Here is a 57,671-nt window from a genome sequence, read left to right as displayed (position 1 = left end):
ATCTGGACTTGTAGTCATGGCTGGCATTCAGCTTGAACTTCGGCTCATAGAGCGCGAAGCTTTCCAGAAGCAGCGTCTCCTCCCAGACGAGGATCTGCCCCTGCAAATCAGAGGAGCGTTTTGCAAGCGACGATACGTTTTGCTCGGCGTGCTGAATTTCCTGATGCACTGCAGCAAGTTTTGTTTTCTCTTGCTCGATCAACTGCTGGACTTCCAGGAAGTCCATGGCGCCAATCTTCCTATTGAGTGCTTGCAGCTGTGCATAGCGCGCCTGAAGCTCCGTAAGCTGCACGTCTAGATCATCCGCACGCTCCCGGTTCGCTGGACCGTTCCAATAGTCACTAAGGGGCATAGGTTCCTTCCTCGTTGTTGAATCGAATGGTTGCTCAGTTCTGAACGCCAACTCTGGAGTCTTTATAATGCAACGGGCCGCATTAGATGTACTACTACCGTCTATTTTGAATGATGGTGGTCACGAAGGACCGCTCTTGGCCGATTCCGGCCAGTGATGAGGGTCTGCTATAAGCCAACAGCAGGCACTCAAATCATCTCCTGGTAATCATCGCCTCGCATCCGAGTTTTTTAACCCATGAAAGATATAAAGGCGACGAGGTCACAACCTTGCATGCCTTGATGGAACCGACCACTGACTTCTTTCGCGAACAAACTTGATGACTTAAGAATTTGGACAGGCTACGGCTATTCCTTAGTGCTGGCAGGACTCACTTAAGCGAAGCGCTCAGGCCAAGGTAAATAAGCTGTGCCGCGAGCATCGTACATGCGTCAGGATAGCGTTAGTGTAGCTGGAGTGAAGACGCACTGACCTACTTAGGTGATATAGCTGGCTAAAAATCTCAAAAATCAGCGGAGGGTTTTTCTTGCATCTTCACTCCTATCGTCTCAGAAACTTTCGACGCTTGAAGGACGCTCATATTGAGCTGGCTGACGACTTCTCAATATTCGTTGGATCGAATAACAGTGGAAAAACGTCGGCAACTCAGGCAATCCATGCGTTCGTTTCGGGTGGAAGGGAGCGTTTCAGCCTCTACGATTTCAGCTCCTCATGCTGGAAAAAAATTCGATGCGGCTGGAGATTGGAGTGGTGAAAGGATCCAGGACGCTGGGTTAAGTTTTCCCTCAGCAACGGCGGGCGTGAGCTCTGCGTTAAATTCATGCGGTCGTTGCTGATTGAATCGCTGCATCAGGAACTGACCAAAATCCTGCCGGGTTAGCGATGCAGTCATGTAACCAACCGGGGAAAGGCAGGTTCAACCAACTCAAGAGAGCCTCCTGCGTCAATGTATTTTCAACCTAACCGCTGAGATCAGAGGATTAACCTGCAGCTTTGAACAGACTGCCTAGCATTGCCCGCAGCTTACCCGCTTTGAGCGGTTTGCTTAGTACGGGGATGCCCATTTCTTGCAGCATCCGCTGGCAATGTTCAGTCCGATCAGCGGTGATCATGATGGCTGGCAACGGTTGCACGAAGTGTGCACGAAGCTCATTCACGGCATCACAGCCCGTTAATCCATCGTCAAGATGATAATCCACCAGGATTGCGTCCGGTGGTTGCCCACCAAGCGCCGTTTTTGCGGCATCAGCATCGAGGGCTAGCACAACCTCTGCGCCCCACTTCTGCAGCAGCCCCTGCATGCTTTGTAGAATAATCTCCTCATTGTCGATGACTAGCAATCGCCGGCCTTGCAACGGTACTGCTAAATTATCCATCAAATTATTACTCGTTACAGGTAATGACTGGTTTGCAGCAATGGGCACACTAACCGAAAACATTGAACCGCGCCCTACCCGCGACTGCACGTCAATTCGCGTACGCAACAGCCTAGAAATTCTATCTACTATCGCAAGCCCGAGACCTACGCCCTTACGTTGCCCGGCCTTTGGCGCATCCAACTGGTTGAACTCCTGAAATATTCGACTGAAATCCTGCCGCTGAATGCCACGCCCCGTATCCCACACCTGAATACACAAGTGCGCACCACGGATCCGACAACCGACAAGTACACCGCCCTGCTCGGTATAGCGCACCGCATTGCTGATGAAGTTTCGTAAAATGCGACTCAGCAAGCGGTAATCGGTGTGTACCAATAGATTCGGCAAGTGTCCTCTCAGGCCAACGCCAGCTGCCTGAGCTACCGGCTGAAACTCCGCTAGCAATGGCTCTATTACATCGACTATGGCGTAATCGTTTAGCTCTGGCTGCAGGTTTGGCTGGTCTAGGCGGGAGATATCCAGCAGGTCGCTGAGCATATCTTCGGCGCTTTCCATCGCGGTATGCGAGCGCTCAACCATTTGTGCGGCACGTTCTGGCAATTCGCTCTCACGCAGCGTCGCCATCAACAAGCGGGCCGCATTGAGCGGTTGCAGCAAGTCGTGGCTGGCTGCCGCCAGGTAATGATCCTTACTGCGGTTAGCTTGCTGGGCAACGTCACGTGCTTCGCGCAGCTCGCACTGCGTTCGCTCACGTTCAATAATCTCAAAACGTAAACTCTCATTCAGGGTTTCAAGCTCTCGAGTACGCTCCTGTACGCGCAGCTCCAATTCTTCGTTGAGTTGCTGCATGGCCCGCTGCGCCTGCTTGCGCTCGGTCACATCAGCAACGAAGGCTTCGATGACATGATCGCTGGCGTCGGGGCGTAGGAGGATGTTCATGCGCACATCCAGCAAACTGCCATCGGCGCGCGCGAGCTTTGTTTCGTAGCCGGTTAGCTCACCTTTGAGCAACAAGTGTAGGCGGATGCGTTGAAACTCATCGCGATTGATGAAAAACACCTGCTCCAATGCTTGCCGCTGGTTGACCAGAGCGTCGACGGATGGATAACCCAGCATCCGGGCGAACGAGCGGTTGGCCGTCAGCAGCCCAGCCCCGAGGCTAGCCTGAAAAATACCGTGCACGGCATTTTCGAATAGCCACTTATAGCGATTCCGCTCGGTTTCTAGCTCTTCGAGTCGCGCCAGCAGCTCGGGGTAATAGCTCTTGCGTGACGACTGTGATCCAAGCCCCAAAAGCCCTGTCAGCACCTCGCGGCGCGGATCAGAGGGCTTCGGCATAAACCACCTCAACGTCGGCGAGGCTGGATTCGCGCGGATTGGTCAGGATGCACGGATCGTCCATCGCGTGTAACGACAGCATGCGCAGATCGGTATTACTAACGCCATGCATCGTCAGCGACTGATTGAAGCCCACCGCCTGCTTGAGGTCGATCAGGTGCTGCACCAGAAGCTGCTTCACCTGGGGTGTACTCACGCCGCGGATATCAATGCCCAGCGTCTGCGCGATCACTTTGAAGCGGTCAGGCGCGGAGTCGAAGTTGAACGCCACCACGTGCTCCACCAGAATCGCATTGCACAGGCCATGCGGCAGATCGAGAAAGCCGCCCAGACTGTGCGACATGGCGTGTACCGCACCTAAAATCGCATTGGAAAACGCCAGACCGGCCTGCAAGCTACCGAGCATCACCTGCTCACGCAGGGCGATGTCCTGCGGGTTTTGAATCATCTTGACCAGATTGCCGTTGAGCAGACGCATGGCTTCCAGCGCGTGGGCATCGGTCATCGGCCCGCTGCCGGTCGAAACGAAGGCTTCAATTGCATGTACCATGGCATCTACCCCGGTGCAGGCAGACAGGAAGGGGTCCATGGTCGAGGTGGTTTCTGGGTCAATCAGCGATACATCCGGCACTACCGCCTTACTGATGATCGAGAACTTCACCTTTTCCTGCTGATCGGAAATGATCACGAACTGCGACACATCGGCGGAAGTACCGGCGGTGGTCGGAATACAGATCAGCGGCGGGATGGGTGCACGAATGGTATCCACGCCCTCGAACTCCAGAATGTGGCGATCATGCGCCACCGCAATGCCGATAGCCTTGGCGCAGTCAATCGGGCTGCCACCGCCAATCGCCACTATCACGTTGCAACCCGCTGCGCGGTATACCTCCGCGCCGTGCATCACTTCTTCGGTGCGTGGATTGGCCGAGACCTGGGTGAAAAGTACGTAGTCGATGCCCTGCTCCCGCAGACTTTCTTCCACGTCCACTACCCAACCGGCCGCTTGCACGCCAGGGTCGGACACCAGCAGAACTTTCTTGGCGCCAAAGGTGGTGGCGTAGTTGGCAACGGTCTTGCGCGCACCGGCACCAAAGATGATTTCCGGCGTGACAAATTTGCGCAGCTGACTGATATCGTAAGACATGGGCTGGTACCGCGTTGTTTTTGTAATGGGGTGCTCTGAGCAGTGCGCAAGCGCAGTAGCGAGCGTTTTTGCAGCCTACCCTAAAGCCTGCACCTTTTTAAGCTGAAACAGCCGCACCTACGACTGAAGTAGCGACACAACAAGCCCTAAGTGGCATGGCTCGGCAGGGCTGGCGCACTAGCATGGAGAAAATCATAAGAATCCGGGATGCACCCCATGCCTGCTTGCGCTCCTACAGCGTTGCCAACACTGCTGCTGATCTTGATCCTTTGGCTGCCACCCAGCGCGGGCATGGCCAACAGCACAGCGCCCGAGCAGTCCGTGGAACAGGTGGTGCGGCAACTATTCCCGAGCGCCACCCGCATTGAACCCAAGCAGGGCGAGCCGCCGGTGTATCAGGCGTTCCAGCTCGATCAGTTACTGGGCTACGCCTTTCTTTCAACCGATTACTCTAGCCTGCAGGGCTTCTCCGGCAAACCGATACGCCTGCTTATCGGTATGACGCTCGCCGGCAAGCTGACCGGCGTAAAAGTACTCGAACACCACGAACCGGTGTTCCTGCACGGCCTGGGCGAGCAGTCGCTGTTCAACTTCGCTGACCAGTACGCTGGCCTGAACCTCGCCACTCCCATCGTGGTTGGCAGCACGCACGGCAACGCAGTGGACGGCGATACCCTCAGTTACATCGATGGCGTCAGCAAGGCCACGGTATCGGTGGTCATCCTCAATGAAGCCGTGCTGCAGTCGGCGATGACCGTTGCCCGCGCGCTGCTGGCCGACTTTGTCCAGGGCCCGCAGGCCGTCGCCAAGCCAGACCTTTATCAATCGCTGGACTGGCAACAACTGCTGGCCCGTGGCTACGTACAGCACTGGACCCTGTCCGCCGCCGCAGTAGAGCAGCAGCTGGGGCATTCGCTGGCGCTCTACCCCGGCCTGCAGAATGCCGACGAGCATACTTTCAGTGAGCTGTACTTCGCCTACCTCAATGCCCCCAGCATCGGCCGCAACCTGCTGGGAGATGCTGGTTTTGCGCAACTGCAAGAGGAGCTTGCGAGCAACGAGCAAGCGCTACTGGTGATGTCGCGCGGCAGCTATACACACGTACCTGCAGACTTCATTCCTGCGACGACCGCCAGCCGCATCAATCTGCTGCAACACAATAAGGCGATTGAGCTGCATGACATGAACTTTAATAACGGCGCCGTACTCGAGCAGATCAACACGCCGGAGGCGGACCTGCAGGCAACCATTTTCCGCATCAAGACCCACGCCGCCTTCAACCCGCTGGAACCAGCCGAACTGCAATTGAACGTTAGCCTGCGGCGTAATCCGCTGATTGAGCAGAAAACAGCATTCACTACCGCATTGGCCCTGGATGCTGCCCTGTTTGAGCTGCAGGCGCCCGTTATAACCGCCAACCCCAGTCCGGTATGGCTGCGCATGTGGCAAGACCGGGCCTGGCAAGTTGCCTTGCTGATGGCCAGCCTGACCGTGCTTTGCGTTGTATTCGTCAAACAGCACACGCTCAGCGAGCACAGTCGAGCCTTTCATCTTTTTCGCGCCGGGTTCCTGCTATTCACCGTGCTGTTCATCGGGTTTTACGCCCAGGGCCAGCTGTCGGTGGTCAACATATTCACACTGCTACTCGCGCTACGGCAGGGCTTTGATATCAGTATTTTTCTGATGGACCCGGTGATCTTCTGCCTCTGGCTGTTTACCTTTGCCAGCCTGTTCATCTGGGGGCGCGGGCTGTTCTGCGGCTGGCTCTGCCCGTTCGGCGCCTTGCAGGAGATGGTCAGCTGGCTGGCCAAACGGCTGAAGCTACGCCAATGGAAGATTAGCGAACGGACTCATCTGCGGTTGCAATGGCTCAAATACCTGATCCTGATTGCTCTAGTGCCGACCGCCTTCTATTCGCTCACGCTGGCCGAACGCCTGGCCGAGGTCGAACCATTCAAGACCTCGATCACGCTGGTCTTCGTCCGTAGCTGGCCATTTGTGGTGTATGCCGTGTTGCTGCTGGGTGTCGGCCTGTTCGTACACAAATTCTATTGCCGTTATGTGTGTCCGCTCGGCGCCGGTCTGGCCGTTCTTGGGCGGCTGCGACTGCTCTCTTGGCTGACGCGTATTGATGCTTGCGGCAAGCCCTGCCAGCACTGCCACAACAAGTGCGAAATCGGCGCCATCAAGCGTAGCGGCGCCATCGACTACGACGAATGCATTCAGTGTCTGGAGTGCATTGTGATTCTCAACAACGAAGATCAATGCGTCGCCAGCATCAGTGCGCGCAAACAGGCCGCCAAGGCGCAAAAAGCGGCCGCCGGCCAGATCATAGTCAGTGACTGGGTCCCCGGCCGCTGACCCGAAAGGTGCTACCCGAGTTTCATAACAACAGGAGCAAGACTATGAATCCGTTTGACGACCGCCAGATTCACTGGAGCCAGTTGCCCGGCTTCGACAATTTCTCTTACTCGATTCTGAGCATCGACCAAGCCACCCAGCTGGTCGATGTACTCTTTCATTTTCGCGCCCACGATCCGATAGTGCTGCACCGACACTGCGCGTTGAACCACACCTTTGTGGTCAGCGGCGAGCATCAGCTCTATCACGCCAACGGTAAAATCAAGGAGGTGAGGCCCACCGGCAGTTACACAGTCAGCCCGCCGGATACCACCCCGCACCGAGAATGCGGTGGCGACGGCGGCACTGTGGTGCTATTCAGCATCCGCGGTACCAGCGGCGTGATGTACGAGATTATGGATGACCAGCAGAACGTGATCGCAGCGTTGGGCATGACCGAATTTGCGGGCTTGTATGAAGCCAACCGGCAGACGAAGTAACACCCGAACGCTAAAGCTGGAGAGTTAACATGCTGCCGAGGCTGTACGCAAAAAGCCTCGGCAGCCGCGTTCATAGCCAAGTCTGATAAAACGCCAATTCTTCTTCCAGCACCTGTGCCAGGTGCGCGGCTTGGCGGAAGCCGTGGCGTTCCTCGGCGAAGGTCACGCTATGTACCGGTACGCCGTTGTCGTCGAGCGCGGCGACCATCTGTTCGGTCTGGCTGGGCAGTACGACTGCGTCGCGCAGGCCCTGAAAGAAGATCACCGGGGTGCGGATGTGGTCTGCTTGGGCCAGTGGCGAGCGCTCGATGTAACGCGCCTGCTCGGTTTCAGGGTCGCCGATCAGCCAGTCGATGTAGTCGGCTTCAAACTTGTGAGTCACAGCGCGCAGCTGTAACGGATCGCTCACGCCATACAGGCTCGCTGCCGCGCGAAAGCGATCGCCACCTGCCACCAGTGCGCACAGGGTGGTGTAACCCCCGGCGCTGGAGCCGCGGATGAACACCCGTTCGGGGTCGATCCGTTGCTTGCCTGCAAGGTGCTCAACGGCTGCCAGCACATCTTCTACGTCCACTACGCCCCAGCCGCCCTGCAGCCGTTGGCGATAGGCACGGCCGTAGCCCGTGCTGCCACGGTAATTGAGATCAACCACGGCAAAGCCACGCTGGGTCCAGAACTGAATGCGGCTATCGAGTACCGGGTAGCAGGCCGAGGTCGGGCCGCCGTGGGTGAATATCAGCAGGGGGGGGGGCTGCGTCAGCGCCTGCTGGCTGTTGCGCGGCGCGTAAAAGAACCCGTGTGCGGTTTCACAGCCGGCAGTCAGGTAAAGCAGCCGTTCTGGCCGAGCCAACTCGCTGGCCGGCAAACAACTGTCGTCACCACGCAGCCGGGCAAGCGCTCCGCTGCCTAGATCAATACGTAAAACCGCCGCGCTGCAGCTGGCCGAAGCGGCAATGCAGTAGAGCGCGCGGCCATCGCTGCACAAGCTGCGAAAACGGCTGTAGTCGTGTGCCAACAAGCGCTCCTCGCTGGTGCGGGCGTGGCGCAGGGCGAGATGCCCATAGCCGCCATCGGTCCAACTCAGCGCCAGCCAGTCGTTATCCAGCAGTAGCCACGTATTGCTGCCGTGCTGCCAGGGGGCCGGCGCGTGATCGGCAGCGTGGCCTGGCAAGCGTTGCGCGCTGCCATCGGCAGCAAACACCCAGGGCAGCCAGTAGCCACTGCGGTCAGTCAAGCAGCACAGCGTATTGGTGGCGCTGAACTGCGGCTGCTGAAAGGCTTCTTCGCCACCCGGCACCGTGGTGATGCGGCTAACCACGCCCTGCACATCCAGCTCGGCGCGCATCAGGCGTGTGCGGGTCCAGCTCAGATGTGGGCGATCCCATTCGATCCAGGCCAGCTGGCTGCCATCGTCACTCATGACGGGCGAGTGATAAAAATCCGCCCCCTCGGCCAACACCTGGCGGCCGCCGTCTACGCCAATGGCCACCAGTCGATGCTGCACCCGGTCTGGCAAATGGGCCTCTTCGACCGCCAGCACGCGGCGGTGCAGCAGGTCGGCATAGAGACCACCGTAACGGTACTCCGGATGGCGGGTAATCTTGTGCATCTGCCGTGCTGCCACGGACTGCAGATAAATCTGCTGGTCGGCCTCGTTAACGAACGCCACTTGGCAATCGGGTTCGTGCTCGCCCGGCAACACGCGAAAACTGCCGCCGCCGTACTCGTAAACGCGGCTGCGCGCGCCATAACCTTCCGGCGTAATGGTTGCGGTCTGTCCGTCGCGCCAGCGCATGATCAGGCTGCGGCCCTCACTGGGCCTGAACTCAAGCCACCAGAGCGCGCCATCGGCGTAGCACAGGTCACTATAATCGGCACTGGCGGCGACCGCCTGGGCGGCACTGAACTCGCTGGCCCAGCGGCCGGGCTGGTGGCTGTCAGGCTTTGCAGATGATCCTTGAGGTGCGCTCATTGCGGAAGGTCAACTCCTCTATCGCCGGTTGCGGCTGCTCTGCTTCGGCTCTGGCCTGCAGAATCTTGTGATGGTGGGGCGATTTGTTGCACACCGGGTCTGCCTGGGTGGCATCGCCGGTCAGCAGGTACGCCTGACAACGACAGCCGCCAAAGTCCTTCTCCTTTTCGTCGCAGGACCGGCACGGCTCGCTCATCCAATCATAGCCGCGGAAACGGTTGAAACCGAAAGAGTCATACCAAATATGTGAAAGGCTGTGCTCGGTCACGCTGGGGAAGCTAACCGGCAGCTGCCGCGCGCTGTGGCACGGCAGCGCGGTGCCATCCGGCGTAATAGTTAGAAAAATATTGCCCCAGCCATTCATGCAGCCCTTGGGGCGTTCTTCGTAGTAATCGGGGGTGACCAGAATCAGCTTGCACGGGTTGCCCTGCTCGACCAGTTTCTCGCGCCACGCATTGGTGACCTGCTCGGCGTGGTCCAGCTGCGTCTTGGTCGGCAGCAGCCCGGCGCGGTTCAGGTGCGCCCAGCCGTAGTACTGACAGGTCGCCAGCTCGACGAAATCGGCCTCCAGCGCCACACATAGCTCGATGATGCGGTCGATCTCATCAATGTTGTGTCGGTGGGTCACAAAGTTGAGCACCATCGGATAACCCGCTGCCTTGACCGCACGGGCCATCGCCAGCTTCTGATCGAACGCCTTGCGCGAGCCGGCCAGCATGTTGTTGATCTCGGCGTCGGAGGCCTGAAAGCTAATCTGGATGTGATCCAGCCCGGCCTCGCGGAAGGCTTCGATCTTGGCCTCGGTCAGCCCCATGCCGGAGGTGATCAGGTTGGTGTAAAAGCCCAACTCGCGCGCCGCGCCGATCAGCTCGGGCAAGTCTTCGCGCACCAGCGGCTCGCCACCGGAAAAGCCCAGCTGGGCCGCCCCCAATGCGCGCGCCTGGGTGAACACATCAATCCAATGAGCGGTACTCAACTCATCCTTGTGGTTGGCAAACTCGAGCGGATTCGAGCAGTACGGGCACTGCAGCGGGCAGCGGTAGGTCAGCTCGGCCAGCAGCCACAATGGTGGCCCCTGATCAGCGGATGTGGAGCCAGTGTTGAGCATGGGCCACCTCGATAAAGGCCAGAACGTCTTCGTCCAGTCCGGGCACATTGGGAAACTTGTCTGTCAGCGAATCGATGATGTCAGCCACCGGTCGCTTGCCGTCGACCAGCAACAGCACTTCGGCAGCGCTGTCGTTCAGCTTGACCATGCCCTCCGGGTAGAGCAGCACGTGACTGTTCTGCACCGGCTCCCATTGCAGGCGAAAGCCGGGGCGCAGCACCGGCGTGTTATCACGCACCACCGGGGTCATAGCGCGATTCCCCGGTGCCAGGCCTTGTCGGCCGTGACCGTGTGATACGGCGGGCGCTCCAGCTCATAGGCCATGGACATGGCGTCGAGCATGCTCCAGAGCACGTCCAGTTTGAACTGCAGAATATCCAGCATGCGCTGCTGCGCCTCCCATGTGGTGTAGTGATGCAGGGTAATACGCAGGCCGTGCTCGACGTCGCGGCGGGCCTCTTTCAGACGCTTGCGGAAATAGTCGTACCCCGTCGGATCAATCCACGGGTAATGCTGCGGCCAGCTGTCCAGCCGCGACTGATGAATGTGCGGGGCAAACAGCTCGGTCAGCGACGAACTGGCCGCCTCCTGCCAGCTCGCCCGGCGGGCGAAGTTGACGTAGGCATCCACCGCAAAGCGCACGCCCGGCAGCACCAGCTCCTGCGACAGCAGCACCTCGCGGCCCAGCCCCACGGCCTCGCCCAAGCGCAGCCAGGCCTCGATACCGCCCTCGCTGCCCGGCTCGCCATCGTGGTCGATGATGCGCTGAATCCACTCGCGGCGGGTGTCACGGTCCGGGCAGTTAGCCAGAATCGCGGCGTCCTTCACCGGAATGCAGACCTGATAGTAGAAACGGTTCACCACCCAGCCCTGAATCTGCTCGCGGGTTGCGCTGCCGTCGTACATGGCAACGTGGAACGGGTGATGAATGTGGTAATAGCGGCCCTTGTCGCGCAGGGCCTGCTCGAATTCGGCAATACTCATCGGCTCGCGTTGCATGACGGCCCCCTTACAGGCTGATCTGCATCCCATCGTGGGCGACCTCGATGCCGTGCGCCACCAGTTCAGCGCGCTCGACAGAGTCCTCGTCCAGGATCGGATTGGTGTTGTTGATATGAATGAGCACCTTGCGGCTGGCCGGCTGCGCATCCAGCAGCTTGATCATCCCGCCCGCCCCACTCTGCTGCAGGTGGCCCATCTCGCTGCCGAGCTTGTCGCCCACACCAGCAAAGGCCATCTCGTCATCGCGCCACAGAGTGCCGTCCACCAGTAGGCAATCGGCATCGCGCATAGTCGCCAGCACTCCTTCATCCGGCTGGCCCAGGCCCGGCGCGTAAAACAGCACACCGCCGGTGTGGGTGTCGCGCACCAGCAGGCCGATGTTGTCACCGGGGTGCGGGTCGTTGCGGTGTGGCGAATACGGCGGCGCCGCGCTGCGCAGCGGAATCGGCAAGAACTCCAGCGCCGGGCAGGCCTGAATACGGAACGGCTCGCCCAGCCCGATGCGGCGGCGCTGCAGGCCACCGTTCCAGTGGCTCAGCATCGGGAACAGCGGAAAGCCTGTCTGCAGGTCCTCATGAACCATATCGGTACACCAGACCTCGTGCGGGCAGCCCTCACGCAGGGTCAGCAGCCCGGTTACGTGATCAATCTGGCTGTCCATCAGCACAATCGCGCTGATAGCAGTATCACGAACGCTGCGCGCCGGTTGCAGCAGCGGCGTTTGCTCCAACTGAGTACGAATATCGGGAGAAGCATTGCAGAGAACCCAGTGCACACCGTCATCAGACAGAGCAATGGAAGATTGGGTGCGTGCCTTGGCATTCAACGTGCCACGGCGCAGGCCGTCACAGTTGCGGCAATTGCAGTTCCACTGCGGAAAACCACCACCGGCGGCCGAGCCTAGAATCTGTATATACATGGGTGAGCCCTATGACCGGTGCAAAATTTGGATCAGCTGAAACGCCCCGCAGCACGGGGCGCCCGTTGCTCAGCGGTTGGCAAAGTACATGGTGACTTCAAAGCCAATGCGCAGGTCGGTATAGCTGGGTTTAGTCCACATGGGTCGATCCTCTTGTTATTGCATGGGTTTACAGCGTCGGCAGGAACCGACGGACTCAGTTAACCACTGGGATCAGGGGGTACGAATGGTACTTTAGGATAAGTTTGGGTCGTGATTTGGTTGGGGTTGAGGGCGGTTGCCATACTTGGCTCAGACCGCGTTCTGACATAATGCGCCACAACAGGCGACGGCGCGGAGGGTTACGCTTAAGAAAGGGCCCTGCTGCGTTGCGGACATTGAAAAGAATTAGCCATTCCCTGCGTCCCGCGCCTTGCATGGCAGGCTTTTAAACAGCAACGCGGACTGCTCCCCGTGAAGGCGAAAAGTTAACGTGATCAATCCGCAATTGTGCAAGATGAACGCAGAGCTTCCAGGAAGGCGTTCCCACGCAGAGTGGAGTGACCCCCAAACCCCAAACAAAAAAAGACGTGACCGAAGCCACGCCGAAGGTTCACAAACAGACTTTCAGAAGGCTCACGCCCATCTGAAGTGCAACACCCGGCAGGAGGAGCTGGCCTGCACAGGTATTAGCTGCGGCTGAACGGGCAAGTTCAGCCGTATTACGGGTTACATCAGAAGAAGCCCATCGGATTCGCGTCGTAGCTGATCAACAGGTTCTTGGTCTGCTGGTAGCTGTCCAGAATCATCTTGTGCGTCTCACGCCCTACGCCAGACTTCTTATAACCACCGAAGGCCGCGTGTGCCGGGTACATGTGGTAGCAGTTGGTCCAGACGCGGCCAGCCTGAATGGCGCGTCCCATGCGGTAGGCGCGGTTGATATCGCGGGTCCAGAGGCCGGCGCCCAGGCCAAACTCGGTGTCGTTGGCAATCGCCAGGGCTTCGGCTTCGTCCTTAAAGGTGGTAACGCTGACCACTGGACCGAAGATTTCTTCCTGGAAGATGCGCATCTTGTTGTGGCCCTTGAGCAGCGTGGGCTGGATGTAATAACCGTTACCCAGCTCGGCATCCAGACGCTCGGCGCCACCGCCAATCAGGAACTCGGCACCCTCTTCGCGGGCGATCTCCATGTACGACAGGATCTTGTCGAACTGTTGCTCGGAGGCCTGCGCGCCCACCTGGGTTTCGGTATCCAGCGGGTTGCCGCGTTTGATGCTGCGGGTACGCTCGACCACCATGCCGATGAAGTCGTCGTACATGTCTTCCTGAATCAGCGCGCGTGACGGGCAGGTGCACACCTCGCCCTGGTTGAAGAACGCCAGCACCATGCCTTCGACTGCCTTGCTGACGAAGGACTCTTCGGCTCGCATGATGTCGGAGAAGTAGATGTTTGGCGACTTGCCGCCCAGTTCAACGGTAGAGGGGATGATGTTTTCGGCCGCGCATTTCATGATGTGGCGGCCCACCGGGGTGGAACCGGTGAAGGCGATCTTGGCGATGCGCTTGCTGGTGGCCAGGGCCTCGCCCGCTTCGCGGCCGTAACCGTTAACCACGTTCAGCACGCCCGGCGGCAGCAGGTCGCCGATGACTTCCATCAGCACCAAAATGCTCAGTGGCGTTTGCTCGGCGGGCTTGAGCACGATGCAGTTACCGGCCGCCAGTGCCGGGGCCACTTTCCAGGCCGCCATCAGCAGCGGGAAGTTCCAGGGGATGATCTGGCCAACCACGCCCAGTGGCTCGTGGAAATGGTAGGCCGCGGTGTGTTCGTCAATCTCGGCAGCGGTGCCTTCTTGCGATCGAATGCAGCCCGCGAAGTAACGGAAGTGATCGACCGCCAGCGGGATGTCGGCATTCAGGGTTTCGCGTACGGCCTTGCCGTTGTCCCAGGTTTCGGTGACGGCGAGTTTTTCCAGGTTCTGTTCCATGCGGTCAGCAATCTGCAGCAGGATGTTGCTGCGACCCTGGACCGACATCTTGCCCCAGCCGTCTTTAGCGCGGTGCGCGGCATCCAGGGCCAGTTCGATATCTTCAGCGGTGGAGCGCGGGATTTCGCAAATCGCGCCACCGGTGACCGGCGATAGGTTGGTGAAGTACTGGCTCTTCAGCGGCGCCACAAACTCGCCGTTGATGAAGTTGCCATAGCGTGACTTGAAGGAGACGACGGAGCCTTCGGCTCCCGGTTGTGCATAGATCATTATTATTACCCTCTGAGCGCAGCCTGACCCCGCACGGGCCAAGTCATGGGGTGATACTAGTAACAGCGCCGGGGTCTCTGGTATGCGTCCTTGGCAGGGATGACATCGTTATTTAGTAGTAATTGGCGACGCTGCAGGTGCTCTCTCAGGCTAGCTGCTGGCAACGCCGGACCACGCCGCCGCTGACGGACGGTCAGGCGCTCTGCACCCGCAGCACGCCGGTGTCGATGGCCAGGTGCACCAGCTCGGTCAGCGAGCTGACGTTGAGCTTCTGCTTGAGTACGGTGAGGTTGTTGGAAACGGTCTTGCTGCTGATGCACAGGTTGTCGGCGATCTGCCGTGGCGCTACGCCGCGGGCGAGCATGACGAAAATCTCGAACTCACGCTGGGTGACGTCACGCAGGCGCGGGTCGAGGCGCTCGTCTGTCCCGGCGCAGGCCAGCTGGGTGGCCAGTTCCTGTTCGATGTAACGATGCCCCTTGAGGCAGCGGCCGACCGCATCGAGCAGCACCTCAGGCGAGGCGTTCTTGGTGATGAAGCCCAGCGCGCCGGTAGCCAGTGCCTGGCGCACCAACGGTAGTTCATCGTGCATGCTGAAGAACAGAATGCGCAGCAGCGGCCAGCGCTGCAGCAACCGCCGGGCGGTTTCAATGCCGCTGATGCCCGGCAGGCCAACATCGAGAATCACCAGATCAGGTACCTGTTGCTGGGCGGCGGCGATGGCGTCTTCACCGCTCACCGCGCCTCGAATCTCGGCCTGACTGAACAGCATCGCCAACAGGCTGGTGTAGCCCTGGCGTACCACCGCGTGATCGTCTACCAGCAAGATGTTCATGCCACTGCCCTCAAGGGAATACGCAACCCGAGCACAACGCCCTGCCCAGCTGCGGAGTTGACCTGCAACGGCGAACCCAGGCAACGGGCGCGTTCGCGCATGGAGTGCATGCCAATGCCCCATTGCACTGGCGTGGGCATGCCGCCGCCATCGTCCTGCACGCTGACCAGCAGCAGGTCGTTCTCCTGACTCAGTCGCACCCACACACAGCGCGCGCGAGCATGCCGCGCCACATTGTTGAGAGCCTCCTGCAGCAGGCGGTACAGATGCGCCCGTGCTTCCAGACGCAGGCCCGGCAGTTGGAGATCCAGCTCCAGGCGACATTCCACACCCTGCTGCTGTTGCCATTGCTCGGTCAGTTGGGCCAGCGCCTGTTCCAGCCCCAGACGCTCCAGCACCACCGGATGCAGGTCGCGCACCAGACGGCGGAAGCCTTGCTGCAAGCCATCGCAGTTACTCAACAGCTGACTGCTTAAGCGCGTGAGCGTGCGTGAGTCGCTGTGATCGCAACGCTGCAGTAAAAAGGCTTGGGCGCGGATGCCAGTTAGGTACTGACCCAGGTCATCGTGCAGCGCGTGCGCCAGCTGCATACGCTCGCGCTCCTGCACGCTAAGCAGCCGTTCAGTCAGCTGCTGGTTGCGCTGTTCGGCCTTTTGTAACGCTGCGGCCATACTGTTGAAGCGTTCTGCCAGGCGGTTGATTTCCGGTTGCTGGCTAGGGCCAAGGCGCGTACGCAACTGCCCCCCGGCGACACACAGCAATGCATCGAGCAAACGATGATAGGCCCCCAAACCGCGACTCAATGCCCAGTGAATAGTCAACAGTGACAGCAGCAGAGCCATTGCAAACACCAGGAGCAGCAACTGCACCGATTCCCAGATTTCTTCCAGTTCATCGTGAGCGTCTGGCGTAATCTTCCATTGCTGGCCATCAGCAAAGGACAACGTTAGCGGCGGGAAGCGTTCGGTCACCGCCGGGGCAAGCCACCGCGCCAGCCAGGCGGGTACTTCGCCGGGCGCAGCAGCCGGAGGCGTAGCTTCTGATGTGGGGTTTAGATCGATGATGCGCAGATGCCGCAGCCCGTCAAACTGCGTGGCATCCGGCGCGGTGGCAGAACGCGAGAGGCTATCGAACAACTGCAGCACCATCGACCGGCTGGCGTGCAGCTCACGCACCAGGTCTTTTTCAGCCTGCTGCAGCAACACCAGCAGCATGCTGATCAGCACCACGGCAAACAGCAGGCAGACGCCGGCGTAGAGACGGGCACGAAACGAGAGTGCTTTCATCTTTGGCGGTTACTTGACGACAAAGTGTCCGACCATGCCCTTACTCTCCAACCCTTTCATGTAGAAGGCGTAGCGGCCGGGAACCAACGGGGTGAAAAACATCTCGGCTTCACCCGCGTCTTCAAACTCCAGTTCGTGCAGCAGCGCTGCCTTGATTTCCACGTCGCCTGCTTCCACCTTGCGCAGGTGCACCGTTTTGAAGAAGTCCGGCGCCTGGAAGGCATATTCTTTCTGCCCCGATGCCACCACCATTAACTGGTAGGCTTTGCCGGTTTCCAGCTGATACTCGTTCTGGCTCATGGCGTAATCGCTTTGTGCGTTGCCCAGCACCAGATCAGGCAACAACGTGGTCCGGCGGGTCAGGTCTCCGGCGGCCAGAATACGGTCGGTGCCAACCAAACAAACAATCATCAGGCTGACGTTCAATAGCGTACGGGTGCGTGACAGGCTCATGGCGGGAATCCTTTTTGTTGTGTAGCCACCATGCTAATACGCAAGAAAATCGCCGAAATACTACCTTGGTACCGGCTTATTGGTACTTTCTTCATATTTCCCCGCGGTAACCAGATTCCTATGCTGAGAGGCATAACAAGAAGGAGTCCCCATGCGTTTGATGGCCCTGCATACCTCGCTTTATCTGTTCGCCCTGCTGACCGCCACGCTGGTCGCGCATGACGTACAGGCCAGCCCGCTAACGGTGCGTATCGGCTATATCGGCTGGACGCCCGATCGCGGCCCGGTGCTGTCCAACGTCATTCCGGAACCGGCCGACGCCGGCCTGCGCGGCGCCGAGCTGGCACTGGCGGACAACAACACCACCGGCCGTTTTCTCAAGCAGGACTACCAGCTGCGGGTCGCAACCGAAGCCGAGCTGGAGGCGACACTTGACGCTGCCCGAGCGCTGCACGCCGACGGAGTGCGGCTGTTTGTGGGTAACCTACCAGCCAGCGCGCTAAGCCAACTCTCGGCCGAATTCAGCGACAGCCTGCTGTTCAACGCCGGCAGCTACGACGATGCCCTGCGCACCAGCCAATGCCTGCCCAACGTGCTGCACACCCTGCCCAGCCGCGCCATGCTGGCCGATGCGCTGGGCCAGTTTCTGCTCAGCCGTAAACTCAAGCGCTGGCTGCTGATCAGCGGCCCGACCGCCGAGGATCAGGCCTACGCCAACGCCCTCAAGCGCGCCGCCCAGCGCTACGGCATGCGCATCGTCGCAGAGAAAGAGTGGAGCTTTGCTACCGACCTGCGCCGCGCCGCCCAGGCCGAGGTGCCGCTGTTCACCCAGACCGATGAGTACGACGTGGTACTGGTGGCCGACGAGCGCGGCGACTTTGGCGAGTACATCCCCTACAACACCTGGTATCCGCGCCCGGTGGCCGGCACCCAGGGCCTGACCCCGGTCGGCTGGCACAAGACCATCGAAACCTACGGCGCAGCGCAATTGCAGAAGCGCTTTGAGGAACACGCCGGGCGCTGGATGAACAGTTTGGACTTCGCTTCCTGGCTGGCTGTGCGCTCGATTGGCGCGGCGGTAACCACCCTCAACCGCTCCGACGCCGACGCCATTGGCGCGTTCAGCGTCAGCGACCGCCTGCCGATGGACGGCTTTAAGGGCCGCAAGCTGAGCTACCGCACCTGGAGCGGCCAGCTACGCCAGCCGATCGCACTGGTGCAGCCACGCGCACTGGTTACTACCTCACCGCAGGACGGCTTCCTGCACCCCGGCACCGACCTGGACACCCTCGGCTACGACGAGCCCGAGAGCCAGTGCCGTATTGCCGAACACCTGAACAAGAGCTGATGGAGCTGCCCATGACTACCCTGCCCTTTCGCCACGCCTTGCTGGCCGCGCTAGTTACCGCTGCAAGCGCCAGTGCTCTGGCCGAGACTGCCTACGTATCGAACGAGAAGGACAACAGCATCTCGGTGATCGATATGAACACGCTAGAGGTGACCGACACGCTGGACGTTGGCATGCGCCCGCGCGGCATTCTGCTGTCGAGCGACAACAGCAAGCTGTTCATCTGCGCCAGCGACTCCGACACCGTGCAGATCCTAGATTTGGCTACCCGTCGCATCGTGCAGGAACTGCCCTCCGGCGCAGACCCGGAGCAGTTCGCGCTGCACCCTAACGACCGCACCCTGTACATCTCCAACGAAGACGACGCCCTGGTAACAGTGGTCGACGTACCGACCGCTAAGGTGCTGGCGCAGATCGACGTAGGTGTGGAGCCCGAGGGCATGGCGGTCAGCCCGGATGGTAAGTGGGCGGTCAACACCAGCGAAACCACCAACATGCTGCACTGGATCGACACCACCACCAACGAGTTGGTCGACAACACCCTGGTTGACCAGCGCCCACGTCACGTCGAGTTCAGCCACGACAGCAAAACGCTGTGGGCCTCGGCCGAGATCGGCGGCACTGTCACCGTGCTGGACGTGGACTCACGGGAAGTGAAAAAGGTGCTGACCTTCGAGATCAAGGGCATTCACCCGGACCGCATCCAGCCGGTTGGCGTGCGCCTGACCCGCGACGGCAAGTTTGCCTTTATCGCACTAGGCCCGGCCAATCATGTGGCCGTGGTTGATGCCAAGACATTTGAAGTTCTGGATTACCTACTGGTTGGCCGCCGAGTCTGGCATTTGGGCTTCAATGCTGACGAGAGTCTGCTGCTAACGACCAACGGCGTCAGTGGCGACGTTTCAGTGATTGATGTGGCTGACCTCAAGGTACTGAAATCCATCAAGGTGGGGCGCTTCCCGTGGGGCGTGGTGGTGACGCCCTGATGAGCATTCAGGTCGCCGACGTCAGCTTTGCCTATGGCGCGCACAGCGCACTTGAGCAGATCAGCTTTACGCTGCGCCCGGGGTGCCTGAACGCCTTGTTGGGCCCCAACGGCGCCGGCAAGTCGACGCTGGTGGCGCTGCTCAGCCGGCTGTACCGCCTGCAGCAGGGGGACATTCTGCTGGACGGTCAATCGATCCGCCGCCACCCGCGCCACGCGCTACGCCAGCTGGGCGTGGTATTCCAGCAAAGCACCCTCGACCTGGACCTGACGGTGCGCCAGAACCTGGCCTACCACGCGGCCCTGCACGGGCTGTCACGCCGCGCGGCGGCCCCGCGCATCGAAGCAGAGCTCGCACGACAGCACTTGCTGGAGCGTCAGCACGAGAAAGTGCGTCAGCTCAACGGTGGCCACCGCCGACGGGTGGAGATCGCCCGCGCCCTGCTACACCAGCCGCGCATTCTGCTGCTCGATGAAGCCAGCGTAGGGCTGGACACGGCCAGCCGCGCTGCACTCAACCAGCATGTGCGCACCTTGTGCGCCGAGCAGCAATTGACAGTGATCTGGACCACCCACCTGCTGGATGAAATCCACGATGCCGATCCGGTGGTCATGCTCAGCCGTGGCCGCGTGGTGGCCAGCGGTGAAGCCGCCGAGCTGGTGCGGCAACAACAGGCCGCTGACCTCACCCAGGCCTTCGCCCGGCTCAGTGCCAGCGCCCTTGAGGCCACCGCATGAGCCCGCATCATTACCTCGCCTGCATGGCCGGGATTCTGCAACGCGAGTGGTTGCGTTTTTTTCTGCAACGCTCACGCTTTCTCAGTGCACTGGTGCGTCCGCTGCTCTGGTTGCTGGTGTTTGCCGCGGGATTTCGCGCTGCGCTGGGGGTGTCGATCATCCCGCCGTACAGCACTTACATCACCTACGAGACCTACATACTGCCCGGGCTGTGCTGCATGATTTTGTTGTTCAACGGGATGCAGGGATCGCTATCGATGGTGTACGACAGGGAGATGGGCAGTATGCGTGTGCTATTGATGAGCCCCCTGCCGCGCCCGTTCCTGCTGTTGTGCAAGTTGCTGTCAACCTCTCTGATATCGTTGACTCAGGTGTACGCCTTCCTGGCGATCGCTTGGTGCTTTGATATTCGCTCGCCACTTTGGGGCATGCTGGCAGCCGGCCCGGCGCTACTGCTGGCGGCGCTGCTGCTCAGTTCCCTGGGGCTACTGTTGTCTAACGGCATACGGCAGTTGGAGAACTTTGCTGGGGTGATGAATTTTGTTATTTTCCCGCTGTTTTTCCTGTCTTCAGCACTATACCCCTTGTGGAAAATGCGAGAGTCCAGCGAGTGGCTGTACTGGCTCTGCGAGCTGAACCCGTTCACTCACGCCGTTGAGTTGGTGCGCTTCGCGCTGTACCAGCAGTTCAACCCTACTGCGCTGGTTATCTGTTTGGGGCTATGGCTGCTGGTTAGCATCGCAGCGGTGATGACGTTCAATCCGCAGCGTGCAGCCTCAGGTGGCAAACCTTGAGCGCAGCGCCCAAGCGGGTTACTACACCCTTGCTATGATTTTCAGCAAGCAGCTGCTGGCAGATGACATACAGCTCAGGCGCTGGATACTTGCCTTCAGAGCGCTGGCGATTACTACTTTAGTACCGCTTTGTTGTGCCAATGTATCATTTGCAAGACAACCCACTCCGGGTGTAATACCGACGTAATACCATCGAGCCGACGATTCTCAACCAAAATATGTCGGCCGCATACAACAAAAACAGGTTACCCAAGCCATGTATAAAATACTGATAGCCGATGATCACCCATTATTTCGGGAGGCCATCTGTAACGTCATAATCACTGGGTTTCCTGGCTGCGAGCTGTTGGAAACCTGCGATCTTGAAAGTGCCCTGGCGGTTGCGAAGGAACACGATGATCTGGACTTGATTCTGCTCGATCTGAATATGCCTGGCATGCATGGGCTTAATGGTCTGATCACTCTGCGCAACGACTCGCCGTCGATTCCTGTGGTCATTGTTTCCGCCGAAGAAGACAAGCAGGTGGTGCTGCAGGCGATAACTTACGGTGCGGTGGGTTTTATTACCAAGTCGTCGCCGCGTGTACAGATGACTGGCGCCATTGAACAAATCCTTGCCGGTAACGTGTATCTGCCCTCCGATATTATTCGAGCAAACAGCACCATTACTCGACGTAATCCCGAGGAATACCCGATCTCCCCGGAACTGCTGTACGCCCTCACCCGTAAACAGCTGCTGGTACTAGAGCGCATGGCTAAGGGCGAATCCAATAAGCAAATTGCCTATCACCTGGAAATCGCCGAAACCACAGTCAAGGCCCATGTCTCAGCGATCTTGCGCAAACTGAACGTGCATAACCGGGTACAGGCGATTTTGTCGGCGAGTGATGTGGATTTCAGTGCCTATTTGAGGCGGTGAGCGTTCGCTCGTTTCCCCCGCCGGTGTGGGCTTGAATACCGCGTGGTAGGGGCACGACATGCCGTGCCCCTACCACGCGTCTGACGGCTACTCTTGGCGGCTTATGATCGTTTCTAGGCGTTGGAACCCCCTCATCCACGGCTCCGCCAAAGATCTTTTACTCGTACTCCGCACGTTAGCCTTTCGCCTTTGCCGGCTAGCCAAGAGGGCACTCCACCATCTTCTCGGAAATCAAAACCGCACACGAGAAGGTCGCGCTTCAGCTCGACCAACGAACTTCCCTGCAGCGCCATGGCCGAGTTGCAACTTGGCCTTCCCGTAGGTGTATAGCAATGAAAATGGGCATTAGCACACTAAAGGCGACGAGTGATAAGGCAGAATTGCACAGAGTACCAGTTAGTCACTCTCTCAGGACGACCCGAAGATCACCCACTCACCGCCAACAAATGACTCATAGCCGTCTTCAACTTCATCGGCTTCACTGGTTTATGCAACATTAGATACCCCAACTCCCGCACCTGCAACTTCAGCGCATTGCTATAGTTGGCCGTAATCAGCAGTACCTGCAACGGCTGACCGCGCCGCGCATTGATACGCTCGACTACGTCCACCCCGTTGACGTCGTTGTCCAAATGATAATCGGCGATCAGCAAGTCGGCCGGGGCGTGGAAGTTGTCGACTTGACTGGCGAGATCTTCCTCCGATAGTGCGGTGATTACTCGGCAGCCCCAGCCTTCCAACAGGGTACGCATGCCGGCGCAGATAGCTGCGTCGTTATCCAGCACCCAGACAGCAGAGCCTGGCAACCGTTCGCCGATGCGTGCCGTCACCGGTTCGTCTTGCACTAGCGAGGGCTGCAGGCGGCCAAAGGGCAGGTCTACGGAAAAACCCGAGCCATGTCCTTCGATTGAGCGCACGCGAATGCGATGTCCCAGCATGCGAGCGATCTTGTCGACAATCGCCAGGCCTAACCCAAGCCCACGATCACGGGTGTTGGCGCTTGGATTAACCCGTTTGAACTCCTTAAAGATCTCTTGCAGCTTGTCTTCGGGGATGCCCAGGCCGGTGTCCCATACTTCAATGCGCAGACCGTGGGCGTGGCGACGGCAGCCCAGTAGAATTCGCCCACTGTTGGTATAGCGAACGGCATTGGTGAGAAAGTTGCGCAGAATGCGACCCAGCAACTGGGCGTCGCTGCGCACCACCGCATGACAGGGCACAAAGCTCAAATGCAGACCCTCGCTGGCGGCTAGCTGGGCGTATTCGTTGCCCAGGTTATCCAGCAGGTCTCCGAGGTTGAACGCACTGATATCCGGTTTAATCACACCGGCGTCGAGCTTGGAAATGTCGACCAGCGTACCCAGCAGATTCTCTACATCCTCCAATGAGTGGCTGATCTGACGTACAAGGGCACCGGTGCATTCGGCAACCGGCTGTTCCAAAAGCGCCCCAGTAAACAGACGCGCGGCATTCAACGGCTGCAACAGATCATGACTGACCGCCGCGAGAAACTTGGTCTTCGACATGTTGGCCTGTTCGGCTTCGCGCTTCGCCTCGCGCAGCCGCCCTTCGGCCTGGGCCCGTTCGCTGATTTCCTGGCGCATCTGACCGTTCACTTCGGTCAGTTCCTGGGTCCGTTCACGTACGCGCTGTTCCAGATGCTGATAGGCCTGGTGCAATGCCTCGGAGGTGCGTCGGCGTTCAGTTATATCGCGAATCAATACAAAAATGCCGACTACGTTCCCTTGCGCATCGCGGTTGGGTACATAGGAGCGCAACAAATAACGCTGATGGCCTTCAAGGTTGGCTTCAGCAAACTCGAAGCTGACACTTTCACCCTTGAAGGCCCGGCCAATATAAGGCTCCAAGCGGGAGAACTGCTCGGCACTGTGCACCCGATGTAGGCTCTGACCGAGAATTTCGCCGTGCCCCCAGCCGTACCAGTCTTCATAAACCTTGTTAGTAAATTGGTAAGTGAGATCGGCCCCCACATAGGCAATCAGCGCCGGCACATGATCCGTAATCAGCCTTACCCAACGCTCACTCTCCTGCAGCGCGCGAGCATACAAGTCCCGTTCGGTAATGTCAGTAAAGGTGTTGACGAAGCCACCTGTTGGCATCGGGTGGCTGCGAATCTCCAGCACCCTGCCGTTCGACAGTTGCTGCTCGCAGGTCAGTAGCGGAGCGCCTAGGCCATCGCGGTTATTCGGCGTAAACAGGGTCAGCTCGCTGTTTTGCATGACTTCGGCAAAGGGGCGATGTGGTGCGATTAGCTCCAAGCCTGCGAGCTCCAGAAAGCGCCCGTTCCAGACCTCCAGCGCGCCATCGTCGTTTACCACCGCAACGCCTTGAGACAGGCTGTCGACGGTGCGCTGCAAAAGTCGTGTCTTCTGCTCCAGTGCCCGGTCCCGGCGTGCCTTTTCGGACTGCTTTAGGTCGGTGATATCGGTATACATGATCACCAGCCCTCCTTCGCGTGTGGAGCGCTCACTGACCTGCATCCAGCGCTGATCACGCAGTTGATACAAGAGGTTGCCATCGGCTGAGTCAGTTTCTACCACCAGGCCGGTGGATACCGCGAGTAGCTTGGTTTCTTCCAGCGAGGTGCCTTCGGTAACCATGGCATCCGTACCGCGCCAAAAGGCCGCAAAACGGCTATTGAACAAGACGATACGTTTGTGGCGGTCGTAAAGCACAAATGCATCGGATACGCTTTCAATGGCATCGGTCAAATAATGATGGGCAGTTTCCGCACGGGCGCGGGCGTCGTTTAACAGGCGGTTACTGGCCTGTAGTTCAGCCATGGTGTCATTCAAGGCCTGAGTGCGCTCGCGCACTTGCTCAGCCAACTCGACGGAGTGCTGGAAGGCAGCATAGCTTTCAGTGCGCTGATTGGAGCTGGACTCAACACGTTCGATCAACGCGGCATTGATCCGCTTCAGCTTGTTGTTCTCGGCCCGGAGCCGCTGCGCCTCAGCCAGCATATCGGCGCCAGCAAGAAGCTCAGCGCGGGAGGGCAAAGACCACTCCAGTGAAGGTCTGGTTGATGTGCATACCGTTGTATTGCTCACCATAGGTATTGAAGCCGATCACCCGATTAGCCGCTAGAAAGGCCGACATCGGCTGATCTTCGCCGCGCATTTCAGCTTCCATACGCCGCAAAAAGCAGTCGCAGCCAAGAATCAGAACGGGCTCACCCAAGCGTTGTTGCAGCGCGGAAAACGTTGCCTGTAAATCAGGTAACAATTCGCCCGGCTGCATCGCAGTCAGAACAATGCCAGTATCTACCGCACAATAGAACGTCAGACTGTGATCATCATTAACCCGCTGAATCGAGCGCACATAGAACTGATCACGAATGCGCACGGCGAGCGCGTTGAGCGCAAAGGTCGAGTGTTTTAGCTGCTCCAGCGGCATGCCTACCAGTCGCGCATATTCTTCGGCTGCGGGCTCGGCATTCAATTCCAGAACAGTGCGAGTACTGCTGTCAGCAGCGGTGACCACCAACTTGGTGGCACTGGGCTGCAAGTGATGAGTGGTAAAGACTTCAAAGTCCAGCCAGGTATTGACCATCACCACGACCGCTGCGCCGGTAACAAAACGGCCCTGATAGTAAACGTGGGTATGACTTAGATGGTTGTCGTCCCCTGCTGAGCCACCAAAGTGCGGAATGCTGCCCAGTGCCGCACTCAGTGTGTTGAGCACCAGCTCTTCGCGGCTGGAGAGGCCGTCCAGCAGCGTCAACGCAAAGGTATGATCCTTGACCGGCGCCAGGTTGACCTGGCGACAATGGCCCAGCATGCGCTCAACAGCTTGCTGGGCCTCCACTAGGCTGAAGCTGTCCAGCGCCTGAATCAGTGTACAGTCGACCGCGAAGGCACGCAGATCGAAGCCGATGGCACTGATGCAACCGCGCCCATAGCCCGCGCGGGTAATCTCGCCTGCCGTCGTACAACCCAGTAGCGTAACGCCACCAAAATGCTGCTCCAACGCGGTCGCCAGCGCATCCAGAGGGTATTCCGCCGAGCAGAAAAACAGCACAAACCCCAGATGCGGGTGCAGCAACTGCCGGGCCAGATCCTGCGCCGCCGCCTCAGGAACTGTCGCCTCGGTCATCGCTGTGCGAAAACAATCGCCCAACCGTTGCTGGCGGAGATCAGGGAAGTGAGATGACGTACCCGGAGTGCTGTTCATATGCTGATTCTAGAAAGCTGCGGCAGCTAGCCATATGCTACTTGAGTACTAGGCTTGGGGGTCTTGGGCACTAAAGTGCAAACACAAGGCAAATCAGTACCCGGTATACAGCGCTTTTGAATGGGGTCTGGTCATAAGCTGAATACAAAACACCCCCGCCTGCGCAATCAGGCGGGAGTGTCGTTTACAAGCAGATCGTTTTACCAGTTCAGCACCACACCCAACGCCAGGGTATCGGTCTCTTCAATGGTCTGACTGTTGGTACGGTCTTCGATCTCAAACTGATTGTATTCAGCCACGAGCGTCAGGTTGTTATTGATGCTGTGGAATACACCCAGCCCGCGCGTCTCGTAATCAGCTTTGACGCCAATACCGTTGCCCTCATCTTCGGTTTTGCCGTAGGACAGTGCCACGCGGGTTTTACCGCCAAAGGTATAGGAGCCCTGCAGCAGATGACCGGTGCTATCAACCTCACGCAACACGGCCTCACCGGCGTTATTGGTAAAGAAAGGGTTGATGCCTTCAGCATCAAAACCAGAGGCTACCAGCGAGGCCGCGCCGATCTTTGCCTGCACGCCATAACCGATGCCTTGTGAGGTAACGTCTTCAACGCTGCTATCGGTGTTTTCCGATGTCTGGTAGCCGCCATTGATCCAGCTGTAAATCTTCGCGCCGGCAAGCTCGAACTGATATGTGATCTCTGTCTCGAAACGCGGAGTGTCCTGGTAGTTCTTGCCAACAGCAGAGTCATCGGTGGTGTCGACCGGATCGAGGATGCCGGCAGCGATACGCAGGCCGCCCATAACCGGTGAGCGATAGGTGATCTGCGCGGTTGGGAATGGATAGGGATAGCCGCTGCCGATATTACCGAAGGACACACCACCACCATCCACCAGCCCCAATGTGTCGCTTACCTGGCCATAACCAGCGAGCATTTCGTCCAGCAGGATATTGGAGCGCGAGAACAGACCAAAGTCCTTGCCCACCAGTACTTCACCCCATTCGCCGCTTACAGTTCCGTAAAACTGACGTACGTCGATGGCGGTCGAAGTGCTATTTGTTTCACTGTCGTTAATTGTGACCCAAAAGGATGAGCGCGCGCCCAGTGTCAGGTCACCCATTTGCTTGGCCATATTGAAACCGATGTAGTTGGGCAAAAAGCCCATTTTTACCCGGGCCTGATCACGGTCCAGATCGTCGTTTATATTGTCCGTGTGGGTCCGCGCGTAAAAAGCGTTAACGTAGCCGTCGGCCGAAAATGTGGTGCCATCTTCATCGTACAGAGTAATGGCTGCCGAGGCAGGTGCGCTCAGCAGCGCCAAGGCAATGGGGGTCAGCAGGGTGCAGGCAATCTTGTTCTTGTACATGATGCTCTCCGATGTAATCAGTGACAGAAGCGTCCTGCCGATTATCAGAAAGCGGTGTGCCCGCCCCTATTGTTCGAGAGCGGTGTTTTTCTCGCGCTTTGGTGTGTGCGACCAAACGAAGGAGCCCCCCTCCTCCCGCAGGTTGTATTTACGACCTACCGAGGAATTAGTTGGCGCTGTGCAACTGCCAGCGTGTGCAGTGCGGAAGCGCGGAAAGAAACGCCTGCCACTGCGCTAAGGTGATTTTCTGCAGTGCTGCGGCTTCTTCGCTCAACCGCTCTTCACGCTGCCATAAACCGTCTTCCCATGCAGCTTCAAATTGCTGAAGCGGATCCTGTCGCTGCTGCATCAACAAGTGTGCAAGATGCATAACCTCTGTATGCAGTTGCTCCTCGGACAGTGTCATGAGGATGCCACACTGCTGTTGCAGAAAGTTTGCTATGGCAGACTCGATGACCTTGTGGGATTTGATTGGTGACTGTACCAGCAGCATTAATCCGGCACGGCCGGCGTGGCGATGAAGGCGTGCGGCAACCCAGTAACCAAGCTGCTGGCGAGTGCGCAATTCGGCAAAAAACTGATCCGCCAAAAAATGATGCAGCAGCCTCCAGCAGGCGGCTTCCAGGGCACTATCGTCTTTAGCCTGCAGATATAGCAGCAACGCTCGGTCCGGGTGTCGGCAAGCTACGGCTGTGACGCGCACATTGCCTTTAAGGCCTACCGGGACAGGAAAGCTCGCAAAGGGGCGCAACAGCGCCGGACAAAGATTGAGTAACAACTTGGCCAGTTGAGCGCACTCAGCCTGCGGCCAGCCTTCGTACTTCAACCAGTACACCTGCGCAGCGCGACAAAGACGAGACCAGCGCCGCTGAGTATCTGTGCCCGCGGACTCAACCGTTACACCCTGCTCCATTGCCAGCAGTAGACGATTTGCTGGCAAGGCGTATTCCTGCTCCCGCTGCCATGCACGCTGGCGATGCGCAATCAATGGCAGTAGCTTTCCGTCAGGTGGCAGCTGAAACGCCGTGAGTAGCTCACGCACAAAGCTTGGCACCCACTTCGCCGGGCCACTAACGTCAAGCTCGACCCGGTCCGATGCGAGACGCCAGGAAAGACAAATACCGACCGCCTGCCCCCAACGCTCAAGCACGTCGCCTTGCACTGACCAGCAGGCCTGCAGCCAGCTAAGATCCGTTTGGCTACCTATCCCTGGAGGCCAACACCAAGCAAAGCGCGTTCGCAGTTCGCGATGGGTTGATCCGGTTAGGCATCGCAGCCGTAGCCCCGGCATCTTACCGCTTGAGCCTAACCCGGCTGGAATCTCAGGCAGGGACTTAAAACGCGGCCAGAGCAGGCTGTCCAGGTCCGGTATACCGGGCAGCGGTGGGGGGCTTAGCGACTGCAACGAGTAAACGGTGCCTGTCCAGGGAGTCGACTGTGCGTTGGTCAATGCACTGACGCGCCTCACCAAAAGGCGGCGATCCGGCCGTAATTGGCGGAGCAGACATTGCCAGTCATGCTGGGTCAATATCGGTAACGTAGCGCCGCTGACATCCAACACCTGATGCGGTTCCTGTGTCAGCAGGCGATCTGCGTAAAGGCGGCACCAGTCGATCGGTTCACCCCGCGGCCCATGGCCGAAGTGCTCTTCGGCAAGTTCCTGACGCTCGGCTTGTGGCCAGTTGGCAGGGTCCATCTGTGCGAGCGCCACTAGCCAGGCATCTAATTGCGCCAGCACCGGGCCCGGCTCCGCGCAATGGGACAGCGCTTGCAGTTCAATACGCAATAAAGATTGCCCGTGAGCACCCGGTACAATGCGGGCATGCAGCTCAGCCAGGCCTGCACGTTTACGCAGATATCCTAATGCACCTGCAGGCGTCGAAATATTCAGCCATTCACACAGCCAGCGTTGTGCGATGCAGCCAGCAGCGCAGCCATTAAGCGGATACCACAGCGTCCAGTCGTTTTGCCCCGATCCGCTTTGCCAGGAAAGCTGTGCAGGCAGCGAGGCATCAGCGAACATGGGCGGTGGCAAAGGCAATGAGGTCTTCCCGAACGTTAGCTGTGCCGCGCTGCGACAAGCCAAAGCCTTTAACTCTTCCGGAGACTGCGGCGCATGGATAACCAGAGCCATGCGACTTGCGAGGTAATACCGACCATGCCATTCATGCAGTGCGCCAGCGAGTTGTTCAGTAGTGCCTGCCAGGCTATCGGCGTTACCCGCGGTAAACCTGGCCAGCGGGTGCGACGGATTGAAAGCCTGTGCCAGCGCTGCCTGCTCGTGCAACGCGTCATCAGCCAAGCGAGTCTGAAATTCGGCATCAATGACGCTACGTTCTCCGGCTATCTGCTCGGGAGCAAAGCATGGCGCGGCGAGCATATCCGTCAACTGATGGAGGCACTCATCCAGTCCTTCGGCACCTACTGAAAAGAAATAGCGGGTGGCCTGCGCTGCCGTGCTGGCGTTGAACCGCCCTCCCCAACGCGCCACCATGGCAGGAAATAAGCCCGGCTCTGGGTAGCGATCGGAACCCATAAATAGCATGTGCTCGAGTAAGTGAGCCAACCCTGGCAGCGCCTGTGGTTCACTGTGGCTGCCCACAGCAACCTGAAACACCGCCGTTGCCTGGTTGACGTCAGTATCACTGATCAGCAGGTACAAAAGACCATTGTCGGCGCGGCACAGACAGTATTTACGGTGGTCGTCGGGCGTTCGACTCAGAGGAAGTTCGTGCACGGCTGCTCACTGACGGCGGCGGAATGAGCCCAAGGGTATCGCAGGGTTGTCCTCTCAGTGATGCACTCGATACCAAAGCATGAGAGGGGTAAGACCAAAGCAGCAGCTGAACATATTAAAAGGGCCGGCAAAGCCGACCCTTTTTGGTATTGCACAGGCTACATTTTCAGTTAGCGCTGGGTGACTGCCGCGCTGCTAGGAAGTTTGAACGTCCACAACGTGCCGCCTTGGGTGAAGTTCTTCACCCGCTCGGCAACATGACCCCCCCATAGCGGCACCGCTCCGCCCCAGCCTGACATAACCGAGACGTACTGCTCGCCGTCCATTTCCCAAGTGATGGGGGAACCGATGACGCCAGAGCCGGTGTTGAACTGCCAGAGTTTCTCACCATTCTGCGAGTTGAACGCCATCAGGTAGCCTTCAGGATTACCTGTAAAAACCAGATTACCCTTAGTACTCAGTACTCCGCCCCACAGCGGCGCGGGGTTTTCCACGCGCCACACTTCGTTGCCGGTTATAGGGTCCATGGCGCGCAACACACCGATGTAGTCGTCGTTCAGCGGCTTGATGGTGAAACCTGCGCCCAGATAAGCCGCGCCCTTTTTATAGGCTGTGGCTTCATTCCAGATGTCCATACCCCACTCGTTAGACGGCACATAAAACAAACCTGTGTCATGACTATAGGACATCGGCATCCAGTTTTTGCCACCCAAGAATGCTGGAGCGGTGAACACCTGGGTACCGGCATCACCCGATTCGGTAGGCGAGCCCGGACGGAAGTTATCGTCATAGATCGGCCGCCCGTTGTCATCCAACCCCTTAGCCCAGGTGATCTTATCGACAAAGGGGAAGCCTCGGATGAACTTGCCGTTGGTGCGATCCAAAACATAGAAGAAGCCGTTTCGATCAGCTGTCGCTGCCGCCTTAACTTCCTTGCCACCCTCCTCGTAGTTGAAGGAAACCAGTTCGTTTACACCGTCAAAGTCCCAGCCGTCGTGCGGAGTTGTCTGAAAACTCCATACGATCTGGCCATTGTCCGGGTTAAGCGCTAGCCGGGATGAAGAGTAAAGGTTATCGCCTTCGCGCAAATGCGAGTTCCAGGGTGACGGGTTGCCCGTGCCAAACAACAGCAGGTTGGTTTCTGGATCGTAAAAACCGCCGAGCCACGGCGCGCCGCCGCCGGTTTTCCAGAGATCACCAGGCCAAGTGCGATTGGCTTCGCCGCCGGAAATGCCGGCCTCTACAGCCTTGCCGTTCTCATAGGTGTAACCCATGTGGCCTTCAATGGTCGGGCGTGTCCAGAGTAGCTCGCCATTTGTTGGGTTATAGGCTTCGATCTTACCAACCACTCCGAATTCACCGCCTGATACACCGGTGATCAGCTTGCCATTAATGACCAGGGGCGCGGCAGTGATCGAGTAGCCGGCTTTATAGTCGGCTACCGTTTTACGCCAGACTACCTTGCCGGTGTCCTTGTTGAGCGCAACCAGCTTGGCATCCAGAGTACCGAAGATCACCAGATCATCGATCAATGCCACGCCGCGGTTAATTACGTCACAACATGGCATGATGCCGTCCGGCAGACGAGCGTCGTACTGCCACAGCTTGGTGCCGGTGCGCGCATCGACTGCGAACACACGCGAATAGGAACCCGTCACATACATCACACCGTCTTTGATCATGGGCTGTGACTGTTGTCCACGCTGTTTCTCGCCACCAAGCGAGAAGGCCCAGACCGGCTGCAACTTCTCAACGTTGTCGGCATTGAGCATCGTCAGTGGGCTGTAGCGCTGACCTAGGGTACCCAGGCCATTGGTTACGATCTGGTTTGTATTGGTGGCGTCATTAAGGATGTCTTCATTGGTGACGTTCGCGGATGCCACACCGGAAAAACTAATCGCGGTTATCAGCGCAGTCAGAAGAAAGGGAGAGCGGGCACGTTGATTCATTGCTGCTACCTCTGAGATATATTGTTGTGTTGGTCGAGTCAGCGGGGAGACGGGAAAATTTCCCGCCTCTGGTTATAATTCTTGGCTGACCAGCCCTTGGCGACAATTAACCGCAGGGGTGAGTTATCTCATCACTTGGTAGCACTACCGGTTCTCTCATGCCGGCAGCTTAGAAGTGCTAAATGCGAGCACCTACTGCAGGATAATGATTTTATAGACGGCGTTTTTTGGCGCAGGATGCCTCCGTTGGCCACGTAGCCTAGCAGCGCGTGATAAACGCGCTGCCCTCGAGCCCCCGATCGATCAGCCGCTATAAACTGCAAACACCCACCCAACTTGAACTGGCCGTAAAAACAGTTCCTTCCCAATATCGGTGCTTATACATATCGGTACTTTTCGCTTTTCATGGTGAAGGTAAAAAGACGAATGTGATTATGGCCGTCACGGGGCCGAATGGCTGGACCACCGTGGAGATTGCCGACCCAGTAGCCGCATTCATGATGCAGGTAGATCGGTGATGGCAAGTGTGCAGGAACAAGCGACTATTGACTGCGCTTCACTGGTAAAACACCGGACGTGTATAGCGCAGGCCATAGGCTGCGTAAAGCTGCTCCATGCGGCCGTCAAGTATCATGGCTTCGGCGACATCGCTGAGCGCATAGGCCAATTGCCGGTTGGAATCGTGGACTGCCATCCCGAGCTCCCACACCTGCTTGCCAATGTTGGGATAGGCATTTTCGGTGAGTTGCATGCCTGCCTGCGGATGTTGGGAGAGCAGCCAGTCAATCTCGGCCTGAGTTCCCATCACGGCATTAACCTCTCCCGCCACCATTGCATCGAAAGCCAGACCCAGGTTGCGGTAATGGTGGATCATGCCTGCGAGTTGACCGTGCATCACTGAGCCAAGATAGAACGAGGGTACCGAGTCCTCCTCTACGCCCACCGGGTAATACTGGAAAATTGCGATACTGGGTACCGCATTGATTTTGCGCGGATCATAGGCTGCCTGCCAGCGCTCACGCTGATAGGGGCCAAACATGTGCACGAGTTCATGCGCTGGAAGACCAAGCTCATCGCGTTTATTACTGAAGTCACGGTCGTAAGGGACACGTAACATAAGGTCCGCTATCTGGCCTGGGCGTAGGTAATGGCCTTTCCATAGATGGTTGCGTAAATCGCCATCAATGGTCTCATCGGCGAGAACCCATTGGATTTCCAACGTGACGCCGAGACCCTCAGCCAGGGTCTCGGCGAGCACAACATCGACGCCACGAGGCTTTTCATCCTGCACAAAGCTGTAAGGAGGGAAGTCTTGATAGAGCGCCACGCGCAGCACCCCCGAGGCGACTATTTCGTCGTAGTCACGAATATGCGTCATGTTGTAGGCCTGCGCTGGCAAAACGAGCAGTAGGCACGCAATAAACAATCCGCTGCGCAGCATGGCGTTATTCCTCCACCGCAACGCTTTCTAGCCAGGTACGGATCGACCACAAAGCCTCTTGGCTAAGAAAATCAGCCATTTTTGGCATATAGACGCGACCATCGCGCACAGCACCGTTGATTACCCGTTCCTTAAACCACTCATCTCCGTAGTCGCCTACTTCCAAATAACGTAGATCGGGAGTGATGCCACCAGAAATACCCTCAAGTCCATGACAGGCAGCGCAGTTCTGGTTGTAAGCAGAAGCACCCACCTTGATAGCCAGCTCGTGTTGCGGATGACCTTCACGATAGGGATTGGTGTCGCGCCACTCCTCCCCCAGCGCTTCAAGTCCTTTGGTATCTACTGCTTGTGGCGTTACATTACCATGAGCAAATGCCTGACCTGCCAGTAGCGCAAAGCTGAGCGCGGTCACTTTCAGTTTATTCTTATAGGTCATGCTGCTTACCTCTAGGCCGTGTCGAGAACGGAAGTACATTGCTGTCGAGAGACATGGTAGGAAGACGCCGCAGTGATCCCAATGCTGCTTTGGTGGCTCGGGGGTAGTTCGTTGGTAGTAGGTTGAGTGTTTACCATTCATGCAAACACCTATTGCAGAGCGATCAAAACGCACCAACACAGATCTGCCTAAACCTTTAGATGCGATTCTCTGCTTCCGTTGGACTAGCCCGTACAGGGCACTACCAACCGCCTCGGGCACGGGCAATTCTCCCGCCGTTACCGGGTCATTTTCCGTATCGCCACCCCTGCCACATGCCCACCATGAGTCGTGGATCAGCACTGCTGATACCTTCAACGACCAACAGGAACACTTCCATGAAAACAACAAAACTTACCTCGTTGACACCCGTCAGCCAGGCTATCAAGAGCATCGTGATTGCCACTGCCCTCGGCCTGGCAGCAGGGCCCGCAGCCGCCACACCGGTTAGCTGGGAGGATATCGCCAATGATCATCTGAGCACTGAAAACGTACTTATGTACGGCATGGGTACCAACGCCCAGCGCTATAGCCCGCTGAATATGGTCAACGACGAAAACGTCTTTAAACTGACGCCCGCTTGGTCATACTCCTTCGGCGACGAAAAGCAGCGTGGCCAGGAATCCCAAGCTATCGTGCACGAGGGAGTTATTTACGTAACAGGCTCCTACTCGCGCATCTTTGCGCTGGATGCCAAGACTGGCAAACGCCTGTGGAGCTACTCGCATCGTTTGCCAGACGATATCCGCCCCTGCTGCGATGTGGTAAACCGCGGCGCTGCCATCTACGGCGACAAGGTTTTTTTCGGCACGCTGGACGCTGGAATCGTGGCACTTAACAAAGACACCGGCAAGGTGGTCTGGCGTGAGAAGTTTGGTGACCATAAGGCCGGTTACACCATGACCGGCGCGCCCACCATTGTGCAAGATCAAGCGACGGGGAAGACCATGCTGATTCATGGCTCATCGGGTGACGAATTCGGCATAGTTGGCAAGCTGTATGCGCGTGATCCGGAGACCGGAGAAGAGATCTGGATGCGCCCATTCGTAGAAGGGCACATGGGACGTTTGAATGGTAAAAACAGCACGCCCACCGGCGACGTTAAGGCGCCATCCTGGCCGGATGATCCAAGCTCACCTACTGGCAAGGTCGCGGCCTGGAGTCAGGGTGGCGGCGCGCCATGGCAGAGTGCCAGCTTTGACTCAGAAACCAACACCATAATCATCGGTGCCGGCAACCCCGCTCCGTGGAACGGCTGGGCACGTACCTCTGCCGAGGGTGAACCGGGCGATTACGATAGCCTTTATACGTCAGGTCAGGTTGGCGTCGACGCCACTACCGGCGAAGTAAAGTGGTTCTACCAGCATACTCCAAACGATACCTGGGACTTCTCTGGCAACAATGAGCTGGTGCTATTTGATTACGACAACGAAGGCAAAAAAACGCCGGCTACCGCCCACGCCGACCGGAATGGCTTCTTCTATGTTGTCAATCGTGAAGACGGCAAACTGATGAATGCATTCCCTTTCGTAGACAACATCACTTGGGCTAGCCAGATTGATCTGGAAACCGGCCGTCCAGTCGAGAATCCAGGGCAACGTCCGCCACGTTTGAAGCCTGGTCAAGAGCGCAGTGAGTCAGTTGAGGTGTCACCGCCGTTCCTGGGAGGCAAGAACTGGAGCCCTATGGCGTACAGCCAGGATACTGGCCTGTTCTATATTCCGGCCAACCACTGGAAAGAAGATTACTGGACGGAAGAAGTAAGCTACAACAAAGGGTCGGCTTATCTGGGTATGGGCTTCCGCATCAAACGTATGTACGACGATCATGTTGGCATCCTGCGGGCCATGGACCCCCAAACCGGCGATATTGCCTGGGAGCACAAGGAACCTCTGCCGCTCTGGGGTGGCGTGTTGGCGACTGCCGGCAACCTGGTGTTCACCGGCACTGGCGATGGTTTCTTCAAGGCTTTTAACGCTAAAACCGGTGAGCAGCTATGGGAGTTCCAGACCGGAACTGGGGTCATCTCTCCGCCGATCACCTGGCAGCAGGACGGCGAGCAGTACATCGGCGTAACTACAGGCTACGGTGGTGCGGTCCCACTCTGGGGCGGTGACATGGCTGAGCTCACCAAACCAGTGGCGCAAGGCGGCTCCTTCTGGGTGTTTAAACTGCCTTCATGGGCTAACGACTAACCAGCGACCACCCTGCCCGGTTGCGGGCAGGGCTTTGGAGTTCATTATGAAGCGATTACTCTGCTCATCTCTCACCGCAATTATTCATCTATCTAGCACATGTGCTAACGCGCAAAGTGCTGATATCGCCATAGAAGATATTCAAACCATCAACGGTTGTGCACTGATACCCGGCACGAAGTGCCTAGGCGTAGACTTACGTAATGCTGACTTACGCCACATGGACCTGCACAAGGCCGACTTCACTGGCGCGGATTTACGTGGCGCGGATCTAAGGCACAGCGTGCTTGATCAAGCAAAGCTGGACCAAGCACAAATAGACGGTGCCAACTTCAACCGCGCCAGTTTGCAACAAACCGCCATGCGGGGTGTTCACGCGGAAGGGGCAAGTTTTATCGGGATCAACGGCTGGAACTTGACGGCTCAAGGCGGCCAGTTCAAACAAGCCGATTTCACGGGTGCCAATCTCGAGTTCGCCAAGTTCAGTGGTGCAATAATGCACGAAACGATATTACGTGCGACCAACCTAGAAATGGCTTGGCTGCCAAAAGCAGACATGATGAATGCCGATCTCCGAGACGCCAACTTGCAAGAATCCAAATTCAACCACGCTAATTTTAGCAACGCCAACCTCAGTGGTGCACGCTTGCATTACGGGGCCTTTCTCAACGTCACAATGACCGGATGCACGGATTGCCCCGTGGATTGGGAGTAACGGCGCAGGTGCGCCGTAGAAGAAGGGGGCATCATTGCATTACCACCACTGGTCATTCACCCTAGTGCTTAGCTTCTAAGCGAGCCCGCACTTGTGAGCATAGCTAACAGGTGTGCTTGAAGGCAGGCCAGACGAGGGGGGAGTCTACTAAACCAGAGGCGATTCAGTTACTGCGAACGCGACGGCACAGCCGCCGTCGTTACACGTAAGCTCATAAATGGAGAATGCATGCCTCAGAAGGTCTTGGATTGGCGCAATAGGCGCTCGCGGCTCCGGAATATCTGCTCGTACGCACATATGATGCTTACACCTGAGCTTGTAGCCGCATTGGAGCGATACCTAACTATTGTGACAGGTGGCCATCAGCCAAAAGCGGACTCCCGGTAGCGGAAGAGGATATTCTCAAAGAGATCAATGCGCTGGTTCAGATCGCCGTTTGAAAGGAGGATCAACAGGTGGGAAGCAATCTTTGAACTCTGCGTAAATACCAGCCATTTTTCCAGCCTCTGGTGGAACACCTGCAAGGATCAGAAGTAGATTCCCCGCAATCCCGAGCAACCCGTTCGAGTGCCGTATTTCCATCAAGATCAGCTCTAGTGGGAAACCTTTTCCGTGGCGACTTACCGCATGTATACCTCCGTGTACGAATGAACTTAGCGGCCGCCACGAGTAGTGTTTGAACTCCTTCAGCTGCGACACGGGAGCATGCGGCGCCTTATCCTCAATTTCCATTAGCATTTGGCTTAGCATCGGAATTTTGCTGGCCTTCTTGGCGCTTTTCTCAGTGAGCTCCTGAAGCATTAACTCAGCTTGCCCATCTGTTGCCACATAAAGAGTCCATAGCGCGCGAACAAGAGATTCATACTGAACCCGGAGGAGAGCCGCCGCGGATGTGCACAAGCCTGCTGCCACCAAATATTTAATGCTTTGTGCGTGCTCAAACCCAAGACTAGCAAGGGACCTGGACGCCCGGAGGCGACTGGTACCTTCGAGTAGAGGTAGTGCGAGGAAATTAGCAAGGCGGTCCTCTAGTAACGCCGAGCGTGCAAGTAGCTGATCAATGTCCATTTTCAATCTGCCTCATTCATTTCCTTATCCTTGGGTTTTAACCGGCAACAAGCCCATGAGCATTATTCCGATTGGCGTCTTTTGCCATATAGATTCATTGTTATCTTCCATGACGTGGAGGACAAGCCATGAACACCACTGTTGCTCGTGAACCCTGGAATAAAGGCAAGCTGGTCGGTCAGAAAGCGCCGCTTCGGCTCAGAGATATTTGGTCCATTCGAGTGAGGCTCCAAATTGCTGAAAAAACTCGAGATCTAGCTCTTTTCAATTTGGCAATCGACTGCAAATTACGGGCCTGCGATTTAACGAAGCTCCGAGTGAGAGATATAGCCCATGGTTCACAAGTGTCGTCTCGGGCGATTGTGATGCGCAGAAAACTCATCGACCAGTCCAGTTCGAAATCACCGAGCAAACTCGGAAGGCGCTAGAAGCTTGGATAAATAAGGCCCAGTTGCGAAGTGAGGATTTCCTGTTTCCGAGCAGATTGCTCAGTTCAAACCACCTCTCCATCAGACAATACGCTCGCATCGTCAAAGCTTGGGTATTATCCATTGGCCTTGATCCTGCGCTGTACGGTACCCATACGCTGCGGCGCACCAAGGCGTCACGGATCTACCGTAGGACGAAAAACCTCAGGGCCGTTCAGCTTCTACTGGGCCACACGAAGCTGGAAAGCACAGTCCGCTATTTGGGAATAGAAGTGAAAGACGCTCTTGATATGGCAGAGCAGACCGAGGTCTGACCAGCGATAGCGCCGGCTTAAATCAGACCGGCGCTATCGGCCAGAAGCAGTCATTCGCATGTCCTCGTCGGCAGGGAGATGCGCCACCCTAGGCAATAGGCCGTGATATCTAGCCCGGTGGAGTTTGGGCGGAGGAATACGAGTAGTGGCTCTTAACTACGTGCCCATCAGTTCCGGGATAGGCCTCCCGAGAACGTTCAGGATTACCTAGAGCGCATCCGTCTATGCGATTAAAGACGCAATTTACCGGCGCCAATACAGCTAGCCAGCTCGACGGGTGGTGCCTGATCACATACCAGGTAGTCAACCTGCGCCCAAGTGAGGTACTGGCCTGGGTAGATCAAATTAAACTTTGAGTGGTCAGCTGCAATCATCACTTGCTGAGCGCGAGCGGCCATGGCGCTATACACCACGCTGCACTCAATCAACGCTTCGCTTGGCCCTTCCATACCAATGCCGCTGGCGCCCAGGATGGTCCAGTCAACGTTAAAGTTGCGAATAAAATCCAGGCATTGGGCTCCGACCATGGCCCCTTCGCTGCCCTGATACTCACCGGGTAGCACAATCACCTTGATGCGTGGGTTGTGGGCAAACACCGTGGCCACGCCAAAGGAATGGGTCAGCACTGTGAGGTCTTTAAGCTCAGCCGCCATGCGCCGAGCAATATGCACCGTGGTCGAACCCGAGCCTACAAACAGGGTTTTGGCCCCTTTAAGTTCAGCCACTGCGCGGGCAGCGATCTGCTCGCGTTCATGCACGTACAACAAATGCCGCTCACTGAACACGGGTTCAGCCGGCGCGGCCTTCACCGCACCGCCGTAAGTGCGGTTGAGCAAGCCGGCGCGCGTTAGCTCATCCAGATCACGACGGATGGTCTCGGCAGCTACACCGTGCAGGCGCGCCAGATCAGCAATACGCAGGCTCGGGCTGCTGACGAGTTCAGCCAGAATCTTGGCATGACGCGCACTTTTGGCTTTGGACATAACAGCTCCTTGGGATAGAGGCCTGAGTCTACACGATGTAACAAACGCAACAAAAGCCAAAAACTTTTGGTCGACTTACCACAAGTCTACCTCCATAAATGTAGCATTTCATTCAAAAACACAGTAATAGGCATAGTTGTTGCAGTGTAAATGTTGAACTTTCAACATAAAACCCATCAGAGGGGCAAAGTAAGATGTACGAGCCTGAATTTCTGCAACGCTTGCAACAGGCGCTGCAACTAGCCTTACCCGCCTGGGACATGCCCAGCGATGCAGCACTCAAGCTATTGTCGATCTCCGAAAATGCCACCTATCTGGTTGAAGACACCACCACAGGCGCCCGCTTGGTGATGCGCATGCAACGCCCCGAGTACCACACCGATGCCGAGATTCAATCGGAACTGGCCTGGGTTGGCGCGCTGCATGAGTCCGGTTTAGTGCATACCGCAGAGCCACTGCGCACTAATACCGGGCAATGGATCCACAAGATTGAAGATGGCGAGATCACCCACCGCATCACCGCTTTCAGCTTTATCCAAGGCCAGGAACCTTCTCTGGAAGGTGAATTAGGCCATTGGTACCGGATGCTGGGGGCGACCAACGCACGCCTACACCAGCACAGTCGCCAATGGAAGGCGCCTGCCGGGTTTGTACGTAAACACTGGAATTTCGACACGTTGATCGGCCCCCAAGCCCACTGGGGCGACTGGCGTGAAGCACAAGGCCTAACAGCCGCCGACATCAGCCTCTTGGAGCAGGTACAAACGCGCCTTAAGTCCCTGTGCCAGGCCTACGGCGAGGCACCAAACCGTTTTGGTCTGGTGCATTGTGACATGCGCCTAGCCAACCTGCTGGTAGAAGGTGAAAACCTAGCAGTGGTGGATTTTGATGACTGCGGCTTTAGCTGGTACCTCTACGACTTTGCCGCCTGTATCAGCTTTATTGAGCTAGACCCGCGAGTGCCACAACTGCTTGAATCCTGGCTGGAGGGCTATCGCAGCGTCAGTCCGGTGGCCGATGAGGATGTGGGAATGGTTAACAATTTCATCATGCTGCGTCGTATGCAGCTCACCGCCTGGATAGCAAGCCACGCCGAAACCCCCATGGCGCAAAGCATGGGTGAAACCTATGTACGCGGTACCGTAACCATGGGGCAGAACTTTCTTGCACGTTCTCAGGAGCGCGACGCATGAGCGATGCCAAACAGATTCTGCAGTTGAACCGCTTTGACGCCGCCGGCGCGAACCTGGACGCGCGCACCCAAAGCCTGGTTGAAAGCCGTTTTAAGTCCTTTGGCCAATCTTCGGTATTGTTCTACCAGCAGCCCTTGGAAATTATTCGCGCCCAAGGTACTCAAATGTTTGATAAAAACGGGCGCGGCTATCTGGATGTATACAACAACGTGCCCTGCGTCGGACACTGCCATCCGGCCGTGGTCGAGGCGATTGCCGAACAGGCCGCAACTCTGGCTACCAATAGCCGCTATCTATACCAAAACCTTAATGATTACGCCGAGGCGCTGCTGACCACCTACCCCGCAGCGCTTTCAGTCCTGGTACTGACCTGCACCGGCAGTGAGGCCAACGACATTGCCTTGCGCATGGCCTGCCTGCATTCAGGTGGTACGGGCATCGTGGTCACGGAAACTGCCTATCACGGCAACACCAGCGCTGTAATGGCAGTTTCACCCTCGTCCTACAAAAAGGGTACGTCGCTGCCGGCGCACGTGCGCACCATCCGCGCGCCCAGCGCCTACCAGTTGCCCGAAGGCAGTGATGTAGGTGCGGTGTTCGCCGCCGACCTGCAAGCAGCCATTGATGACATGACCGCGCACGGCATCCGCTTTGCCGGCCTGTTGGTCGACACCATCTTCTCAAGTGACGGCGTATTCGCCGCCCCCCTAGGATTTTTAAAACCGGCGCTAGAGGTGGTTCATAACAACGGCGGGCTGTTGATTGCCGATGAAGTACAACCCGGATTTGGGCGGACCGGCCAGGGTCACTGGTGCTTTGGCCTGCACGATATCGTTCCGGACATCGTCACCATGGGCAAACCCATGGGCAATGGCTACCCGATGGCCGGAGTTGTCACAAGGCCCGAGCTACTAGATGGCTTTGTCCGAGAAACTGGTTACTTCAATACCTTTGGTGCTAACCCGGTGGCGGCCGCCGCCGGCCATGCTGTACTTAAAGTGCTAGAGCAGGAACAACTGATCGCCAACGCCCAGCGCGTGGGTGACTATCTGCGCACTGGCCTGGCAGCACTCGGCGAGCGTGATGCCCGTATCGGTGAGGTGCGGGGTGCCGGGCTATTTATTGGTCTTGAATTTTCAGGCCCCAACAAAAAACCTGATGCAGCACTTGCCACTTGGATCATCAATGCTATGAAGGATGAGGGCATCCTCATCGGCGCGGCAGGCGCCTTTGGCAACGTGCTGAAAATCCGCCCGGCACTGTGCTTTACCCAAGACAATGCCGATCAGCTGATCGACACCCTCGCACGCCTGCTTGCGCGCATCTAGACCGAACAGGGCGGATTACTCCGCCCTTGCCCGCTTAAGCAAGCGCAGCCGCTGACTCGGGCAATATCTGCCCACCATCCACAATCAAGCCTTGGCCTGTGATAAATGAGGCTTCAAGGCTTGCGAAAAAAAGCGCCGCATTGGCGATATCTGCCACCTCTCCCAGCACGCCAGTCGGAATGGAAGCAGCCATTTCCGCCTGGTAATCAGCACCCATACCTTCAAGTCCTTCAGTACGGATATTACCAGGCATCACCGCGTTGACCGTAATGCCATCTCGCGCCACTTCAAGCGCGGCGGTGCGCATAAAGCCAAGTTGCGCCGCCTTGCTGGCCGCGTAATGGCTCCAACCGGGAAAGCCAGTCACAGGCCCGGTAATGGAGCTGGTGAGGACAATGCGCCCAAAGTGGCGCGCTTTCATGTACGGCAGCACCGCTTGAGTGCACAAAAAGGTCGAACGCATGTTGGTATTCATCACGTGATCAAACTGTTCGACCGTCATCTCAGCCAGCGGCGAAGACGGGAAAATCCCAGCATTGGCCGCCAGAATATCAATCTGTCCGTAGCGTTCGATGGCCACCTGCACCATTGCCTGACAGGCCGCCGCATCACTCACATCAGCAGCAAAGCCTGTGGCCCCTGCACCAATCTGCGCAGCCACCCGATCCCCGTCGGCTTGCGCGCGCGACACCACCAATACCTGGATGCCCGCCTCAGCAAAGCGTTTGGAGATCCCTAAGCCGATGCCACGCGTTGCGCCAGTAACGATGGCAACCTGACCTTGTAGTGACTTAAACATTCTATACACCCTCACTGTGATTAATGTTGCAAATGCAGCAATTTTCAGACCAACACAAAAATGTGCACGATAATTGCTACAAACCAAATAAGCATGGAATTAGAGGGGTTTTTACGTTGCCGAAGCGCTCAATCCACCCGGTTGAGCACCTTATCAATAATGTTGAAATCACCTCATTGCTCTATGTCGCCAAAACCACATTTCAGTCGCCATCATGGCAGGAGTCACAATGAAAAACGTATCCAGGCGGGACATGTTGAAAATCATGGGCATCAGTGCCGGCGCATTGGCTGCCAATGCTGTACTGGGCTCAATGCCGGCCTTTGCAAGCAACCGCAGCAAAGAGCTGAACATTCTCTGCTGGGAAGGCTACAACTCAGCCGAAGTGCTGGACCCGTTTCGCGCCATGACCAAGGCCACCATCAAGGCGGAAAGCCTGACCAACGACCCAACCATGATCAACCGTTTGCGCGGCGGTGAAACCAAGGTCTGGGACCTGATTAATGTCAACAACCCCTGGGCACGCAAAATCATGGCCCCAGCCGGTTTGATCAAACCGTTGCCGCGCGCTGAGTTCGAACCCTACTTCGACGCCATGCTGCCGCAGTTCAAATCCCCCTACAAATGGGCCTTGAGCGAAGACGGTAACGATCTTTTAGGCATGGCACAGCGTTTTGGGCCGTTCAACTACGTGGTCAACACCAAAAAAATCAGCCGCGCCACTGCCGAGGATACTGGCTGGGATCTGTTCAATGATCCAACGCTGTCCGGCAAATACGGCATTCAGGAGTCCGATGACTGGAACGTCTTCGATATCTTCCTGATCGCTGGAATCAACCCTTTTGTGGTGCACACCGAGGCCGAAATGGCCAAGTTCGAGCAGACCGCCATCAAGGTGTTCAAGGGCGCGAAGATGGTCAGCGATGTGGCCAGCCTAAACCAAGCCATGGTTTCCGGTGAAATCGACTTCTACATGACCGGAGGTACCTACACCGCATCGCCAGCACGCGCCGACGGATTCAGCGAAATCCGCGGCATCACTCCTTTGCGCGGGCCGGTCAACGGTAAAGGCGGCGTGTCCTGGGTGGAAGTCACCTCGGTGGTCAACAACCCCAATGTCTCGCCGCTGGCTTATGAGTTTCTCAAGTACGTACAGGACCCCAAAGTCGCCCACCGGGTCGCTTTTGCCGAGGGAACCTTCAATCCGGTCAGCCAAATGGGTAATCCGGAGTGCTTCAAGCTATTTAGCAGTGAAGAACTCGACATCCTGCAGTGGGACAGCCTAGATGAGGAAATGGCGCGCTGTGTGGAATACGACATCGTCCCTGAGTACGACCAAGCGCTGGAAATCATCAGCACTGCTAAACGCATGCGCTAAGACATTCTGATTCGGTAGGGCTCGACTATGAACACGCAAACCTTAACCTCGAAAAAAATTCGTCCTCCTGTATTGCAACTTGTGGATGTCCACCGCCAGTTCGGCGAGTTTACCGCTGTATCAGGCATCAGCCTGGACATCCGTGAGGGTGAGTTTCTGACCATTGTCGGCCCATCCGGCTCAGGAAAAACCACCATGTTAAAAATGCTTGCAGGCATGGATGCGCCCACCAGTGGCAACATCACTCTGCGTGGCGAGCTGATCAACCATGTACCGGCACGCCTGCGCCCAACTGCGCTGGTGTTCCAGTCGCTGGCACTGTTCCCGCACAAAACTGTGGGCGAGAACATTGAGTTCCCCCTCAAAGTTAAAAATATGCCGGTGGCGGCGCGTAAAGAGCGCGCCTTGGAACTCTTACGCATGCTGCGCTTACCTGAGAATTACTACGGTAAGAGCGTCATGCAATGCTCAGGCGGCGAGCGTCAGCGGGTGGCGCTGGCCCGTGCCTTTGCTTACGATCCGGACGTTTTGCTTTTCGATGAACCGCTTTCGGCACTCGACTACAAACTCAAAAAAGTGCTGGAAAAAGAGCTCAAAGACCTGCACAAAAGCTCCGGCAAAACCTTTATCTACATCACCCACTCACTCGAAGAAGCAATGGTGATGAGCGACCGCATCGCCGTAATGCGCGGCGGGCGCATCATCCAAGTTGGAACCCCCGAAACCATCTACGCCACCCCGGCCGATGATTTCGTCGCAGAATTCTTCGGTGAAGTTAATAAATTCCCAGTCAAATTCAATCACGGCGCCGGCTGGCACAACACAGAACTCGCGCAAAGCTTAAATATTGATGTGCCAGCAACACTGGCGGATGCCACCAATGCAGTAGTGGTGGTACGTCCTGAATACATGCATTTTGTCGAACCCGGCCAGCACTACGATAACCAGATGCAAGGCACCCTGTTTAATGAGTATTCACTGGGCTCACGCATCCAGTACCAAGTGCGCTGCGCACGCTTAAGCATCTTGATTGAAGTACCACGCACTTGGGGTGGCCACCTTAAAGACGGTGATACCGTGACGGTGGGCTTTAACCGAGCCGACGCACTGGTCGCAGGGGTGTAAACATGAACCTTTCGCTGTTGAAATTACCGGCAGGGCTGCGCTGTGCTACCCCGGTAATGTTGTTTCTGCTGGCAGGATTTGTCGCACCATTGATCATGGTGGTCGGTTACGCCTTCGCCAGCCCCAGAAGTTTTGAGGTATTCAGCTCCTTTACCCTTGCTAACTTTGCTGCAGCCCTTGACCCGTCGGGCACCGTTTGGACCTCATTTGCTTGGTCCATTGGCTTGGCAATGGCTTGCACTGCGATATTGGCCATCATCGCCTACCCCATTGCCTACGGCCTTAACCACACCTTCGGCAAGTGGTCTTCCTTGGTCAGCATCCTTTTTGTGTTTCCGTTGTTTATCTCCGAAAACGTCAGACTGTTCGGCTGGGTACAATTTTTTATCAAAGGCGGGGTGATGGATGGGACGCTAAAAATATTAGGTATCGACTTTAATGCTGATGTGCTTTACAGCCCGGAAATCATTCTATTTGGGATGGTTTACGTGTACCTGCCCTTCATGTTGTTTCCCATGACACTGGGCCTTTCCATGGTGCCGCAGGATTTGGTCGACGCTGCAGCTGATCTAGGTGCCGGCCGCCTTTTGATCTGGCGCGAGGTCCAATTGCCGCTGGCGATGCCAGGCATTCTGATCGGCCTGTTGCTGACCTTTGTGCTCTCAGTGGGCGCTGTTGCAGAGGCGAAAGTTCTCGGTGGCCAGTCAGTGATCACGGTGGTGCACGACATCGAAATCGCCTTTACCTACGCGCAAAACTGGCCCATGGGAGCCGCCCTTGCGCTGATTCTGGTGTTGATTATCGGTAGTTTGACGCTCTGGGCGTTATCGAAAATTGATCTGGACCGCATGCTGGGAGGTCGCTGAAATGATGAGTCAAGCCCAACACCGCAATAACTTTTTCGTGAGTACCTGGGTCGCCTTCGTGCTCGTGGTGATCTACCTGCCGATCCTGTGTAGTGCCTTGGCGAGCGTGTCGAAAAGCCGTTACTTTATATTCCCGGTGCGTAAATATTCAACCGAATGGTGGAGCAAAACCTGGTCGTCGATTGAGGTACACACCCTGGTCGGCAACTCTATTAGCATCGCCGTGTTCGTCACGCTGATCTCGGTAACACTAGCCTTTTTCGGCGCATTAGCCTTTGCCCGCTATGACTGGAAGGGCCGTAAGCTGTACCAAAAACTCTTGCTTCTGCCGATCTTCTTTCCGCAAGCGGTACTGGGTTTGGCGCTTTTGCTGTGGATGAACACCTTAGGGTTGATGCCCAGCTGGAAAACCGCCGTGCTGGCGCATTTGGTGTGGATCGTACCGGTGGTTACCCTCGTCATCGCGATTAAGGTATACAGCTATGACGCAACCCTTGAGGATGCCGCTGCAGATTTAGGCGCCAATCGCTGGCAGATCTTCCGTGAGGTGACCTTGCCGCTATTGTGGCCGGGGATCTGGTCGGGTGGCTTGTTTGCCTTTTTGTTATCTTGGGGGAATTTCCCGTTGTCGCTGTATACAGCAGGCGCCGACTCCACCGTGCCCAAATGGCTTTACTCCAAGATGGTAGCGGGCTACACGCCCATGGTGCCGGCATTGGGTACGATGAACACTCTCGGCGCCATTGCCATGCTGGCGCTGGTTGGTACCCTTGTCCTATCCATACGCCGCCTGCGTCAGCGCCGAACGAGCATCTAAATCCTGTCACAGCTTGTCCCATAGCAACGCAGCCAGCTTAGCTCGGCTGCGGTGCTATGTTTTGGTGTGCTTCAGGATGTTCAGCACATACTCCGACAGCGAAATCGCAATGGGATGGTTGCTCCTATCGAATTGGCCTGTAAGATCCTAGATGACGTCTTCGAGGCCGATGCCAAGCCAATGCATCTGGACTATCCGACATGAGCGCTGTGCAGCATCAAACTGAGCAGCAAAGTGAAACTGATATCTGAGTTACCCCGGTACGAGAAAGGCTAGCATTGGAAACCTTACGCGCAACTAATGGCATCTGTAGACACTAGAAAGCAGCCCATTACAACCGACTATTGCCGTACAACTGTTGAAGCTCGCTAACAACTGTCTTAATTCATTCGCTGCTTTTCGTCAATGACTGCTTTTGGCCACTGCAGCTAGAGTGATGGTCGGCTCACCCGCCTTGGTTGGCTTGCCTGCTATTTCTTCAACGGGGTCGATGTCGGTGATGATGACCGTGGGAATACGAAGTTTTTCCACGAGCGGCTTAAGGCGATGGGCGTGACTACCGCCGATATCCAGGAAGGAAAGGTAGCGGCTGTTGAGCGTTGCGAAATCTCGTTCGATGAAAAGCGGTACCAGCATGCGCTCAGCAACGCCTTCAACGAAAATTGCAGCATTGGCAAACAAAAGGTCAGTATGCTGAACGCGGAAGTACCGCTCTGCGAATTGTCGGGTTTTTTTGTCATCACCGAAAATTTGCCCAAGATTTACCACCTCGGTTGTCGGCATCAGATTTTCTGCGCTTTTCGCTATGCGGCGGACGTATCGTAACCGGTCAAAACTCTCCGCATGCGCGAGATGGCTGGAATGAGTACTGATTATCAACTGGCTCTTAAGCCCTGATGCGTCTTTGTCGTTCGGGCTGATGAGTTTGTGAGCTTTATCTGGAAAGATGCGCTGTACTTGGACATGGAGATGTGCCTCAGGCTCCTCAATCAATACCAGATGAATGGGCGCCGGCGTGCCCTTTTCAGGCTTGAGTCGGGCGGCCCTGAAAGAAACCAGTTGATAGCTGAGCGATTGGAGGTTTTGATATCCGAGCCCGATGGAGTATTCGGGAAGTAGTTCTTCCAGTGAGTCTTTCTGCATGCTGTATTGAACAGCGGTCCCATGGTCGAGCAAATCAGCTGTCTGTATGCGCGTGCGGAAGCGAATCTCCTGGGGATCGTGCAGTCCTGGATATCCGAGCTCTTTAACCTCATCCACCGATGGAGCGATTGCGTCGTGAATTTTCTTGTCCAGCTCCTGCTGAGCCTCAGCGACCGCCTTAATAAGATCTGCGCGATGACCATGACCTGTTGTAGCAACATTTAGATGCTGACGAGCGAACTTGAGAAGCTGATTGGAGAACATACCTACACGGTGGGGACCAGAAGCAGACCGGGAATCAGCTTCCTCACTGCCAAGACCCCGCTGCGCGGCAACGAAGTCAACGCGTATCAGCTTCTGTAGATTTTTCCGCTCAATTGGACTGGAGTCTGTTGGCAGAGTCTGAGTCGCATAGGTCTTCAAGCCTTCCAGAGGGTTGTTATCGGCATCCAGTTTGTAGGCACGGACTTGACCCAACTTGTGCGGCTCACGCAACCAAAAGTCGAGGAGGTCAATGGGCCAGGCAAGCGAATCCGCTCCCATCTCCCTCACCGGCAGTCGCGCCGCGTGATATGCCCACGCCAACTGTTTCAACTCGTCAACGCTTGCAGCAGGCTCCAAACGCAACCGTACTCCAACGGCACCGCCTTTCCAGCTGAATTTAGAGAGAAAAGGGGCGACGTAGTGGTACATGCCAGCTTCCGCTTCGAACCAGAGGTCCAACGTTGGCATAGCCGAGCGGATGATTTCGAGTTGCTCCATCCAATGCTCTTCGGCCCCAGTCGATGTCGATGGGTCTTCCTTTAGCACTTCCCAAGCTTTACCAATCGCTCGTAACCTTGGCCACTGAGAGAGACTGATATCGAAAGCACCGAAGGAATTACCATCTGAAAGAAAGTGGCGTAGCGCTGCGAGAATCGATGTTTTGCCGCTATTGTTGGCTCCGACAAAAATAGTAGTCTTCTTGTCGACATCGACCTGGATCTTACCTAGTCGCCTGAACTGGCAAAGCTCTAAGAATCGAAGTGTGATGTTTCCGGCTACCGGCGTGGTGACAATCGCTTCTTGCATTGTGGTTCCTCTCTATCCATGGGGGGCACGCCAATTCAAGACAGTATATCTAAATATCTGATCGTCAGCTTTTGGCCGTTAGCGGTACGTCAGGAAAAGGACCCCATCTCACTTGCGCCGAGAATAGCTGGCACCTAGCTCCCCCTTGAGATACTCGAAAGCCTCACTTCAGGAGAGCTTTGCTATCTGAGCGATTGACCGTAACACAGCCGTTAGGACGTGGGCGTGCGCGACAGGGAGGCGTCCCCGAGATGAAGCTGCCATACTTTAGCTATATATAGGGGGGGTGTGTTATGGGCGCGTCTGATAGCTGGAGAGTTGTCTGCCAAGATCCTGGGGATGGCAGCGGAGACATTATTGTTGAGCTTCCATCCGAGCTACTTGTAAAGCTTGGTTGGAATTTGGGAGATGAGCTGGCGATTGAAAAGGGCGAGGACGGCATTTCGCTGAAGCTCCAACATCGCTCTGTTAACGCGTCCTCCTAGGAGCGAACCGCTAGCAGCATCCGCTTATGGCTGCTACATGCATTCAAACGCGGGCCACCGTCTTCCAAACGCGGACCGAAAGAACGGCTGCTCCTTAAGCTTGGGATTTCCTCGAAAGCCAGGGAGGATCACTATGTGAGCGCAGGCGTGCAGCAAACCTCTTGGTCTTTTAACCCAGAACTAGACTTACCGCTGTCGCGGTTTCCGGTGCTCTTTAGAAAGCAGAACCAACTTCCGCTACCCGTGCAACAAACCTCTTGCTCACCCCCGGTGCAGATCATTACGGCACTACGTAAGGCGGCAGGACGGGACGACCCTCATCGTGCCCACATATCAGGCGCGATTCGCGGTTCTTCCAAGATAGCAGAGCCACCTGCCGTTACCCGTGCAAGAAACCTCTAGCTCTCCCCCACCAACGCACCTCATCGCTGAGTTACGCTGGTATGGATCCGGGGCACGACCCTGATCATGTCCACATATCGATGGTCTGGAGCGGCCGATTTCAGTGGCTTTACGCCTCGGCCCTGAATTTGTCCACATTTCAGCCGGAACTTGCGACCTTTCCCGGAAAACAGAGCCACCTGCCTTTACCCGTGCAGCAAACCTCTTGATTTTCTCTCGTTCGAGTAATTCACCGCAGAATGCGGTTGCTGAGTCAAGAATCTCCTATAAAAGCGATTCCTGGGAACTCTCTCGTTTACTAAAGCCCCCGCGGTACCTAAGTACTGGCTACACTCGACCTGCTCCAGTGAGCTTTTCCCTGCATCAAACAGGTGATGGCATGAAGAAATTCGAGAAAGTACCAGCAACCTACGAAGAAGCTGAGCACATAAAAGCTGAGAACCGGGCGAAGAAGATTGAGTTGTTAGCCTCGCTGAACAAAGAAGAGTGCGAGGCCTTAGAGGAGCGGTTGCGAGACGTCGTGGTTAGGGATTTTGGCGGATATCGATCACTTGACAGCGACTGGAAGGTTAATATAATCGAGCTAACGCGCCTAAGATCTTGATTTTCAGGGATATTTTAACTGTTGAGTGCGAACCCCCCACTCCACCATATTTTCAGTTTGCGCGGAAAGCGCTGAACGTCGCTAGTAATCAAGCCTCCAGCCAGCTCAACCACTTTCCCGTGGAACGCTCCAACATATTTGGTTCGTGCGGCGTTCCACCATATTATCCGCCCAAGCCATGTCGGAAGCGGGGTAGAACCCGTCTGATAGGCCCAGTCAAAGGCAAATACTCAGAGCTGAGGACGATTCAATCCAACCCTCGCTGATACTCTTCAAAAAGTTGCGCAAGGTGCCGCGAGTACCACTCCATCATGTCTTTGCGTTGATTCAAATAAATCGCTTTGTTGTAAGTCCCACTAGCGCCTTTTTCGACATGATTCAGTTGAGCTTCAACATATTCCTTATTGAAGCCATTTTCACGCAAGCAAGTAGACATGATATGCCTGAATCCATGCCCCACCTGACGACCCTGATAACCCAAGCGGCGGAGCGCCATATTAAACGCCATGTCGCTTAACGGTTTTGTCTGGTTGTGGCGCCCAGGAAAAAGATACTTATAGCCGCCTGAAATTTTGTGAAGCTGGGCCAGCTTCTGCATGACGCCAACAGACAGAGGAACCAACAGTGGACGATTCGATTTACTTCGCGCTGCTGGAATCTCCCATAGCGCTTTATTTAGATCAAATTCATTCCAAGAAGCTTCCCTCAGCTCCGAGGGACGAACTGCCAACTGCATGAGGATGGACAACCCATAGCGAATCTCTGGACTATGCTCATCTTCAGACATTGTCCCAATTTTATAAACCAGTTCAGGCAGCTCATCAGGAGTAACGTGGGGATAATTCGACGCTTTATGCTTAACGAGCTCCTCATCTAACCCCTCGATAGGATTACTCAAAACTCGCCCCGTTATTTTTGCCAAGTTATAGATACCCTTACATGAGCGGCGCACATTCTCCGTCTGATCCAAAATCCCCTTGGCTTGCATACGCTGAAAAAAACGAAACCATTCTAGCGCCGTAATTTCTCGGAAATCTCTACCCCCCATCGACGGAAATACATGCAACTCTAGAGCACCGAGCACTCGTTTCTGGTGACTTTCGCCCCAGCGGTGCTTTCGGGCGTCAAACCAATCCAACGCAAGATTCTTGAAATTTGAGTCTGCAATGTTCTGAAGCGCTGCTTTGGCCTGCTTCTTTTGAAGAATCGGGTCTTTCCCATCGGATATGCTTTTCCGGTGTTTTTCAGCAAGCTCACGCGCCCTAAGGCCACTTACACTGGGGTAAATGCCCAGCCCCAGCCAGCTCCACTTCCCATCGGAGCGCTTATAACGCAATTCCCACGCCTTTTTACCATCCGGCTTGACCTTGAAATATAGCCCTTTACCGTCTTGCTCACGATAAACACTAACCTCAGGCTGCAGATTATTGAGAACCGTGTCAGACAAAGGCCTGCGCTTGATTTCCGCTCGCTTCATGTATGCCAATTTCCGCAGATTACAATTTCGAAACAGCATACACAATGACATACACAATAGGTAGCTATTGAGAGAAACAATGAGAAATGAGAAAAAACGAAAAAACCCGTCAAAAACGGGCTTTTCATGGGGCATATCACATGCAGAGAAACGAGGAGAAACAAGAAACTGGTCGGAGAGACTGGATTCGAACCAGCGACCTTCTCGTCCCGAACGAGACGCGCTACCAGGCTGCGCTACACTCCGTCATTGAACCAAATCTTACCTAATCAACTGTATCGTGCAAGGGAGCTTTGCAGAAACTACCTGTGTTTGTCGGGCTTCACAACTGGGTCCAGTCTTCCAGGCTGTTGGCATTATGCAAGCGCTCGTCGTCTTCCGCCAACGCCAGAAATCCGGATTGCTGCGCCAGCTGCCAGCGCAGAGGACTGCGTTCGCCGCGCCGCCAGGCGGCTTCCATCTGTGGCAGCAAGGCTCGCGGAATAACGCAGAGCAGCGGCTGCCAAGTGTCGCCCGTGCGGAGCATGCAGGGGCGCAGCGGTTGCGTTGCGGCGCAGAGCAAAAGTTCTTGCAGCAGTGCTTGATCCACCTTGGGCATATCGCAAGGCAGTACCAAAAGATGGCTAGTAGTACAGGCGCGCAGCCCAGCCAGGATGCCGGCCAAAGGTCCGGGGAAATCAGGCTGGTCATCCACCACCAGGCGATCAGCCCATGCCGCATACACAGCTTGGTTGCGATTGCAGCTGATCAACAACTCGCCACCGAGACCGCGCAACAGTCGGCTAAGGTGCGCAGCAACCGGCTCGCCGTTGAAAACCATCAACCCCTTGTCACGCCCAGCCAGCCTGCTGCCTTGGCCGCCAGCCAGTATTAAGGAGGAATGGGTAAAGGGATGAGACATAACGCAAAACTCGGGTAAGCAACGGCTGTGTGTTATAACACCCAGCCCATCCCAATAGAAAGTTGACCGCCTAATATAGCCATTGGCGGCGGTCGCTATAGCCGTTTCAAGGAATCCAGCATGGCCAAGCCAGACGCGCCCTTCACCCCGTTATCCATCGCCGTTCTGACCGTCAGCGATACGCGCACAATCGACACCGATACCTCTGGCCAATTGCTGGCCGATAGCCTGAGCGAGGCTGGCCATCAACTTGCCGATCGTCAGCTGCAGCCCGATGACATTTACCATATTCGCGCCGTGGTATCGGCTTGGATTGCGCGGCCAGACGTACAGGTGGTGCTGATCACCGGCGGTACCGGCTTTACTGGCCGTGACAGCACACCAGAAGCCATCACCCCACTGCTCGATAAAATGGTCGATGGTTTTGGTGAGCTATTCCGGCATATATCTTGGCAAGAGATTGGCACTTCTACGCTGCAGTCACGCGCGCTGGCTGGCTTGGCCAACCGCACGCTGATTGTCTGTGTGCCTGGCTCTACTAATGCCTGTCGAACTGCCTGGACGAAGATCTTGCAGGAGCAGCTCGACTCTCGAACGCGGCCCTGCAACTTTGTGCAGCATTTGGGTAGCGTCGAGCAGTGCGGCAACCGCGCATGAGTCTGATGCCTGTTGCTCAAGCGCTGCAACAGCTGCTCGACAGCGCCCGCAGCCAGCCCGCCCAACCGGTTGATGAATTGCCGCTGGAGCAAGCGTTGGGGCATATTCTCGCCGGTCCTGTGGTCGCCGCGCATGATGTACCGCCATGGGATAACAGCGCCATGGACGGTTACGCGTTCAATGCGGCGGACGTACCTAAAGCATTAACGGACGGCTTACCCATCAGCCAACGAATCACCGCCGGCATGGCGCCCGAGCCGTTGCTCGCGGGCAGTTGCGCACGAATTTTTACCGGCGCGCCACTGCCCGCCGGCGCCAATTGCGTGGAAATGCAGGAGAACGTCGAGCTGGCCGAGGGCGGATTGGCGCGCCTGACACAGCCCTTACATGCGGGCCAGAACGTGCGCCCACAAGGTCAGGATGTAAGCGTCGGAAGCCAATTGCTGGCCGCCGGGTTACGGCTGCGCCCGCAGGATCTAGGCGTAATCGCCTCGGTTGGGCTTGCGCGCGTAGCCGTGCGGCGCCCATTGCGGGTGGCCGTGGTATCCACTGGCGATGAGCTGGTAGAACCCGGCGATCAGCTAAAGCCGGGGCAGATATTCAACAGCAATCGCTTCACCTTAATCGGTGCACTACAACGCCTTGGCCAGCAGATTGTCGACGGCGGCATACTGCCAGACGACCCTGAACACACCCGCAGCCGTCTGCGCGCTTTGGCGGATCAAGCTGATGTGATCATCAGCTCCGGCGGCGTTTCAGTGGGCGAAGCCGATTGCCTCGGTCAGGTATTGCGCGAAAATGGTGAAGTTTCACTGTGGAAACTGGCCATCAAACCGGGCAAGCCTTTCACCTTAGGTAGTTTCGCCAATACTCCTGTGCTTGGCCTACCCGGTAACCCGGCGGCGACCCTGGTGACCTTTCTGTTGCTGGTACGCCCTTACCTGCTGACCCGCCTAGGCTGCACGACGGTTGAGCCCACAACATTTTCCCTACCCGCTGGCTTTGATTGGCAACGCCCCGGAAATCGTGATGAGTACCTGCGCGCAGACTTTGTGGATGGGCGCATTCTGCTTGCCGGCAACCAGAGTTCGGGCGTGCTTAGCTCTGCCAGCAAGGCCAATGGGCTGGTTCTGATTCCTGTCGGCAGCACGGTCAACCAAGGTGAGACCCTGAGCTTTCTGCCGTTTACGGGCCTATTTGACTGACCCACACAAATAAACGCGGGCCTGCCCGCGTTTATTCAACGCCATCAACCGCACCTATGCCGCGAGCGTTGAGGTTTAATGCAGCTAGAATCGAGGCACACCTACCAATAACAATAATAGGAATCTCGCATGAAGCCTCCATTCCAGGCTGCCGTTCTTGCCGGCCTTATCAGCCTTTCCAGCATCGCGCTAGCAACCGAATACAACCCTCCTGAAGCGCTGGTCGCACCCTCTTCTTTCAAGGGTGTACATGGCTTGGCGGTCGACAAGCAGGGCCGTTTGCTGGCGGGTAGCGTCGTGGGTAACAGCATCTATCAGGTGGATATCGACAGCGGCGAAACCAGCACCTTTATCGGCCCGGACCAAGGCCAGGCGGATGACATTGCCATTGGCCCCAAAGGTGAAATGGCCTGGACCGGTTTTTATGCCGGCCAGTTGCTGATACGCGACAACGACGACGCGCCCATACGCGTGATTGCGACCGACCTACCCGGCATGAACTCACTCGACTTCAATGATGAGACCGGTCAGCTGTACGCCAGCCAAGTCTTTCTCGGTGACGCACTCTGGGAAATGGACCCCACGGGCAAAGAAGAGCCAAGGTTGATCGCCAAAGACCTGGGCGGCTTCAACGGCTTCGAAGTAGGCTCCGATGGCTGGCTGTATGGACCACTCTGGTTCAAGGGGGAAGTAGTCCGCATTAACCCGGCCGATGGCACCGTCGAAACCGTAGCGACCGGCTTCGGCACCCCCGCTGCGGCTAACTTTGACTCCAAAGGCAATTTGTACGCGGTCGATACCCAAAACGGCCTGCTTAAGCGCATCGACCTGAGCAGCGGCGAAACCACTAATGTGGCCCAGCTCAGCAGCTCGCTCGACAATCTCGCCATCGACAGCCAGGACCGCATATTTGTCTCTAACATGGCAGATAACAGCATCCAGCAAGTTTACCCTGCAACAGGTAAAATCCGCCTGATCACCGGCGGCGAGTTGGCCGTGCCTGCTGGCGTGGCGCTGACCGAGAACGGGAAAACGCTCTATGTCGCAGACGTTTTCGCCTTTCGCAAGGTCGACACAGCCACTGGCAAAGTGACTGATCTGCGCCGCGCCCACGGCTCTGACGTCGAGTATCCAATCAGCGTAGGGCTGGGTAAGGAGCGTTTGCTGCTAACCAGTTTTTCCACCGGAACCCTGCAAATCATCGACCGTAATAACGACAGTACGCTGCAGATGGTGCATGGCTTAAAGGCACCCTCCGGCGCTGTCGAGCTGGATAACGGCGATATAGTTGTAAGCGAAATGGGCAGCGGCAAACTACTGCGTTTGAGCGGCGACAAACTGGATCAACAAAGCGTGCTGGCCGAAGGTTTACAAGGCCCCGTGCAGATGATCCGCGGCCGCGACGGCAGTATTTACCTGACTGAAGTTGCCGGATTTCTAACTCGCGTAGACCCGGCGACCGGAAAATTAGAACGTTTGGTTAGCGACCTACAGTTGCCGGAAGGTTTGAGCGAAACAGCCGACGGAAAATTTGTGGTCGCCGAAGGCGCCACCAAACGGCTGCTGTTAATAGATCCGACCAGCGGCGAAAAAAGCGTGCTTGCCAGCGATCTGCCCATTGGCTTTCCCGCCGGCCCTGGCATGCCACCCACCGGTATTCCCACTGGGGTAGCCGTGGCTGAAAACGGCACCATTTACTTCAGCTCCGACATCGACAATGGCCTTTATCAGCTGACACCTAAATAACCCGTCAATGACCGCCTCCGACACATCAGAGGCGGTCATTGCAACATCCGGTCAAACACGCAGATAAGCTTTTTTGTGAACGTTTTCAGCGAGCATTAGTCCATTTCAACATATCGAGATTAACTAAAAAGCCGCAACAGGAGACGTATTCATGCATTACCTGCTGAGAAAATCCCTCATTCCCGCCCTTGCTATCGCCGCCATCGCCGGCTCTGGGCTGAGCCATGCCGACACACAGGCCAGCAATAGTGCCGCTACTCCACAGTCGCTTGGCTGGCTGGAAGAAGGTGTCATCATGCCTGAAGACCTGACCGTCAAATTCAAGCTGGATTCGGGCGCGCTTACCTCCTCGATGCATGCTGAAGATATTGAGCGCTTTGAGAAGGACGGCGAAGACTGGGTGCGCTTCCGCGTCGAACTGGAAGACATCAACAGCGAAAAAACAGTGGCTTCCACCTTCGAGCGTCCGTTGGTGCGTAACCTCAAAGTACGTGGTGCCGGCGGTTCGGAAGAGCGCCCTGTAGTCAACATGGACGTGTGTATTGCCGGCTCCGCGCTGAACCAGGAATTCTCACTACGCGACCGCAGCAACATGCATTATCCGGTGCTATTAGGCCGTAGCACACTGGATGAACTGGGCATGGTAGATACTTCGCGCACCTATACAACCAAACCCGACTGTTCCAGCAAACAAGCCTGAACAAACCTGCGATACCGAGGCGGCTACGCCCCCGCCTCGGCTGCTGACTCCACCTGCATCAACGCCACCTCGCGACTGACCACCACCAGCGCGTCATACATCTGGGCATTGGCTTGGGTAAAATTGATGCGCAAACAGTCGCGATATTTGCCCGAGGCTGAGAACAACGAGCCCGGCGCAATCTGAATACCCGAAATGCTCAAACGCTCATTCAGGCGCACCGAGTCCAAGCCCTTCACCTCGACCCACAGCAGAA

Annotated in this window: 50 protein-coding genes and 1 tRNA gene (2 of these 51 running past the window's edge); 23 read left to right on the top strand and 28 right to left on the bottom strand. The window is 56.7% G+C overall.

Annotated features, from left to right (window positions below):
• Nucleotides 1–352: the start of an SNIPE associated domain-containing protein gene (locus tag AC1XYH_RS04905; RefSeq protein WP_483325540.1), read on the bottom strand. Its footprint begins 1,007 nt before the window's first position; the window shows 352 of its 1,359 coding nt (coding positions 1–352); it begins with the start codon at nt 350–352; its stop codon lies off the left edge, out of view.
• Between the two features lie 526 nt (nt 353–878).
• Here AC1XYH_RS04905 and AC1XYH_RS04900 point away from each other — a divergent pair.
• Complete coding sequence (locus AC1XYH_RS04900) at nt 879–1,106, top strand: AAA family ATPase (protein WP_483325539.1); 228 nt, start codon at nt 879–881, stop codon at nt 1,104–1,106.
• Between the two features lie 226 nt (nt 1,107–1,332).
• Here AC1XYH_RS04900 and AC1XYH_RS04895 read toward each other — a convergent pair whose 3' ends face one another.
• Nucleotides 1,333–3,069, bottom strand: coding sequence for a PAS domain-containing hybrid sensor histidine kinase/response regulator (locus AC1XYH_RS04895; RefSeq protein WP_483325538.1), 1,737 nt, complete (start codon nt 3,067–3,069; stop codon nt 1,333–1,335).
• On the bottom strand, nt 3,053–4,216 hold the full coding sequence (ercA, locus tag AC1XYH_RS04890) for an alcohol dehydrogenase-like regulatory protein ErcA (protein WP_483325537.1): 1,164 nt from the start codon (nt 4,214–4,216) through the stop codon (nt 3,053–3,055). Before ercA ends, AC1XYH_RS04895 begins: the two co-directional genes overlap by 17 nt.
• A gap of 216 nt (nt 4,217–4,432) precedes the next feature.
• Here ercA and AC1XYH_RS04885 point away from each other — a divergent pair, with 216 nt between their 5' ends.
• Both AC1XYH_RS04885 and AC1XYH_RS04880 read left to right on the top strand, forming a co-directional pair.
• The gene (locus tag AC1XYH_RS04885) at nt 4,433–6,577 is read left to right on the top strand and encodes a 4Fe-4S binding protein (RefSeq protein WP_483325536.1); all 2,145 of its coding nucleotides are present in this window, start codon (nt 4,433–4,435) and stop codon (nt 6,575–6,577) included.
• 44 nt (nt 6,578–6,621) lie between these two features.
• Entirely contained in the window at nt 6,622–7,056 is a 435-nt protein-coding gene (locus AC1XYH_RS04880) for a hypothetical protein (protein ID WP_483325535.1), read from the top strand.
• A gap of 70 nt (nt 7,057–7,126) precedes the next feature.
• Here the strand turns inward: AC1XYH_RS04880 and AC1XYH_RS04875 are convergent, their stop codons facing one another.
• From AC1XYH_RS04875 to AC1XYH_RS04830, 10 genes are all read right to left on the bottom strand, one after another.
• A complete protein-coding gene (locus AC1XYH_RS04875; protein ID WP_483325534.1) occupies nt 7,127–9,028 on the bottom strand; it encodes a S9 family peptidase in 1,902 nt (633 codons plus the stop codon).
• Nucleotides 8,994–10,136, bottom strand: coding sequence for a pyrroloquinoline quinone biosynthesis protein PqqE (pqqE, locus tag AC1XYH_RS04870; protein WP_483325533.1), 1,143 nt, complete (start codon nt 10,134–10,136; stop codon nt 8,994–8,996). Before pqqE ends, AC1XYH_RS04875 begins: the two co-directional genes overlap by 35 nt.
• Nucleotides 10,108–10,386 carry a pyrroloquinoline quinone biosynthesis peptide chaperone PqqD gene (pqqD, locus tag AC1XYH_RS04865; RefSeq protein ID WP_483325532.1) on the bottom strand — a complete coding sequence of 93 codons (279 nt, stop codon included), beginning with the start codon at nt 10,384–10,386 and terminating at the stop codon, nt 10,108–10,110. The genes pqqE and pqqD overlap by 29 nt, the downstream gene beginning before the upstream one ends.
• Nucleotides 10,383–11,135, bottom strand: coding sequence for a pyrroloquinoline-quinone synthase PqqC (pqqC, locus tag AC1XYH_RS04860; RefSeq protein ID WP_483325531.1), 753 nt, complete (start codon nt 11,133–11,135; stop codon nt 10,383–10,385). The genes pqqD and pqqC overlap by 4 nt, the downstream gene beginning before the upstream one ends.
• A gap of 10 nt (nt 11,136–11,145) precedes the next feature.
• Nucleotides 11,146–12,057 carry a pyrroloquinoline quinone biosynthesis protein PqqB gene (pqqB, locus tag AC1XYH_RS04855; RefSeq protein ID WP_483325530.1) on the bottom strand — a complete coding sequence of 304 codons (912 nt, stop codon included), beginning with the start codon at nt 12,055–12,057 and terminating at the stop codon, nt 11,146–11,148.
• A gap of 69 nt (nt 12,058–12,126) precedes the next feature.
• On the bottom strand, nt 12,127–12,198 hold the full coding sequence (pqqA, locus tag AC1XYH_RS04850) for a pyrroloquinoline quinone precursor peptide PqqA (RefSeq protein WP_063607997.1): 72 nt from the start codon (nt 12,196–12,198) through the stop codon (nt 12,127–12,129).
• Between the two features lie 572 nt (nt 12,199–12,770).
• Complete coding sequence (exaC, locus tag AC1XYH_RS04845) at nt 12,771–14,291, bottom strand: acetaldehyde dehydrogenase ExaC (protein WP_483325529.1); 1,521 nt, start codon at nt 14,289–14,291, stop codon at nt 12,771–12,773.
• Between the two features lie 193 nt (nt 14,292–14,484).
• The gene (locus AC1XYH_RS04840; protein WP_092288256.1) at nt 14,485–15,126 is read right to left on the bottom strand and encodes a response regulator; all 642 of its coding nucleotides are present in this window, start codon (nt 15,124–15,126) and stop codon (nt 14,485–14,487) included.
• Nucleotides 15,123–16,412: a sensor histidine kinase gene (locus AC1XYH_RS04835; RefSeq protein WP_483325528.1), complete on the bottom strand. Its 1,290-nt coding sequence runs from the start codon at nt 16,410–16,412 to the stop codon at nt 15,123–15,125. Before AC1XYH_RS04835 ends, AC1XYH_RS04840 begins: the two co-directional genes overlap by 4 nt.
• Nucleotides 16,413–16,421: 9 nt before the next feature.
• The gene (locus AC1XYH_RS04830; protein WP_483325527.1) at nt 16,422–16,865 is read right to left on the bottom strand and encodes a cupredoxin domain-containing protein; all 444 of its coding nucleotides are present in this window, start codon (nt 16,863–16,865) and stop codon (nt 16,422–16,424) included.
• A gap of 151 nt (nt 16,866–17,016) precedes the next feature.
• Here AC1XYH_RS04830 and AC1XYH_RS04825 point away from each other — a divergent pair, with 151 nt between their 5' ends.
• From AC1XYH_RS04825 to AC1XYH_RS04805, 5 genes are all read left to right on the top strand, one after another.
• Nucleotides 17,017–18,213, top strand: a complete 1,197-nt coding sequence (locus tag AC1XYH_RS04825; protein ID WP_483325526.1) for an ABC transporter substrate-binding protein — start codon at nt 17,017–17,019, stop codon at nt 18,211–18,213.
• 11 nt (nt 18,214–18,224) lie between these two features.
• On the top strand, nt 18,225–19,199 hold the full coding sequence (locus tag AC1XYH_RS04820) for a YVTN family beta-propeller repeat protein (protein ID WP_483325525.1): 975 nt from the start codon (nt 18,225–18,227) through the stop codon (nt 19,197–19,199).
• On the top strand, nt 19,196–19,936 hold the full coding sequence (locus AC1XYH_RS04815; RefSeq protein ID WP_483326307.1) for an ABC transporter ATP-binding protein: 741 nt from the start codon (nt 19,196–19,198) through the stop codon (nt 19,934–19,936). Before AC1XYH_RS04820 ends, AC1XYH_RS04815 begins: the two co-directional genes overlap by 4 nt.
• On the top strand, nt 19,933–20,730 hold the full coding sequence (locus AC1XYH_RS04810) for an ABC transporter permease (RefSeq protein ID WP_483325524.1): 798 nt from the start codon (nt 19,933–19,935) through the stop codon (nt 20,728–20,730). Before AC1XYH_RS04815 ends, AC1XYH_RS04810 begins: the two co-directional genes overlap by 4 nt.
• A 256-nt stretch (nt 20,731–20,986) precedes the next feature.
• A complete protein-coding gene (locus AC1XYH_RS04805; RefSeq protein ID WP_483325523.1) occupies nt 20,987–21,649 on the top strand; it encodes a response regulator in 663 nt (220 codons plus the stop codon).
• Between the two features lie 425 nt (nt 21,650–22,074).
• Here the strand turns inward: AC1XYH_RS04805 and AC1XYH_RS04800 are convergent, their stop codons facing one another.
• The 7 genes from AC1XYH_RS04800 to pedF form a co-directional block, all read right to left on the bottom strand.
• Nucleotides 22,075–24,633: a hybrid sensor histidine kinase/response regulator gene (locus tag AC1XYH_RS04800; protein ID WP_483326306.1), complete on the bottom strand. Its 2,559-nt coding sequence runs from the start codon at nt 24,631–24,633 to the stop codon at nt 22,075–22,077.
• 19 nt (nt 24,634–24,652) lie between these two features.
• Nucleotides 24,653–25,765, bottom strand: coding sequence for a nitric oxide-sensing protein NosP (gene nosP / locus AC1XYH_RS04795; protein WP_483326305.1), 1,113 nt, complete (start codon nt 25,763–25,765; stop codon nt 24,653–24,655).
• Nucleotides 25,766–26,043: 278 nt separating this feature from the next.
• On the bottom strand, nt 26,044–27,210 hold the full coding sequence (locus tag AC1XYH_RS04790; RefSeq protein ID WP_483325522.1) for a porin: 1,167 nt from the start codon (nt 27,208–27,210) through the stop codon (nt 26,044–26,046).
• 166 nt (nt 27,211–27,376) lie between these two features.
• The gene (locus AC1XYH_RS04785) at nt 27,377–29,947 is read right to left on the bottom strand and encodes an insulinase family protein (protein ID WP_483325521.1); all 2,571 of its coding nucleotides are present in this window, start codon (nt 29,945–29,947) and stop codon (nt 27,377–27,379) included.
• A gap of 170 nt (nt 29,948–30,117) precedes the next feature.
• A complete protein-coding gene (locus tag AC1XYH_RS04780) occupies nt 30,118–31,896 on the bottom strand; it encodes a PQQ-dependent methanol/ethanol family dehydrogenase (protein WP_483325520.1) in 1,779 nt (592 codons plus the stop codon).
• A gap of 556 nt (nt 31,897–32,452) precedes the next feature.
• Nucleotides 32,453–33,337, bottom strand: a complete 885-nt coding sequence (locus tag AC1XYH_RS04775; RefSeq protein WP_483325519.1) for a substrate-binding periplasmic protein — start codon at nt 33,335–33,337, stop codon at nt 32,453–32,455.
• Between the two features lie 4 nt (nt 33,338–33,341).
• Nucleotides 33,342–33,776, bottom strand: a complete 435-nt coding sequence (gene pedF, locus AC1XYH_RS04770; protein ID WP_483325518.1) for a cytochrome c-550 PedF — start codon at nt 33,774–33,776, stop codon at nt 33,342–33,344.
• A 377-nt stretch (nt 33,777–34,153) separates the two neighbouring features.
• Here pedF and exaA point away from each other — a divergent pair, with 377 nt between their 5' ends.
• Together exaA and AC1XYH_RS04760 are read left to right on the top strand one after the other, a co-directional pair.
• Entirely contained in the window at nt 34,154–36,010 is a 1,857-nt protein-coding gene (gene exaA / locus AC1XYH_RS04765; RefSeq protein ID WP_483325517.1) for a quinoprotein ethanol dehydrogenase, read from the top strand.
• Between the two features lie 46 nt (nt 36,011–36,056).
• Nucleotides 36,057–36,725: a pentapeptide repeat-containing protein gene (locus AC1XYH_RS04760; protein WP_483325516.1), complete on the top strand. Its 669-nt coding sequence runs from the start codon at nt 36,057–36,059 to the stop codon at nt 36,723–36,725.
• Nucleotides 36,726–37,136: 411 nt separating this feature from the next.
• Here AC1XYH_RS04760 and AC1XYH_RS04755 read toward each other — a convergent pair whose 3' ends face one another.
• A complete protein-coding gene (locus AC1XYH_RS04755; protein ID WP_483325515.1) occupies nt 37,137–37,793 on the bottom strand; it encodes a DUF6988 family protein in 657 nt (218 codons plus the stop codon).
• A gap of 280 nt (nt 37,794–38,073) precedes the next feature.
• On the opposite strand from AC1XYH_RS04755, the gene AC1XYH_RS04750 reads away from it, so the two are divergent.
• On the top strand, nt 38,074–38,535 hold the full coding sequence (locus tag AC1XYH_RS04750) for a tyrosine-type recombinase/integrase (protein WP_483326304.1): 462 nt from the start codon (nt 38,074–38,076) through the stop codon (nt 38,533–38,535).
• 230 nt (nt 38,536–38,765) lie between these two features.
• On the opposite strand, the gene AC1XYH_RS04745 is transcribed toward AC1XYH_RS04750, so the two are convergent.
• The gene (locus tag AC1XYH_RS04745; RefSeq protein WP_483325514.1) at nt 38,766–39,518 is read right to left on the bottom strand and encodes a DeoR/GlpR family DNA-binding transcription regulator; all 753 of its coding nucleotides are present in this window, start codon (nt 39,516–39,518) and stop codon (nt 38,766–38,768) included.
• Between the two features lie 194 nt (nt 39,519–39,712).
• Here AC1XYH_RS04745 and AC1XYH_RS04740 point away from each other — a divergent pair, with 194 nt between their 5' ends.
• Nucleotides 39,713–40,711, top strand: a complete 999-nt coding sequence (locus tag AC1XYH_RS04740) for a phosphotransferase enzyme family protein (RefSeq protein WP_483325513.1) — start codon at nt 39,713–39,715, stop codon at nt 40,709–40,711.
• Nucleotides 40,708–42,039 (top strand): aspartate aminotransferase family protein, encoded by a 1,332-nt coding sequence (locus AC1XYH_RS04735; protein WP_483325512.1) that lies wholly within the window; start codon nt 40,708–40,710, stop codon nt 42,037–42,039. The genes AC1XYH_RS04740 and AC1XYH_RS04735 overlap by 4 nt, the downstream gene beginning before the upstream one ends.
• Nucleotides 42,040–42,073: 34 nt before the next feature.
• Here AC1XYH_RS04735 and fabG read toward each other — a convergent pair whose 3' ends face one another.
• Nucleotides 42,074–42,838, bottom strand: a complete 765-nt coding sequence (gene fabG, locus AC1XYH_RS04730) for a 3-oxoacyl-ACP reductase FabG (RefSeq protein ID WP_483325511.1) — start codon at nt 42,836–42,838, stop codon at nt 42,074–42,076.
• A 229-nt stretch (nt 42,839–43,067) separates the two neighbouring features.
• Between fabG and AC1XYH_RS04725 the strand changes: the two genes are divergently transcribed.
• From AC1XYH_RS04725 to AC1XYH_RS04710, 4 genes are read left to right on the top strand one after another with little or no spacing between them, the layout of a single operon-like run.
• Nucleotides 43,068–44,216 carry an ABC transporter substrate-binding protein gene (locus AC1XYH_RS04725; protein ID WP_483325510.1) on the top strand — a complete coding sequence of 383 codons (1,149 nt, stop codon included), beginning with the start codon at nt 43,068–43,070 and terminating at the stop codon, nt 44,214–44,216.
• 27 nt (nt 44,217–44,243) lie between these two features.
• Entirely contained in the window at nt 44,244–45,341 is a 1,098-nt protein-coding gene (locus tag AC1XYH_RS04720) for an ABC transporter ATP-binding protein (RefSeq protein ID WP_483325509.1), read from the top strand.
• A 2-nt stretch (nt 45,342–45,343) separates the two neighbouring features.
• Nucleotides 45,344–46,207 carry an ABC transporter permease gene (locus tag AC1XYH_RS04715; RefSeq protein WP_483325508.1) on the top strand — a complete coding sequence of 288 codons (864 nt, stop codon included), beginning with the start codon at nt 45,344–45,346 and terminating at the stop codon, nt 46,205–46,207.
• 1 nt (nt 46,208) lies between these two features.
• Entirely contained in the window at nt 46,209–47,024 is an 816-nt protein-coding gene (locus tag AC1XYH_RS04710) for an ABC transporter permease (RefSeq protein WP_483325507.1), read from the top strand.
• A gap of 402 nt (nt 47,025–47,426) precedes the next feature.
• On the opposite strand, the gene AC1XYH_RS04705 is transcribed toward AC1XYH_RS04710, so the two are convergent.
• Nucleotides 47,427–49,238 carry an AAA family ATPase gene (locus AC1XYH_RS04705; RefSeq protein ID WP_483325506.1) on the bottom strand — a complete coding sequence of 604 codons (1,812 nt, stop codon included), beginning with the start codon at nt 49,236–49,238 and terminating at the stop codon, nt 47,427–47,429.
• A 293-nt stretch (nt 49,239–49,531) separates the two neighbouring features.
• Between AC1XYH_RS04705 and AC1XYH_RS04700 the strand changes: the two genes are divergently transcribed.
• Together AC1XYH_RS04700 and AC1XYH_RS04695 are read left to right on the top strand one after the other, a co-directional pair.
• Entirely contained in the window at nt 49,532–49,723 is a 192-nt protein-coding gene (locus tag AC1XYH_RS04700) for an AbrB/MazE/SpoVT family DNA-binding domain-containing protein (protein WP_483325505.1), read from the top strand.
• Nucleotides 49,724–50,504: 781 nt separating this feature from the next.
• On the top strand, nt 50,505–50,729 hold the full coding sequence (locus tag AC1XYH_RS04695; RefSeq protein ID WP_483325504.1) for a hypothetical protein: 225 nt from the start codon (nt 50,505–50,507) through the stop codon (nt 50,727–50,729).
• A gap of 247 nt (nt 50,730–50,976) precedes the next feature.
• Here the strand turns inward: AC1XYH_RS04695 and AC1XYH_RS04690 are convergent, their stop codons facing one another.
• The 3 genes from AC1XYH_RS04690 to mobA all read right to left on the bottom strand — a co-directional run bounded on the left by AC1XYH_RS04690 (nt 50,977) and on the right by mobA (nt 53,107).
• Nucleotides 50,977–52,206: a tyrosine-type recombinase/integrase gene (locus AC1XYH_RS04690; protein WP_483325503.1), complete on the bottom strand. Its 1,230-nt coding sequence runs from the start codon at nt 52,204–52,206 to the stop codon at nt 50,977–50,979.
• 169 nt (nt 52,207–52,375) lie between these two features.
• Nucleotides 52,376–52,452: transfer RNA gene (locus AC1XYH_RS04685), tRNA-Pro, on the bottom strand.
• Nucleotides 52,453–52,528: 76 nt separating this feature from the next.
• On the bottom strand, nt 52,529–53,107 hold the full coding sequence (mobA, locus tag AC1XYH_RS04680; RefSeq protein ID WP_483325502.1) for a molybdenum cofactor guanylyltransferase MobA: 579 nt from the start codon (nt 53,105–53,107) through the stop codon (nt 52,529–52,531).
• A 120-nt stretch (nt 53,108–53,227) separates the two neighbouring features.
• Here mobA and moaB point away from each other — a divergent pair, with 120 nt between their 5' ends.
• The 4 genes from moaB (at nt 53,228) to rloA3 (ending at nt 57,415) form a co-directional block, all read left to right on the top strand.
• A complete protein-coding gene (moaB, locus tag AC1XYH_RS04675) occupies nt 53,228–53,764 on the top strand; it encodes a molybdenum cofactor biosynthesis protein B (protein WP_483325501.1) in 537 nt (178 codons plus the stop codon).
• Nucleotides 53,761–54,969, top strand: coding sequence for a molybdopterin molybdotransferase MoeA (locus AC1XYH_RS04670; protein WP_483325500.1), 1,209 nt, complete (start codon nt 53,761–53,763; stop codon nt 54,967–54,969). The genes moaB and AC1XYH_RS04670 overlap by 4 nt, the downstream gene beginning before the upstream one ends.
• Nucleotides 54,970–55,098: 129 nt before the next feature.
• Nucleotides 55,099–56,715, top strand: a complete 1,617-nt coding sequence (locus AC1XYH_RS04665) for a Vgb family protein (protein WP_483325499.1) — start codon at nt 55,099–55,101, stop codon at nt 56,713–56,715.
• Between the two features lie 151 nt (nt 56,716–56,866).
• Complete coding sequence (rloA3, locus tag AC1XYH_RS04660; RefSeq protein WP_483325498.1) at nt 56,867–57,415, top strand: retropepsin-like aspartic peptidase RloA3; 549 nt, start codon at nt 56,867–56,869, stop codon at nt 57,413–57,415.
• Between the two features lie 23 nt (nt 57,416–57,438).
• Here rloA3 and AC1XYH_RS04655 read toward each other — a convergent pair whose 3' ends face one another.
• Nucleotides 57,439–57,671, bottom strand: partial view of an aminotransferase-like domain-containing protein gene (locus AC1XYH_RS04655; protein ID WP_483325497.1) — the end only. It continues 1,198 nt past the right edge of the window; the window shows 233 of its 1,431 coding nt (coding positions 1,199–1,431); its start codon lies off the right edge, out of view; the stop codon is at nt 57,439–57,441.

The sequence above is a fragment of the Pseudomonas sp. GW-45 genome (genome assembly GCF_056896675.1).
Note: the sequence above shows the minus strand (reverse complement) of the source record. Positions and strands in the feature narration are given on the sequence as shown.

Coding starts and splice junctions, on each gene's coding strand:
- mobA (WP_483325502.1), bottom strand. CDS start 53,107: ATGTCTCATCCCTTTACCCATTCCTCCTTAATACTGGCTGGCGGCCAA.
- fabG (WP_483325511.1), bottom strand. CDS start 42,838: ATGTTTAAGTCACTACAAGGTCAGGTTGCCATCGTTACTGGCGCAACG.
- pqqC (WP_483325531.1), bottom strand. CDS start 11,135: ATGCAACGCGAGCCGATGAGTATTGCCGAATTCGAGCAGGCCCTGCGC.
- pqqE (WP_483325533.1), bottom strand. CDS start 10,136: ATGCTCAACACTGGCTCCACATCCGCTGATCAGGGGCCACCATTGTGG.
- AC1XYH_RS04835 (WP_483325528.1), bottom strand. CDS start 16,412: ATGAAAGCACTCTCGTTTCGTGCCCGTCTCTACGCCGGCGTCTGCCTG.
- AC1XYH_RS04820 (WP_483325525.1), top strand. CDS start 18,225: ATGACTACCCTGCCCTTTCGCCACGCCTTGCTGGCCGCGCTAGTTACC.
- AC1XYH_RS04735 (WP_483325512.1), top strand. CDS start 40,708: ATGAGCGATGCCAAACAGATTCTGCAGTTGAACCGCTTTGACGCCGCC.
- AC1XYH_RS04690 (WP_483325503.1), bottom strand. CDS start 52,206: ATGAAGCGAGCGGAAATCAAGCGCAGGCCTTTGTCTGACACGGTTCTC.
- AC1XYH_RS04840 (WP_092288256.1), bottom strand. CDS start 15,126: ATGAACATCTTGCTGGTAGACGATCACGCGGTGGTACGCCAGGGCTAC.
- AC1XYH_RS04695 (WP_483325504.1), top strand. CDS start 50,505: ATGAAGAAATTCGAGAAAGTACCAGCAACCTACGAAGAAGCTGAGCAC.
- AC1XYH_RS04755 (WP_483325515.1), bottom strand. CDS start 37,793: ATGGACATTGATCAGCTACTTGCACGCTCGGCGTTACTAGAGGACCGC.
- AC1XYH_RS04790 (WP_483325522.1), bottom strand. CDS start 27,210: ATGTACAAGAACAAGATTGCCTGCACCCTGCTGACCCCCATTGCCTTG.
- AC1XYH_RS04810 (WP_483325524.1), top strand. CDS start 19,933: ATGAGCCCGCATCATTACCTCGCCTGCATGGCCGGGATTCTGCAACGC.
- AC1XYH_RS04745 (WP_483325514.1), bottom strand. CDS start 39,518: ATGTCCAAAGCCAAAAGTGCGCGTCATGCCAAGATTCTGGCTGAACTC.
- AC1XYH_RS04830 (WP_483325527.1), bottom strand. CDS start 16,865: ATGAGCCTGTCACGCACCCGTACGCTATTGAACGTCAGCCTGATGATT.
- AC1XYH_RS04875 (WP_483325534.1), bottom strand. CDS start 9,028: ATGAGCGCACCTCAAGGATCATCTGCAAAGCCTGACAGCCACCAGCCC.
- AC1XYH_RS04725 (WP_483325510.1), top strand. CDS start 43,068: ATGAAAAACGTATCCAGGCGGGACATGTTGAAAATCATGGGCATCAGT.
- AC1XYH_RS04825 (WP_483325526.1), top strand. CDS start 17,017: ATGCGTTTGATGGCCCTGCATACCTCGCTTTATCTGTTCGCCCTGCTG.
- AC1XYH_RS04665 (WP_483325499.1), top strand. CDS start 55,099: ATGAAGCCTCCATTCCAGGCTGCCGTTCTTGCCGGCCTTATCAGCCTT.
- exaC (WP_483325529.1), bottom strand. CDS start 14,291: ATGATCTATGCACAACCGGGAGCCGAAGGCTCCGTCGTCTCCTTCAAG.
- AC1XYH_RS04710 (WP_483325507.1), top strand. CDS start 46,209: ATGATGAGTCAAGCCCAACACCGCAATAACTTTTTCGTGAGTACCTGG.
- moaB (WP_483325501.1), top strand. CDS start 53,228: ATGGCCAAGCCAGACGCGCCCTTCACCCCGTTATCCATCGCCGTTCTG.
- pqqD (WP_483325532.1), bottom strand. CDS start 10,386: ATGACCCCGGTGGTGCGTGATAACACGCCGGTGCTGCGCCCCGGCTTT.
- rloA3 (WP_483325498.1), top strand. CDS start 56,867: ATGCATTACCTGCTGAGAAAATCCCTCATTCCCGCCCTTGCTATCGCC.
- AC1XYH_RS04805 (WP_483325523.1), top strand. CDS start 20,987: ATGTATAAAATACTGATAGCCGATGATCACCCATTATTTCGGGAGGCC.
- AC1XYH_RS04670 (WP_483325500.1), top strand. CDS start 53,761: ATGAGTCTGATGCCTGTTGCTCAAGCGCTGCAACAGCTGCTCGACAGC.
- pqqB (WP_483325530.1), bottom strand. CDS start 12,057: ATGTATATACAGATTCTAGGCTCGGCCGCCGGTGGTGGTTTTCCGCAG.
- nosP (WP_483326305.1), bottom strand. CDS start 25,765: ATGACCGAGGCGACAGTTCCTGAGGCGGCGGCGCAGGATCTGGCCCGG.
- exaA (WP_483325517.1), top strand. CDS start 34,154: ATGAAAACAACAAAACTTACCTCGTTGACACCCGTCAGCCAGGCTATC.
- AC1XYH_RS04880 (WP_483325535.1), top strand. CDS start 6,622: ATGAATCCGTTTGACGACCGCCAGATTCACTGGAGCCAGTTGCCCGGC.
- AC1XYH_RS04800 (WP_483326306.1), bottom strand. CDS start 24,633: ATGCTGGCTGAGGCGCAGCGGCTCCGGGCCGAGAACAACAAGCTGAAG.
- AC1XYH_RS04760 (WP_483325516.1), top strand. CDS start 36,057: ATGAAGCGATTACTCTGCTCATCTCTCACCGCAATTATTCATCTATCT.
- AC1XYH_RS04895 (WP_483325538.1), bottom strand. CDS start 3,069: ATGCCGAAGCCCTCTGATCCGCGCCGCGAGGTGCTGACAGGGCTTTTG.
- pedF (WP_483325518.1), bottom strand. CDS start 33,776: ATGACCTATAAGAATAAACTGAAAGTGACCGCGCTCAGCTTTGCGCTA.
- AC1XYH_RS04700 (WP_483325505.1), top strand. CDS start 49,532: ATGGGCGCGTCTGATAGCTGGAGAGTTGTCTGCCAAGATCCTGGGGAT.
- ercA (WP_483325537.1), bottom strand. CDS start 4,216: ATGTCTTACGATATCAGTCAGCTGCGCAAATTTGTCACGCCGGAAATC.
- AC1XYH_RS04740 (WP_483325513.1), top strand. CDS start 39,713: ATGTACGAGCCTGAATTTCTGCAACGCTTGCAACAGGCGCTGCAACTA.
- AC1XYH_RS04720 (WP_483325509.1), top strand. CDS start 44,244: ATGAACACGCAAACCTTAACCTCGAAAAAAATTCGTCCTCCTGTATTG.
- AC1XYH_RS04775 (WP_483325519.1), bottom strand. CDS start 33,337: ATGCTGCGCAGCGGATTGTTTATTGCGTGCCTACTGCTCGTTTTGCCA.
- AC1XYH_RS04780 (WP_483325520.1), bottom strand. CDS start 31,896: ATGAATCAACGTGCCCGCTCTCCCTTTCTTCTGACTGCGCTGATAACC.
- AC1XYH_RS04715 (WP_483325508.1), top strand. CDS start 45,344: ATGAACCTTTCGCTGTTGAAATTACCGGCAGGGCTGCGCTGTGCTACC.
- AC1XYH_RS04885 (WP_483325536.1), top strand. CDS start 4,433: ATGCCTGCTTGCGCTCCTACAGCGTTGCCAACACTGCTGCTGATCTTG.
- AC1XYH_RS04705 (WP_483325506.1), bottom strand. CDS start 49,238: ATGCAAGAAGCGATTGTCACCACGCCGGTAGCCGGAAACATCACACTT.